The organism is Streptomyces rapamycinicus NRRL 5491, from assembly GCF_024298965.1.
GTDB classification, from domain to species: Bacteria; Actinomycetota; Actinomycetes; order Streptomycetales; family Streptomycetaceae; genus Streptomyces; species Streptomyces rapamycinicus.
On sequence record NZ_CP085193.1, the window covers coordinates 10,627,569 to 10,685,239 of the forward strand.

45 protein-coding genes, 3 rRNA genes and 2 riboswitches (2 of these 50 cut by a window edge) are annotated in these 57,671 nt (G+C 70.3%); of the genes, 30 read left to right on the forward strand and 18 right to left on the reverse strand.

Going from position 1 to position 57,671, the window contains the following annotated elements; genetic code table 11:
• The 3 genes from LIV37_RS44160 to LIV37_RS44170 form a co-directional block, all read right to left on the reverse strand.
• Positions 1 to 1,042, reverse strand: the 5' portion of a protein-coding gene (locus tag LIV37_RS44160) for a GcvT family protein (protein ID WP_214664197.1). The gene continues 1,397 nt to the left of window position 1, outside the view; only the first 1,042 of its 2,439 coding nucleotides appear in the window; the start codon lies at positions 1,040 to 1,042; its stop codon lies beyond the left edge, outside the window.
• Positions 1,043 to 1,050: 8 nt separating this feature from the next.
• Positions 1,051 to 2,136 (reverse strand): S-(hydroxymethyl)mycothiol dehydrogenase, encoded by a 1,086-nt coding sequence (locus LIV37_RS44165; RefSeq protein ID WP_020873572.1) that lies wholly within the window; start codon positions 2,134 to 2,136, stop codon positions 1,051 to 1,053.
• 323 nt (positions 2,137 to 2,459) lie between these two features.
• On the reverse strand, positions 2,460 to 3,257 hold the full coding sequence (locus tag LIV37_RS44170) for an IclR family transcriptional regulator (protein ID WP_020873573.1): 798 nt from the start codon (positions 3,255 to 3,257) through the stop codon (positions 2,460 to 2,462).
• A 151-nt stretch (positions 3,258 to 3,408) separates the two neighbouring features.
• Here LIV37_RS44170 and LIV37_RS44175 point away from each other — a divergent pair, with 151 nt between their 5' ends.
• Positions 3,409 to 3,771 (forward strand): bifunctional 3-phenylpropionate/cinnamic acid dioxygenase ferredoxin subunit, encoded by a 363-nt coding sequence (locus tag LIV37_RS44175; RefSeq protein WP_020873574.1) that lies wholly within the window; start codon positions 3,409 to 3,411, stop codon positions 3,769 to 3,771.
• Positions 3,768 to 4,970 (forward strand): NAD(P)/FAD-dependent oxidoreductase, encoded by a 1,203-nt coding sequence (locus LIV37_RS44180; RefSeq protein WP_020873575.1) that lies wholly within the window; start codon positions 3,768 to 3,770, stop codon positions 4,968 to 4,970. Before LIV37_RS44175 ends, LIV37_RS44180 begins: the two co-directional genes overlap by 4 nt.
• On the opposite strand, the gene LIV37_RS44185 is transcribed toward LIV37_RS44180, so the two are convergent.
• Positions 4,918 to 5,367 (reverse strand): hypothetical protein, encoded by a 450-nt coding sequence (locus LIV37_RS44185; protein ID WP_281062813.1) that lies wholly within the window; start codon positions 5,365 to 5,367, stop codon positions 4,918 to 4,920. The two genes, LIV37_RS44180 and LIV37_RS44185, sit on opposite strands and share 53 nt — an antisense overlap.
• Positions 5,368 to 5,712: 345 nt before the next feature.
• On the opposite strand from LIV37_RS44185, the gene LIV37_RS44190 reads away from it, so the two are divergent.
• The 4 genes from LIV37_RS44190 to LIV37_RS44205 are packed head-to-tail and all read left to right on the forward strand — an operon-like array spanning position 5,713 to position 9,804.
• Positions 5,713 to 8,397: a nitrate- and nitrite sensing domain-containing protein gene (locus tag LIV37_RS44190; RefSeq protein WP_020873577.1), complete on the forward strand. Its 2,685-nt coding sequence runs from the start codon at positions 5,713 to 5,715 to the stop codon at positions 8,395 to 8,397.
• Entirely contained in the window at positions 8,394 to 8,822 is a 429-nt protein-coding gene (locus tag LIV37_RS44195) for a roadblock/LC7 domain-containing protein (RefSeq protein ID WP_020873578.1), read from the forward strand. Before LIV37_RS44190 ends, LIV37_RS44195 begins: the two co-directional genes overlap by 4 nt.
• 15 nt (positions 8,823 to 8,837) lie before the next feature.
• A complete protein-coding gene (locus LIV37_RS44200) occupies positions 8,838 to 9,233 on the forward strand; it encodes a DUF742 domain-containing protein (protein ID WP_020873579.1) in 396 nt (131 codons plus the stop codon).
• Positions 9,214 to 9,804: a GTP-binding protein gene (locus LIV37_RS44205; protein WP_020873580.1), complete on the forward strand. Its 591-nt coding sequence runs from the start codon at positions 9,214 to 9,216 to the stop codon at positions 9,802 to 9,804. Before LIV37_RS44200 ends, LIV37_RS44205 begins: the two co-directional genes overlap by 20 nt.
• An 89-nt stretch (positions 9,805 to 9,893) precedes the next feature.
• On the opposite strand, the gene glpK is transcribed toward LIV37_RS44205, so the two are convergent.
• From glpK to LIV37_RS44225, 4 genes are all read right to left on the reverse strand, one after another.
• Positions 9,894 to 11,426 (reverse strand): glycerol kinase GlpK, encoded by a 1,533-nt coding sequence (glpK, locus tag LIV37_RS44210; protein WP_020873581.1) that lies wholly within the window; start codon positions 11,424 to 11,426, stop codon positions 9,894 to 9,896.
• A gap of 14 nt (positions 11,427 to 11,440) precedes the next feature.
• The gene (locus LIV37_RS44215) at positions 11,441 to 12,205 is read right to left on the reverse strand and encodes an MIP/aquaporin family protein (protein ID WP_020873582.1); all 765 of its coding nucleotides are present in this window, start codon (positions 12,203 to 12,205) and stop codon (positions 11,441 to 11,443) included.
• 333 nt (positions 12,206 to 12,538) lie between these two features.
• The gene (locus LIV37_RS44220; RefSeq protein WP_020873583.1) at positions 12,539 to 13,729 is read right to left on the reverse strand and encodes a lipid-transfer protein; all 1,191 of its coding nucleotides are present in this window, start codon (positions 13,727 to 13,729) and stop codon (positions 12,539 to 12,541) included.
• Positions 13,726 to 14,229: a Zn-ribbon domain-containing OB-fold protein gene (locus tag LIV37_RS44225; protein WP_185058115.1), complete on the reverse strand. Its 504-nt coding sequence runs from the start codon at positions 14,227 to 14,229 to the stop codon at positions 13,726 to 13,728. The genes LIV37_RS44220 and LIV37_RS44225 overlap by 4 nt, the downstream gene beginning before the upstream one ends.
• A gap of 140 nt (positions 14,230 to 14,369) precedes the next feature.
• Here LIV37_RS44225 and LIV37_RS44230 point away from each other — a divergent pair, with 140 nt between their 5' ends.
• The 4 genes from LIV37_RS44230 to LIV37_RS44245 all read left to right on the forward strand — a co-directional run bounded on the left by LIV37_RS44230 (position 14,370) and on the right by LIV37_RS44245 (position 18,430).
• The gene (locus LIV37_RS44230) at positions 14,370 to 15,449 is read left to right on the forward strand and encodes an ABC transporter ATP-binding protein (RefSeq protein ID WP_020873585.1); all 1,080 of its coding nucleotides are present in this window, start codon (positions 14,370 to 14,372) and stop codon (positions 15,447 to 15,449) included.
• Positions 15,450 to 15,540: 91 nt separating this feature from the next.
• Positions 15,541 to 16,722: an ABC transporter substrate-binding protein gene (locus tag LIV37_RS44235; RefSeq protein ID WP_020873586.1), complete on the forward strand. Its 1,182-nt coding sequence runs from the start codon at positions 15,541 to 15,543 to the stop codon at positions 16,720 to 16,722.
• A gap of 1 nt (position 16,723) precedes the next feature.
• Positions 16,724 to 17,569 carry an ABC transporter permease gene (locus tag LIV37_RS44240; RefSeq protein ID WP_020873587.1) on the forward strand — a complete coding sequence of 282 codons (846 nt, stop codon included), beginning with the start codon at positions 16,724 to 16,726 and terminating at the stop codon, positions 17,567 to 17,569.
• A gap of 48 nt (positions 17,570 to 17,617) precedes the next feature.
• Complete coding sequence (locus LIV37_RS44245) at positions 17,618 to 18,430, forward strand: ABC transporter permease (RefSeq protein ID WP_020873588.1); 813 nt, start codon at positions 17,618 to 17,620, stop codon at positions 18,428 to 18,430.
• Positions 18,431 to 18,437: 7 nt separating this feature from the next.
• On the opposite strand, the gene LIV37_RS44250 is transcribed toward LIV37_RS44245, so the two are convergent.
• Together LIV37_RS44250 and LIV37_RS44255 are read right to left on the reverse strand one after the other, a co-directional pair.
• Positions 18,438 to 19,238, reverse strand: a complete 801-nt coding sequence (locus tag LIV37_RS44250) for a M15 family metallopeptidase (protein ID WP_121824918.1) — start codon at positions 19,236 to 19,238, stop codon at positions 18,438 to 18,440.
• Positions 19,239 to 19,873: 635 nt separating this feature from the next.
• Positions 19,874 to 22,639: a glycoside hydrolase family 31 protein gene (locus tag LIV37_RS44255; protein ID WP_243146044.1), complete on the reverse strand. Its 2,766-nt coding sequence runs from the start codon at positions 22,637 to 22,639 to the stop codon at positions 19,874 to 19,876.
• Between the two features lie 209 nt (positions 22,640 to 22,848).
• Here LIV37_RS44255 and LIV37_RS44260 point away from each other — a divergent pair, with 209 nt between their 5' ends.
• Positions 22,849 to 24,867 (forward strand): acetoacetate--CoA ligase, encoded by a 2,019-nt coding sequence (locus LIV37_RS44260; RefSeq protein WP_020873590.1) that lies wholly within the window; start codon positions 22,849 to 22,851, stop codon positions 24,865 to 24,867.
• A gap of 377 nt (positions 24,868 to 25,244) precedes the next feature.
• Here LIV37_RS44260 and LIV37_RS44265 read toward each other — a convergent pair whose 3' ends face one another.
• Positions 25,245 to 26,609, reverse strand: coding sequence for an aminotransferase class I/II-fold pyridoxal phosphate-dependent enzyme (locus LIV37_RS44265; RefSeq protein WP_121823792.1), 1,365 nt, complete (start codon positions 26,607 to 26,609; stop codon positions 25,245 to 25,247).
• A gap of 48 nt (positions 26,610 to 26,657) precedes the next feature.
• Here LIV37_RS44265 and LIV37_RS44270 point away from each other — a divergent pair, with 48 nt between their 5' ends.
• The gene (locus LIV37_RS44270) at positions 26,658 to 28,067 is read left to right on the forward strand and encodes an MFS transporter (protein ID WP_020873592.1); all 1,410 of its coding nucleotides are present in this window, start codon (positions 26,658 to 26,660) and stop codon (positions 28,065 to 28,067) included.
• Between the two features lie 22 nt (positions 28,068 to 28,089).
• Positions 28,090 to 29,043: a hypothetical protein gene (locus LIV37_RS44275; RefSeq protein ID WP_121823791.1), complete on the forward strand. Its 954-nt coding sequence runs from the start codon at positions 28,090 to 28,092 to the stop codon at positions 29,041 to 29,043.
• Positions 29,044 to 29,173: 130 nt separating this feature from the next.
• Here the strand turns inward: LIV37_RS44275 and ptsP are convergent, their stop codons facing one another.
• A complete protein-coding gene (gene ptsP, locus LIV37_RS44280; RefSeq protein WP_121823790.1) occupies positions 29,174 to 30,844 on the reverse strand; it encodes a phosphoenolpyruvate--protein phosphotransferase in 1,671 nt (556 codons plus the stop codon).
• Between the two features lie 105 nt (positions 30,845 to 30,949).
• Positions 30,950 to 31,396, reverse strand: coding sequence for a PTS sugar transporter subunit IIA (locus tag LIV37_RS44285; protein ID WP_020873595.1), 447 nt, complete (start codon positions 31,394 to 31,396; stop codon positions 30,950 to 30,952).
• Positions 31,397 to 31,958: 562 nt separating this feature from the next.
• On the opposite strand from LIV37_RS44285, the gene LIV37_RS44290 reads away from it, so the two are divergent.
• From LIV37_RS44290 to LIV37_RS44350, 13 genes are all read left to right on the forward strand, one after another.
• Positions 31,959 to 33,485 (forward strand): 16S ribosomal RNA (locus LIV37_RS44290).
• 260 nt (positions 33,486 to 33,745) lie between these two features.
• Positions 33,746 to 36,867: ribosomal RNA gene (locus LIV37_RS44295) — 23S ribosomal RNA — on the forward strand.
• 104 nt (positions 36,868 to 36,971) lie between these two features.
• Positions 36,972 to 37,088 (forward strand): 5S ribosomal RNA (gene rrf / locus LIV37_RS44300).
• Together the 16S, 23S and 5S rRNA genes form the textbook arrangement of a ribosomal RNA operon.
• A gap of 147 nt (positions 37,089 to 37,235) precedes the next feature.
• Positions 37,236 to 37,844: a cardiolipin synthase ClsA gene (gene clsA, locus LIV37_RS44305; protein WP_020873596.1), complete on the forward strand. Its 609-nt coding sequence runs from the start codon at positions 37,236 to 37,238 to the stop codon at positions 37,842 to 37,844.
• 114 nt (positions 37,845 to 37,958) lie between these two features.
• The gene (locus tag LIV37_RS44310; protein ID WP_020873597.1) at positions 37,959 to 40,454 is read left to right on the forward strand and encodes a mannose-1-phosphate guanyltransferase; all 2,496 of its coding nucleotides are present in this window, start codon (positions 37,959 to 37,961) and stop codon (positions 40,452 to 40,454) included.
• 116 nt (positions 40,455 to 40,570) lie between these two features.
• Positions 40,571 to 41,497 (forward strand): DUF881 domain-containing protein, encoded by a 927-nt coding sequence (locus LIV37_RS44315; RefSeq protein WP_121826644.1) that lies wholly within the window; start codon positions 40,571 to 40,573, stop codon positions 41,495 to 41,497.
• Positions 41,494 to 41,826 carry a small basic family protein gene (locus tag LIV37_RS44320; protein WP_014058688.1) on the forward strand — a complete coding sequence of 111 codons (333 nt, stop codon included), beginning with the start codon at positions 41,494 to 41,496 and terminating at the stop codon, positions 41,824 to 41,826. The genes LIV37_RS44315 and LIV37_RS44320 overlap by 4 nt, the downstream gene beginning before the upstream one ends.
• Positions 41,827 to 42,392: 566 nt before the next feature.
• Positions 42,393 to 43,274: a DUF881 domain-containing protein gene (locus LIV37_RS44325; protein ID WP_121826776.1), complete on the forward strand. Its 882-nt coding sequence runs from the start codon at positions 42,393 to 42,395 to the stop codon at positions 43,272 to 43,274.
• A 130-nt stretch (positions 43,275 to 43,404) separates the two neighbouring features.
• The gene (locus LIV37_RS44330) at positions 43,405 to 44,232 is read left to right on the forward strand and encodes an FHA domain-containing protein (RefSeq protein ID WP_373920791.1); all 828 of its coding nucleotides are present in this window, start codon (positions 43,405 to 43,407) and stop codon (positions 44,230 to 44,232) included.
• 17 nt (positions 44,233 to 44,249) lie between these two features.
• A complete protein-coding gene (ftsR, locus tag LIV37_RS44335; RefSeq protein ID WP_020873601.1) occupies positions 44,250 to 45,005 on the forward strand; it encodes a transcriptional regulator FtsR in 756 nt (251 codons plus the stop codon).
• Between the two features lie 52 nt (positions 45,006 to 45,057).
• Entirely contained in the window at positions 45,058 to 45,531 is a 474-nt protein-coding gene (locus LIV37_RS44340; RefSeq protein WP_014058684.1) for a bifunctional nuclease family protein, read from the forward strand.
• A 167-nt stretch (positions 45,532 to 45,698) separates the two neighbouring features.
• Positions 45,699 to 46,325: a MerR family transcriptional regulator gene (locus tag LIV37_RS44345; protein ID WP_020873602.1), complete on the forward strand. Its 627-nt coding sequence runs from the start codon at positions 45,699 to 45,701 to the stop codon at positions 46,323 to 46,325.
• A gap of 125 nt (positions 46,326 to 46,450) precedes the next feature.
• Positions 46,451 to 47,998, forward strand: a complete 1,548-nt coding sequence (locus tag LIV37_RS44350; protein ID WP_185058114.1) for a DNA polymerase IV — start codon at positions 46,451 to 46,453, stop codon at positions 47,996 to 47,998.
• On the opposite strand, the gene LIV37_RS44355 is transcribed toward LIV37_RS44350, so the two are convergent.
• Positions 47,974 to 48,291: a PRC-barrel domain-containing protein gene (locus LIV37_RS44355; protein ID WP_020873604.1), complete on the reverse strand. Its 318-nt coding sequence runs from the start codon at positions 48,289 to 48,291 to the stop codon at positions 47,974 to 47,976. The genes LIV37_RS44350 and LIV37_RS44355 overlap by 25 nt on opposite strands.
• A 146-nt stretch (positions 48,292 to 48,437) precedes the next feature.
• Positions 48,438 to 48,535, forward strand: a riboswitch (glycine riboswitch).
• A riboswitch (glycine riboswitch) is annotated at positions 48,536 to 48,664 on the forward strand.
• Positions 48,665 to 48,726: 62 nt separating this feature from the next.
• Here LIV37_RS44355 and gcvP point away from each other — a divergent pair.
• The gene (gcvP, locus tag LIV37_RS44360) at positions 48,727 to 51,642 is read left to right on the forward strand and encodes an aminomethyl-transferring glycine dehydrogenase (RefSeq protein WP_020873605.1); all 2,916 of its coding nucleotides are present in this window, start codon (positions 48,727 to 48,729) and stop codon (positions 51,640 to 51,642) included.
• A gap of 90 nt (positions 51,643 to 51,732) precedes the next feature.
• Here the strand turns inward: gcvP and LIV37_RS44365 are convergent, their stop codons facing one another.
• Positions 51,733 to 51,939 carry a DUF5999 family protein gene (locus tag LIV37_RS44365; protein WP_037964925.1) on the reverse strand — a complete coding sequence of 69 codons (207 nt, stop codon included), beginning with the start codon at positions 51,937 to 51,939 and terminating at the stop codon, positions 51,733 to 51,735.
• A 263-nt stretch (positions 51,940 to 52,202) separates the two neighbouring features.
• Positions 52,203 to 52,790: a hypothetical protein gene (locus tag LIV37_RS44370; RefSeq protein WP_020873607.1), complete on the reverse strand. Its 588-nt coding sequence runs from the start codon at positions 52,788 to 52,790 to the stop codon at positions 52,203 to 52,205.
• A gap of 447 nt (positions 52,791 to 53,237) precedes the next feature.
• Here LIV37_RS44370 and LIV37_RS44375 point away from each other — a divergent pair, with 447 nt between their 5' ends.
• Together LIV37_RS44375 and LIV37_RS44380 are read left to right on the forward strand one after the other, a co-directional pair.
• Positions 53,238 to 54,740, forward strand: a complete 1,503-nt coding sequence (locus LIV37_RS44375) for a glutamate-cysteine ligase family protein (protein ID WP_020873608.1) — start codon at positions 53,238 to 53,240, stop codon at positions 54,738 to 54,740.
• Between the two features lie 75 nt (positions 54,741 to 54,815).
• Positions 54,816 to 55,628 (forward strand): CPBP family intramembrane glutamic endopeptidase, encoded by an 813-nt coding sequence (locus tag LIV37_RS44380; protein WP_185058113.1) that lies wholly within the window; start codon positions 54,816 to 54,818, stop codon positions 55,626 to 55,628.
• A gap of 28 nt (positions 55,629 to 55,656) precedes the next feature.
• Here LIV37_RS44380 and LIV37_RS44385 read toward each other — a convergent pair whose 3' ends face one another.
• The gene (locus LIV37_RS44385) at positions 55,657 to 56,481 is read right to left on the reverse strand and encodes a PhzF family phenazine biosynthesis protein (RefSeq protein WP_121826775.1); all 825 of its coding nucleotides are present in this window, start codon (positions 56,479 to 56,481) and stop codon (positions 55,657 to 55,659) included.
• A 226-nt stretch (positions 56,482 to 56,707) separates the two neighbouring features.
• On the opposite strand from LIV37_RS44385, the gene LIV37_RS44390 reads away from it, so the two are divergent.
• Positions 56,708 to 57,379 carry a PadR family transcriptional regulator gene (locus LIV37_RS44390; protein ID WP_121826640.1) on the forward strand — a complete coding sequence of 224 codons (672 nt, stop codon included), beginning with the start codon at positions 56,708 to 56,710 and terminating at the stop codon, positions 57,377 to 57,379.
• 63 nt (positions 57,380 to 57,442) lie between these two features.
• Here LIV37_RS44390 and LIV37_RS44395 read toward each other — a convergent pair whose 3' ends face one another.
• Positions 57,443 to 57,671 carry the 3' portion of a type II toxin-antitoxin system Rv0910 family toxin gene (locus LIV37_RS44395; RefSeq protein ID WP_020873612.1) on the reverse strand. Its footprint extends 200 nt past the window's final position, so the window shows 229 of its 429 coding nt (coding positions 201–429); its start codon lies off the right edge, out of view; it ends in the stop codon at positions 57,443 to 57,445.

Sequence of the window (57,671 nt, forward strand, 5' to 3'; positions counted from 1 at the left end):
AGCCGCGCACCTCGCGGGACTCGCCGATCACCGGCATACCGTCGGGGGTGAAGGAGAAGACGCCGTTGAAGCCCTCCTCGACCCGGTTCGCGCCGAGCGCGGGGAGCAGCCGGACGCTGTCCTCCCAGCTGGGGGCGAAGTCCTCCGGGGTGAACGGCAGCGAGGACGGCATCACCGGGGCGTCGTCGTACGCGGGCAGCCGCGCCGGATCCACGGGGAGCGGGCGGTGGGCGTAGCTGCCGATGCCGATGCGGTCGGTGTGCTCGCGGTAGTACAGATCGCGGTCCTGGAACCGCAGGATCGGCTTGCTCGCCTCCGCACGGGGGTCGTTCACCCCCGCGAGTTCGGGCAGCGGCCCGGTCTTGGCGTACTGGTGGGCCAGCGGCTGCAGCGGGACGGGGACCCCCGCCATCGCGCCGATCAGCGGGCCCCAGAAGCCGGCGGCGGAGACCACGATGTCGGCCGGGAAGGTCCCCCGGTCGGTGACGACGGCGGTCACCCGGCCGCCCTCCCGCTCGATGGCGGTCACGGTGTGCCGGTCCAGGAAGCGGGCGCCGTGCGCGGTGGCCCGCTCCATCTGGGCGCGGGAGGCGAGCAGCGCCCGGGCCAGCCCGTCGTCCGGGGTGTGGAGGCCGCCGAGGATTTGCTCCGGGTCCAGCATCGGCCACATCTCGGCGCACCGGGCCGGGCCGAGCAGTTCGGACCGTACGCCCCAGGAGGCCGCGAGACCGGCCTTGCGGTGCAGATCGGCCCAGCGCTCCTCGCTGGTGGCGATCTCCAGACCGCCCACCGGGTTGAAACAGGGCAGCCCGTCGACCTCGAGGGAGGAGAACTTCTCCACGGTGTACCGGGCGAGGTCGGTCAGGGTCTTGGAGGGGCTGGTCTGGAAGACCAGCCCGGGGGCGTGCGAGGTCGAGCCGCCGGGGGCGAGCAGCGGGCCCTGCTCCAGGACGGTGACGTCCCGCCAGCCGCGGGCGGCCAGCTCATCGGCGAGGGAGCAGCCGACGATCCCGGCCCCGACGATCACAACACGGGAATTCAATGGCGCATTCACAGGACCACCACCGACCGCAGCACCTCACCGCGCTGCATCTTCGCGAACGCGGCCTCGACCTCGTCCAGCGTGATCGTCTCGCTGACGAACGCCTCCAGATCCAGTTTGCGGCTGAGGTGGAGGTCGACCAGGACCGGGAAGTCCCGGCTGGGCAGGCAGTCGCCGTACCAGGACGACTTGAGCGCACCGCCCCGCGAGAACAGATCGATCAGCGGCAGATCGATGCGCATCTCCGGGTCCGGCACCCCGACCTGCACCAGCACCCCGGCCAGATCGCGCATGTAGAAGCCCTGGGCGTAGGTCTCGGGGCGGCCCACCGCGTCGATGACCACATTCGCGCCGAAGCCCCCGGTCAGCTCGCGCACCGCCTCGACCGGGTCCGTACCACGGGAGTTGACGGTGTCGGTGGCGCCGAAGCGGGTCGCCGCGTCCAGCTTGGCGTCGTCGATGTCCACGGCGATCACCCGGCGGGCCCCGGACAGCGAGGCCCCGGCGATCGCGGCGTTGCCGACGCCGCCGCAGCCGATGACCGCGACCGTGTCGCCGTTGGACACCCCGCCGGTGTGTACGGCCGCGCCGTACCCGGCCATCACCCCGCAGCCGATCAGGCCCGCCGCCTCGGGCCGTGCCCCGGGGTCGATCTTCACCGCCTGCCCGGCCGCGACCAGCGTCTTCTCGGCGAACGCGCCGATGCCCAGCGCCGGGCTGAGCGGGGTGCCGTCGGTCAGGGTCATCGGCTGCGCGGCATTGCGGCTGTCGAAGCAGTACCACGGGCGGCCCCGGCGGCAGGCGCGGCAGCCGCCGCACGGCGCCCGCCAGGCCAGGACCACATAGTCGCCGGGGGCGAGCGCGGTGACGCCGGGGCCCACGGCCTCGACCATTCCGGCCGCCTCGTGCCCGAGCAGATACGGGAATTCGTCACCGATCGCGCCGTCCCGGTAGTGCAGGTCGGTGTGGCACACCCCGCACGCCTGCACTCCCACCAGCACCTCACCGGGGCCGGGCTCGGGCACGAGAACGGGCACCACTTCCACCGGGGCGCCCTTTTTGACCGCGACGACGGCGCGGGCTTCTTGCGGCATGGCTCACTCCTCTGTTCTCCTGCGATCGCAGGGACCGGTGCACGGGAGCTGGCATGACTGCCTCGAAGGAGGGTGAGACCGGGGCCGTTCAACGGCCGCCGGTTACCCCCCAGTTGCGTATGGCGCGGCGTGTTGCGCGATGGGAGACATCCTGAAAGTCGCCGCCCCGTGCGGTCAAGGGGTGCGCGTAAACCGTCTGTGAACCGGCGCTGACGGGGGAATTCGCGTAGATCGCACGCCTCACGGAACGCCTGGGCACAGACGCGACGAGGGGGCCGGAGTCGTCCGGCCCCCTCGTCGGATGGGTGGGGTGGTGGGTTGGCTCAGCCGGGGAAGCCCATCCGCCGGGACAGCTCCTCGGCGGTCTTCACGGCGTACTCGGCAAGATCGGGCAACCGGCTCTGCGCCATCCGGTACGCCGGTCCGGAGACGCCGATCGCCCCCAGAACCGCGCCGTCGTGGCCGCGCACCGGCGCCGCCACCGCGTTCAGCCCGATCTCCAGCTCCTCGCAGGAGTAGGCGAACCCGCGCTCGGCCGCCGTCTCCAGCTGCTGCCGCAGCTCGGCGGAGGTGGTGATGGTGTGCTCGGTGAACCGCGGCAGCTTCCGCGTCACCAGCCGCTCCCGGCGCTCGCCCGACAGATGCGCGAGCAGCACCTTGCCGCTCGCCGTCGCGTGCAGCGCGGTGCGCCGGCCCAGCCAGTTGAAGGCGGTCACCGCGGCGGCGCCGCGCGCCTGCATGATGTTGACCGCCGCGTCCCCGTCCAGGACGGCGATATTGGCCGTCTCGCCGGTCTCGTCGGCCAGCGCCCGGCATACCGGGGCGCCCTCCTGCGAGATGTCCAGGCGGATGGCGGCGGCGCCCGCGAGTCTCAGCACCCCGGCGCCCAGGTAGTACTTCCCCCGGTCCCGCTCCTGCCCGACGAGTCCGCGGTTCTCCAGAACACCGAGCAGCCGGAAGGCGGTCGACTTGTGGACCCCCAGCTCATCGGCGATCTCGGTCACTCCGGCCTCGCCGAGTCTGGCAAGGATCTCCAGGACGCTGACCGCCCTGTCCACCGACTGCACTGCCCCGGAGGTCCCCCGCTTCTCCTCGGCCCGATCCTCGGTCGTGTTCGTCATGGTTCTGATCTCACCATCCGGCGGCTCTGCGTGGGGCCCCTCGGGGCGGGGAACTCTTGACGGCTGCCTTCCCGATCTGGATTCTGTTGCGCATCGCGCTTTTCAGTGCACTATCCACAACGCATGATACCGATCAACGTGAGGGGGGCCAATGATTCCCGTCTGCCGTATCGAGGACCTGCCGGAGGGTGAGTCGGTGCGTATCGAGGCCGGCGATGCCACCGCGCCGATCGCGGTGTTCCACACCGACGGTGCGTTCTACGCCATCGACGACACCTGCAGCCACCAGGACGCCTCCCTCTCCGACGGGTGGCTGGAAGGCTGCTACGTGGAATGCCCGCTGCACGCCGCGCTGTTCGATCTGCGATCCGGCGAGCCGACCTGTCTGCCCGCCCGTAAGCCCGTACGGACCCACGCTGTCACGGTCGTGGACGGAATGCTGTATGTCCACCCCGCGGTGCAGACCGTTCCCGGCCGGCCCGTGCACGCGGCGCCGGAAGAAGCCGTGGCATGACGGCGGTCAGGACGGTCACCGTGGTCGGGGCCTCGCTCGCGGGTCTGCACGCGGCGCGGGGCCTGCGTTCCCAGGGGTACGACGGGCGGCTGGTCGTCGTCGGCGAGGAGCACCACCGCCCCTACGACCGCCCACCGCTGTCCAAGGAGTTCCTGACCGGGGACGGCGACCCGGGCGAGGGTCTGGGGCCCCTGGCCCTCACCGACCCCGAGGACGAGGCCGAACTGGACGCCGAATGGCTGCTCGGCGTCCGGGCCGAGGCGCTGGACACCGCGGCCGGGGAGCTCCGTCTCGCCGGCGGCCGCGCCCTGCGCACCGACGGCGTCGTCATCGCCACCGGCGCCACGCCCAGAACGCTGCCCCTCCCGCCGCTGGACGGGGTGCACACTCTGCGCACCCTCGACGACGCGCTCCGGCTCCGCGCCGAACTGCGCGCGGGCGCCGAGCGGGCGGTGGTGATCGGCGCGGGCTTCATCGGCGCCGAGGTGGCCTCCTCCTGCGCCGCCCTCGGGCTCGACGTCACCGTCGTGGAGGCCGCGCCGCTGCCGCTGGTGCCCCAACTGGGCGAGGAGATGGCCCGGGTGTGCGCCGGGCTGCACGCGCGGGGCGGGGCCACCCTGCTGTGCGGCACCGGTGTGGCCGGTCTGCGCGGGGCCGGCCGGGTCACCGGTGTGGAGCTCACCGACGGGCGGGCGCTGCCCGCCGATGTGGTGGTCGTCGGCGTCGGGGTGCGTCCCGTCACCGGGTGGCTGGAAGGCTCCGGTCTGGCCCTGGACGACGGGGTGCGGTGCGACGAGGGCTGTGTCACCGCGCTGCCCAACGTCGTGGCCGTCGGGGACGTGGCCCGGCTGGACCGGCCTGGCACCGCCCGCACCGTCCGGGCCGAGCACTGGACCAGCGGCATGCTCCAGGGCGACGTGGCCGCCCGCAATCTGCTCGCCGGGTCCACCGTCGAACGCTTCGACGCGCTCCCCTACTTCTGGTCCGACCAGTATGGCGCGCGCATCCAGTACGCCGGGCGCCGCGAACCCGGGGACACGGTCCGGATCCTCGATGGGGACCCGGCCGACGGCGGCGGCTTCCTCGCCGTCTACGAACGTGACGCGATTCCCACCGCCGCCCTCGGCGTGGACCGGCCCCGGCCCTTCATGCGGCTGCGCCGCGAGCTGGCCCGCGCTCCGCAGCCGGCCGGGAGGTGACCGTCGGGTCCGCCTCACGGGCCCGTTCCCGGCGGCGCTGGCGGCGCATCTCGCGGGCCGTGCTGCTGGGCCGGGACACCACCCCGTAGCGCTGGCGCCAGACCTGACGGGTCACCCACACGTCCAGCACCCCCCAGGTCGCCACCACCGTGCTCGCCACCGTGGCGAGCACGACGGGGAAGGCGGACCACGAGCCCGCCAGGGTGCACAGCAGGGCGACCATCACCTCCACCAGGGTCACGGCGATGATGATGACCGCCCGCACCGCCGCCGTACGGACGGGATCGGGCAGCCGCCGCCTCCGGGCCGGCTCCTCGGTCCACAACGGCCGGACCCCGTGCGCCGGGATGTCGCGATCCTTGTCCATCGCGTCCATGACGCTCCCACCCCTTTCCATGCTCTGCCCCGATGCGGCCGAGTCAGATAGCGGGACTTGGGTCGTATGCCCCCCTAGTGTGCCCCGTTGGATCACGAATGGCACCGACCACGGGTTCCCCTGGGGAGGGGAAAACAAGCCAAGCGCGGCCGAATGGCCGCATGCGGCGGCCGGGGGAGGGGTGCCGAGCGGCGGGGGGTAAGTCGGGGAATCACCCGACAACTCCCGATCACGGGCTGTAAGGGACTCCCTGCATCAAGTGGACACGCCTTCGAACTGTCCAACCGGCAGTAGTAGGCTCGCGCCCGCTCGATGTCGGAACTCGGAACCCCGCCCCTGGAATTCGGGGTAGACGTTAGGGAGGCCATGCGCTTTCGCGGTAAGTCCATCCGCAGGAAGATCGTGGCGCTGTTGCTGGTGCCGCTCGTGTCACTGACGGCGATATGGGCGTTCGCCACGGTGATCACCGGTCGCGAGGCAATGCAACTGCTGGACGCGTCCGACATCATCGACAAAGCGGGCCAGCCGGCCGAGGACGCGGTGCACGCCGTCCAGAAGGAGCGCCGGCAGACGCTCATCCTGCTGGCCGATCCGCGGCAGTCGGACGCCCTGCCCGTGCTCCACTCCCTGCAGCGCAAGACCGACCAGGCGATCGACATGCTGCGGGCCGCCGAGTCGGACGGCGATGTGCACGGCAAGATGAACGACGACTCCGAGGAACAGCTCGACAACATCCTCAAGGCCGCGGACGGACTGGACAGTCTGCGCCGCAAGGTCGAGGACGACGGCATCTCCTCGACCCAGGCGTATGAGTATTACAACAAGCTCGTCGACCTCTGCTACACCTTCCGCAGCTCGCTCCACGCGGTGCCCGACACCGACCTCGACAAACAGGGCCGCGCGCTGGTCGCCATGATCCGCGCCCGGGAGGCGCTCTCCCGCGAAGACGCGCTGTTCGTCTCGGCGCTGACGGCGCGCAAGATGACGCTGGCGGACCTCCAGGCGATGTCCGACCTCATCGCCGAGCGCACCCTGCTCTACGAGATCAACCTGCCGATCCTCCCCGACTCCGAGCAGAAGGTCTTCGCCGACTACCGGCGCACCAACGCCGCCCCCGCCGCCCTGCGCGTGGCCGAGGGCAAGATCCTCTCCTCGATGGACCCCGCCACCGCCATCAAGTCGCTGGACCAGGAGCACTGGGAGGCCGCGGCCCAGCCCGTCCTCAACGACTACGACCGGCTGGGCGAGGAGGCCACCGACCGGCTCCAGAAGCGCATCGACCCGGTGGCCAGCAGCGTGATGCTCAAGGCGGGCATCGCCGGCATCCTCGGCCTGGTCGCCCTCATCGTCTCCGTCTTCGTCTCGTTCCGGATCGGCCGCAGCCTGGTCCGCGATCTGTCCCGGCTGCGCAGGGACGCCCAGGAGGTCGCCAGCGTCCGGCTGCCGAGCGTGATGCGCCGCCTCGGCTCGGGCGAGCAGATCGACGTGGAGACCGAGGCGCCCCGGCTGGACTACGGCCCCGATGAGATGGGCCAGGTCGGCCAGGCCCTCAACACCCTGCAGCGGGCCGCCGTCGAGGCCGCCGTCAAACAGGCCGAACTCCGCCAGGGCGTCTCCGAGGTCTTCGTCAACCTCGCCCGCCGCAGCCAGGTCCTGCTGCACCGTCAGCTCACCCTCCTGGACACCATGGAGCGGCGCACCGAGGACACCGACGAGCTGTCCGACCTGTTCCGCCTGGACCATATGACCACCCGTATGCGGCGCCACGCCGAGGGTCTGGTCATCCTCTCCGGCGCGGCCCCCTCCCGGCAGTGGCGCAAGCCGATCCAGCTGATGGACGTCGTGCGCGCCGCCGTCGCCGAGGTGGAGGACTACGAGCGGATCGAGATCCGCCGGCTGCCCAGGATCGCGGTCGTCGGGCCGGCCGTCGGCGACCTCACCCACCTCGTCGCCGAACTCCTGGAGAACGCCACCGTCTTCTCGCCGCCGCACACCGCCGTCCAGGTGCACGGCGAGCGGGTCGCCAAGGGCTTCACCCTGGAGATCCACGACCGCGGTCTCGGCATGACGCCCGACGCGCTGCTGGAGGCCAACCTCCGGCTGGCCGAGACCCCCGAGTTCGAGCTGTCCGACACCGACCGGCTCGGGCTGTTCGTGGTCAGCCGGCTCGCCCAGCGGCAGGGGGTGCGGGTCTCGCTCCAGCCCTCCCCGTACGGCGGCACCACGGCCATCGTGCTCATCCCCTCCAACCTGCTCACCGACGAGGGCACCCGGGGGGACACCGACGACCGCGACACCGGCGGCCGTTACACCGACACCGCGCGGCGTGGCGTGGGCGACGTCCGGCTCGGGCCCGCCGACGAGGCCGAGCAGACCTCCCAGCTCGCCTCCCTGGCCGCGGCCCTGGCGCACGAGGCCCACCACGACGACGCCGACGAGGACGACGAAGTGGGCGGCATCTTCCGCGCCCGCGGCCTCAAGACGCGCCAGTCCGTGCGCACCGGACCCGTTCCGTCCACCGTGGAGCAGCACCAGCAGGCTCCGGACGGCCCGGACCCCGAACCGGGCGGCGGCCCCGCGCCGCTGCCCCGCCGTGTCCCGCCGGTCCTGGTCGCCGACCACGGCCGGCCGGTCGAGGGCACGGCCGGCGGACGGCACAGCCGCAACCAGGGCCCGGGGCAGCCGTCCTGGGCCGAGCGCTCCGAACGCCAGGGCCAGGACCAGGCCCAGGGCCGTGACCAGGGCCCGCGGCGCACGGGGCCGGAGCGCCGGGGACCGGAGGAGAGTCCGGTGCCCACCCAGCGGGCGGCCTCCGGCCTCCCCAAGCGGGTACGGCAGGCCAGCCTGGCCCCGCAGCTGAAGAACGACCCCGCGCCCCCGACCGACGACCGAACCCCTGCCGAGAACGATCCCGAACGCGAAGCCGAGCAGGCGAGGGCCACCATGGCCTCGCTCCAACGGGGTTGGCAGCGCGGTCGGCGGCAGTCGGCCACCGGATCCGGAGGCGCGGACGCAAGTCCGGGAACGACACATGAGGGGGACGGTCGATGACCGCATCGAACGCCGCAGCGCCCAACGGATCACCCAACGCGTCGGGCGAGCTGAACTGGCTGCTGGACGAACTGGTAGGAAGAGTGGGCAGCATCCGCAAGGCGCTGGTGCTGTCCGGGGACGGACTCCTCACCGGCGGCTCACGCGATCTGTCCCGGGAGGACGGTGAACACCTGGCCGCCGTGGCCTCGGGCTTCCACAGCCTCGCCAAGGGCGTCGGCCGTCACTTCGACGTCGGCCGGGTCCGGCAGACCATCGTCGAGCTCGACGACGCCTTCCTGTTCGTCACCGCGGCCGGCGACGGCAGCTGTCTCGCCGTCCTGGCCGACGCCGACTCCGATGTGGGCCAGATAGCGTACGAGATGACGCTGCTGGTCAAGCGGGTGGGCGTGCATCTGGGCTCGGCCCCGCGCTCCACCGGGTGACGGAGGCCGGGGGAAATGAGCGGAGACCCGGAGCGCGCCGCCCGGTGGTTCGACGACGCGGCGGGACCGGTGGTCAGGCCCTACGCGATGACGCGGGGACGCACCCGCAGCGCCGCCGAGGAGAAACTGGATCTGATCGCCGTCGTCGTCGCCGACAGCGCGACCCACCGGACCGTCGCCGACCAGACGCTGTCCCCGGAACACATCGACATCGTCGAACTGAGCCGGGACAGTCCGCAGTCCGTCGCCGAGCTGGCGGCCGAGCTCGACCTACCGATCGGCGTGATCCGTGTGCTCATCGGCGATCTGCTCCACGCCGCACTCGTCCGAGTGTCCCGGCCCGTACCTCCGGCGGAACTGCCGGACGAGAGGATTCTGCGCGAGGTGATCAATGGGCTACGGGCACTCTGACCTGGGCCGCCCACATATCGTCGAACCGGTCACGCTGAAGATACTGGTGGCCGGCGGCTTCGGGGTGGGCAAGACGACCCTGGTGGGCGCGGTCAGCGAGATCAGACCGCTGCGCACCGAGGAGATCCTCACCGAGGCGGGCCGGCCGGTCGACGACATCGCGGGGGTGGAGTCCAAGACGACCACCACCGTCGCCATGGACTTCGGGCGCATCACGCTCCGCGAGGACCTGGTGCTCTATCTCTTCGGCACCCCGGGCCAGGACCGGTTCTGGTTCCTGTGGGACGAGCTGGCCACCGGCGCGCTGGGCGCGGTGGTGCTGGCCGACACCCGCCGGCTCGAGGACTGCTTCGCCGCCATCGACTACTTCGAGCGGCGGGACATCGCCTTCACCGTGGCCGTCAACTGCTTCGAGGGGGCCGACCGCTACCCGGAGGACTCGGTGCGGGACGCCCTGGACCTCGACCCGGGCACCCCGGTCGTCCTGTGCGACGCCCGGGAGCGCGACTCGGCCAAGCATGTGCTGATCTCGGTGGTGGAGCACGCGATGCTGGCCTCCGCGCGGGGCTGAACGGCACGGCCCGCACCCCGCCGTCCGGGGTGCGGGCCGCCGTTCGCGCCGGCCGTACGAGGCGGCCGTTCGCCGGTGCCGGGTGCGGCTCAGGGGCCCTCGGCCCGCTGCCCCTCCCGGTGCCAGCCGAAGCTGCGCTCCACCGCCATGCGCCAGTTGCCGTACTCGCGCGTCCGCTCCTCCTCGGTCATCCGCGGGCTCCACTCGGCGTCCCGCTTCCAGTGGGCCCGCAGCTCGTCCAGGTCCTGCCAGGCGCCGGTGGCGAGCCCGGCCGCGTACGCCGCGCCCAGACACGTGGTCTCGGCGACCACCGGACGGATCACCGGGACGCCCAGCACATCGGCCTGATGCTGCATCAGCAGGTCGTTGGCGGTCATGCCGCCGTCGACCTTGAGCGTGCTGATCCGCACCCCGGAGTCCTGGTACATCGCGTCGACCACCTCGCGCGTCTGCCAGCTGGTCGCCTCCAGGACGGCACGGGCCAGATGCGCCTTGGTGACGTAGCGGGTGAGACCGGTGATCACACCGCGGGCGTCCGAGCGCCAGTACGGGGCGAACAGCCCCGAGAAGGCCGGGACGATGTACGCCCCGCCGTTGTCGTCCACGCTCGCGGCGAGCGGTTCGATCTCGTCGGCGGAGCGGATGATGCCCAGCTGGTCGCGGAACCACTGCACCAGCGCACCGGTGATCGCGATCGATCCCTCCAGGCAGTAGACGGGCCGCTCGCCGCCGAGCCGGTAGCCCATCGTGGTCAGCAGCCCGCTCTTGGACGGCACCGGGCGGTCACCGGTGTTCAGCAGCAGGAAGCTGCCGGTGCCATAGGTGTTCTTGGCCTCGCCCACGCCGTAGCAGGTCTGGCCGAAGACGGCGGCCTGCTGATCGCCGAGCGCGGAGGCCACCGGCACACCGGCCAGCTGCCCGACCCCCGTGCCGTACACCTCGGCGGAGGAGCGGATCTCCGGCAGCATCGCCTCGGGGAGGCCCATCGTGGAGAGGATCGAGGCGTCCCACTGGAGGGTCCGCAGATCCATCAGCAGGGTACGTCCGGCGTTGGTCACATCGGTGACGTGCACCCCGCCGTCGGTGCCGCCGGTGAGGTTCCAGATCAGCCAGGAGTCGATGGTGCCGAAGGCGATCTCGCCCATCTCGGCGCGGCGGCGCAGCCCGGGCACATGGTCCAGCAGCCAGGCGGCCTTGGGCCCGGAGAAGTAGCTGGCCAGCGGCAGTCCGGTGGTGTCCCGGAAGCGGTCCTGACCCACCTCGCCGCCGAGTTCCTCGCACAGGCCGGAGGTGCGGGTGTCCTGCCAGACGATAGCGTTGTGCACCGGTTTGCCGGTGCGGCGGTCCCACAGGACCGTGGTCTCGCGCTGGTTGGTGATGCCCAGCGCGGTCAGCTCGTCGGCCCGCAGCCCCGCCTTGGCCAGCGCACCGGCCACCACGGCCTGCACCTTGGACCAGATCTCGGTGGCGTCGTGCTCCACCCAGCCGGGCTTGGGGAAGATCTGGCGGTGCTCGCGCTGGTCGACTGCGACGATCGCGCCGTTCCGGTCGAAGATGATGCAGCGGCTGGAGGTGGTGCCCTGGTCGATCGCGGCGACGTACGTGTCCGTCGGATGCGGCATGGCGTCTCCTTCGGTCAGAAGGCTGCGTTGAAGACGAGACCCGCCAGCACGGCCCCGATCAGCGGGCCCACCACCGGTATCCAGGCGTAACCCCAGTCCGAGGTGCCCTTGTTGGGGATGGGCAGCAGGGCGTGGGCGACGCGCGGCCCGAGGTCGCGCGCCGGGTTGATGGCGTAGCCGGTGGGCCCGCCCAGGGAGAGGCCGATGCCGACCACCAGGAAGGCGACGAGCAGGACGGAGATGCCCGAGCCGAGGACCACGGTGCCGCCGCCCTCGGTGACCGGGCCGATCCCGATGCCGTCGACCTGGCCGAACGCGAGCAGCGGCAGCACCAGCGCGGCCGTCGCGATGATCTCGGTCACGAGGTTGGCCACCGGGTTCCGGATCTCCGGAACGGTGGAGAAGACCCCGAGCGTGGGCAGGGCGGTCTTCTCATCGGCGTTGGCGGCGAACTGCGCGTAGTACAGCGCCCAGGTCAGCACCGCGCCGATCACGGCGCCCACCAGCTGCGCGAGAATGTAGAGCGGCACCTTGTCCCAGTCGCCGGTGTCCACGGCGACGCCCACGGTCACCGCCGGGTTGAGATGGGCGCCGGACAGCGGGGCCGCGGTGTACGCGCCGGCCATGACGCCGAAGCCCCAGCCGAAGGCGACCACGATCCACCCGGCCGACTTGGCCTTGGAGTGGTTCAGAGTGACGGCGGCGCACACACCGGCGCCGAAGAGAATCAGTATCGCGGTGCCGATGACCTCACCGGTGAAGATGTCCCCATTGCTCATGGCGGCTCCTAGGACCTCGCCCGGGGCGGGTGGCCCCGGTCCTCCGTGCTGGGTCGTTTCGAGCGTGCGGGTGCATCGGAATCGCCCATGGGGGTGACCGTGGAGAGAGCCTGCGCGCGGCGACGCCGACTGACACCGCAGCAGTGTTCACCGGGGGTCAGGGGGCGTCAAGGTGATGGACGGCAACGGTGTTCGTGACAACCGTAAGGGCGTTGCCCTGGTATCGCCGCGCACCCGGGCACCACTTGGGCACCGGGCAGCCGCTGAACGGTCACCCGGCGGCCACCGGGCGGTTGCCGGGCGGCCACCGGGCGGTTGCCGCTCGGGCGCCGCTCAGCGGACCGCGACGACCGACGAACCGTGTCCGAACAGCCCCTGGTTGACGGTGATTCCGGCCCGCGCGCCCGGCACCTGCCGCTCGCCCGCCTGCTCGCGCAGCTGCCAGGTCAGCTCGCACACCTGGGCGATGGCCTGCGCCGGAACCGCCTCCCCGAAGGACGCGAGACCCCCGCTCGGATTGACCGGAATCCGCCCGCCCGGCGCCGTCGCCCCCTCGCGGAGCAGCTTCGCGCCCTCCCCGGGCGCGCACAGCCCCAAGTCCTCGTACCACTCCAGCTCCAGGGCCGTGGACAGGTCGTACACCTCGGCCAGTGACAGATCCTCCGGTCCGAGACCCGCCTCCTCGTACGCCGCCCGCGCGATGGAGGGCCGGAACGGATCGGGCACGGGGGAGCCCGGCGGGGCGGAGTCGGTGGCGATGTCCGGCAGGTCCAGCGCGGTGCGCGGATGGGTGGGGGAGACCGACGAGACGGCGCGGATGCGGACCGGGCGCGCCATCCCGAGCCGCCGCGCCGTCGCCACGCTGCCGAGCACCAGCGCCGCCGCCCCGTCGGAGGTCGCGCAGATGTCCAACAGCCGCAGCGGATCGGCGACCACCGGCGACGCGGCGACCTCCTCGGCGGTGACGGGGGAGCGGTAGCGGGCGTACGGATTCGCGGCGCCCGCGGCCGCGTTCTTCACCTTCACCCGCGCGAAGTCCTCGGCCGTGTCGCCGTACAGCGCCATCCGGCGGCGGGCCCAGAGCGCGAAATAGGCGGGGTTGGTGGCACCGAGCACCCGGAAGCGCAGCCAGTCCGGATCGTCCGGCCGCTCACCGCCCGCGGGGGCGAAGAACCCCTTGGGCGCCGCGTCGGAGCCCACCACCAACACGGTGTCCGCCAGGCCCGACAGGATCTGGGCGCGGGCGGTGTCGATGGCCCGCGCGCCGGACGCGCAGGCCGCGTACACGCTGGTGACACGGGCGCCCTGCCAGCCCAGCGCCTTGGCGAAGGTCGCGCCCGCGACCTGCCCCGGATAGCCGCAGCGCACGGTGTTGGCGCCGACCACGGACTGGATCGCGGACCACTCGAGCCCGGCGTCCGCGAGCGCGGCCCGCGCCGCCTTCGTGCCGTACTCCACGAAGCCGCGGCCCCACTTCCCCCAGGGGTGCATCCCGGCGCCGAGCACTGCCACCTCACCGGTCATGACGCCTCCCCGGGAACGGGCCGCCCGCCGGGAACGGGCCGCTCCCCGGTATCAGGCTCCTCTTCGGCAACGGGCCGCCAGTGCCAGGTGGTGAGGGTGCGCCCGCCCTCCTCGGCCAGCACCCCCGGCACCACCTCGACCTCCATGCCGATGGCCAGATCGGCCAGGGTCACCCCGGGGGCGCCCTGCCCCAGCACCACCATCCGCTCGGCGGTCAGCTCCACGGCGATCAGTGTGTAGGGCCGCCATGTGAGCTCGGGGTCGGACGGGTAGGGGGCGGGTGGCCGGTAGCGGCCGTCGGTGTAGGACCACACCCGCCCGCGGCGGGACAGCGGAACCTCCGCCAACTCGGTGCCGGAGCAGCCCGGGACACGGCAGAAGGCGTCCTCCCGGGGGAAGTACACCGCCCCGCAGTCCCGGCAGCACGTCCCCAGCAGCCGGAACTCCCCGCCCTCGGCGGTGAACCACCCGTCGACCACGGGCACACGCGTGGGGGGCACGGTCCCTCCCGATACCTCGTAACTGACGATGTGTCAGAAGTGTGGCACGGGGACCGTAGCGCGCGTAACCCCGGTACAGTGACCGCGATCACGGGCCGCGATCACGGGCCTGATCAGCCGAAGGGTGAGGGGAGCGGTCGGTGGCGGAGACGGAGACCAGGACGCGGACCGGGACCACGACGACGCGCACGGCCGTCCGGCTCGAGGCCGTCACCAAGGACTTCGGGACGGTGCGCGCGGTGGACGCCGTCGATCTCACCGTCCACGAGGGCGAGTTCTTCTCGCTGCTCGGCCCCTCGGGTTCGGGGAAGACCACCCTGCTACGGCTCGTCGCGGGGTTCGAACAGCCCACCTCGGGGCGTATCGAACTGGCCGGGGACGACGTCACCACGACGCCTCCCAACCGCCGCGACGCACACACCGTCTTCCAGGACTACGCGCTCTTCCCGCATATGAGCGTCGAGCAGAACGTGGCCTATGCCCTGACCGTGCGCGGCGTCCGCAAGGCCGAGCGGCTCGCCCGCGCCCGCGAGGCGCTGACCACCGTACGGCTGGACGGCTTCGCCGGCCGCCGCCCCGCCGAGCTCTCCGGCGGCCAGCGCCAGCGCGTCGCCCTCGCCCGCGCCCTCGTCGACCGGCCCGCCGTGCTGCTGCTCGACGAACCGCTCGGCGCGCTCGACCTGGCGCTGCGGCAGGAGATGCAGACCGAGCTCAAGGAGTTGCAGCGCACCACCGGCATCACCTTCCTCCTGGTCACCCACGACCAGGACGAGGCGCTGACCATGAGCGACCGGATCGCCGTGGTCCGCGACGGCCGCATCGAGCAGACCGGCCCGCCGGTCGAGGTGTACGAACGCCCCGCCACCGCCTTCGTCGCGGGCTTCGTCGGCACCACCAACCTGCTGCGCGGCGAGGCGGCGGTGCGTGTCGTGGGCCGCCCCGGAACGTACTCCATCCGGCCCGAGCGGATCCTGCTCACCGAGCCCGTGGCGCCGCCCGCCGTAGCCGCGGCATCCGCTGACGGCCGACGGACCGTCACGGGGCGCATCACCGACATCGTGCACGCCGGGGCGCACACCCGCTTCACCATCGCGCTTCCGCACGGCGACCGGCTCACCGTGCTCCGCCAGAACCTCACCGGACTCCCTCAATCCGCCCGCCCGGACGGCGAGATCGGGCTGTCCTGGGACGAGAAGGACGCCTTCCCGGTCCCGAGTTGACCTTGTCATTGCCGACGGCACCCTGGCGAGGGCCCACCGCCGGCCCGATACTGGCCGGGCCTCAAGTGCCTAGTGGGACGAGGAGGACCGGATGCGGAAACGGAAGACGTCTGCGTGGAGGTCCGCGGCCGCCGTCTGCGCGCTGCTGCTGACCGCGGCCGGGTGCGGCTCGGGCGCCGATGACGACAAGGGCGGTCACGCACCCGACAAGCTCGGCAAGGGCGAGGGCAAGGTCAACATCATCGCCTGGGCCGGCTACGCCGAGGACGGCTCCAACGACCCCAAGGTGGACTGGGTTCACCCGTTCGAGAAGAAGACCGGCTGCCAGGTGAACACCAAGACGGCCGGCACCTCCGACGAGATGGTCTCGCTGATGAAGACCGGGCAGTACGACACGGTCTCCGCGTCCGGCGACGCCACCCTACGGCTCATCGCCTCCGGCGACGCGGCCCCCGTCAACACCAAGCTGGTCCCCAACTACAAGGACATCTTCCCGGCCCTCAAGAACCAGCCGTTCAACTCCAAGGACGGCCGGATGTACGGCATTCCGCACGGCCGGGGCGCCAACCTCCTCATGTACCGGACCGACAAGGTGAAGCCCGCGCCCGACTCCTGGCGCGCCGTCTTCGACGACTCCGCGCGGTACGGGGGGCACGTCACCGCCTACGACTCGCCCATCTACATCGCCGACGCCGCGCTCTATCTGATGCGTGCCAAGCCCTCGCTCGGCATCAAGAACCCCTACGCGCTCGACCAGAAGCAGCTCGACGCGGCCGTGTCCCTGCTGAAGAAGCAGCACAAGGCGGTGGGGGAGTACTGGAGCGACTACCAGAAGGAGATCACCGCCTTCAAGGGCGGCGACAGCGTCATCGGCACCACCTGGCAGGTCATCGCCAACCTGACCAAGGCCGAGAAGGCCCCGGTCAAGGCGGTGCTCCCCAAGGAGGGCGCCACCGGCTGGTCCGACACCTGGATGGTGTCCGCCAAGGCCGAGCACCCCAACTGCGCCTACAAGTGGCTCGACTGGATCGTTTCGCCCAAGGTCAACGCCCAGGTCGCGGAGTACTTCGGCGAGGCTCCGTCCAACCGTAAGGCGTGCGCCGAGACCTCCGACCCGAACCACTGCGCGATCTTCCACGCGGACGACGAGAAGTACTTCCAGCGCGTCCACTTCTGGACCACGCCCATCAAGGAGTGCCTCGACGGCCGTAAGGACGCCAGCTGCACCGACTACGCCCAGTGGACCAGGGCCTGGACGGAGGTCAAGGGCTGAGATGCCCGCCGCGCCCACCCCAGGCTCGCGGCTGCGCCTCACCGCGCTCCTCGCCCCGCCCCTGCTCTGGCTGACCCTGGCCTATCTGGGCTCGCTCGGCATCCTGCTGCTGTCGGCCTTCTGGGCCACCGACTCCTTCACCTCCGACGTCGTCCACACCTGGAACACCGACAACTTCCACGAGCTGCTGACCACCCCCGTCTACCGCACCATCGCCCTGCGCACCCTGTCCATCGCGGTCGCGGTCACCGTCATCGACGCGCTCCTCGCCCTGCCCATGGCGTTCTGCATGGCGCGGGTCGCGGGGCGGCGGTGGCGGCGGCCGCTGCTGGTCGCCGTGCTCACCCCGCTGTGGGCCGGCTATCTGGTCAAGGCGTACGCCTGGCGGGTCATGCTCGGCGAGGACGGCGTCGTGGGCGCCGCCCTCGCCCCGTTCGGGCTGCACGGGCCCGGCTACGGCACCACCGCCGTCATCATCGTGCTCGCCTACCTCTGGCTGCCGTACATGATCCTTCCGGTGTACGCGGCCCTCGAACGGCTCCCCGAGCGGATGCTGGAGGCCTCGGCCGACCTCGGCGCCGGCGCCTGGCGGACCCTGCGCTCCGTCGTCCTGCCCGCCGTACGCCCCGCCGTGTTCGCCGGATCCGTCTTCACCTTCTCGCTCAGCCTGGGCGACTACCTCACCGTGCAGATCGTCGGCGGCAAGACCCAGCTGCTGGGCAATGTCATCGCCTCACAGGTCACCCTGGACCTGCCGATGGCCGCCGCGCTCTCCGCCGTACCCGTGGTCCTCATCGTCTGCTACCTGGCCGCCGTACGCCGTGCGGGCGCCCTCGACTCGCTCTAGCCGTTCCAGTCCGCCCAGTCCGCTCCAGTCGCCCCAGGAGGTGGGCCCATGCGCCTCTCGCGCACCGCCCGAGTGGTCCTCGGCTGTGTCACCGCGGCCGGCCTCGCGATCGTCTACGTCCCCCTGCTGCTGGTGCTGCTCAACTCCTTCAACGCCGACCGCTCCTTCGGCTGGCCGCCCAGCGGCCTCACCGGCCGCTGGTGGCGGGCCGCCCTGCACAGCGACGGCGCCCGCGAGGCCCTGCTCACCTCGCTCAAGGCCGGACTCGCCGCCACCGCGATCGCCCTGGTACTCGGCACCCTGGCCGCGTACGCCGTCCACCGGCACCGCTTCTTCGGGCGGCGGACCGTGTCCTTCCTGCTCGTCCTGCCGATCGCGCTGCCCGGCATCGTCAGCGGCATCGCCCTCAACGCCGCCTTCCGCACCGTCCTCGACCCGATCGGCATCGGCTTCGGCCTGTTCACGGTGGTCGTCGGGCATGCCACGTTCTGCGTCGTCATCGTCTTCAACAACATCGGCGCCCGGCTGCGCCGTATCGCGCCCTCCCTGGCCGAGGCCTCCGCCGACCTCGGGGCGCGCTCCTGGCAGACCTTCCGGTACGTCACCTTCCCCGCCATGCGCTCGGCCCTCTTCGCGGGCGGGCTGCTGGCCTTCGCGCTCTCCTTCGACGAGATCGTCGTCACGACCTTCACCGCCGGGCCCGGCACCCGCACCCTGCCCATCTGGATCTACGAGAACCTGGCCCGCCCCCACCAGGCACCCGTCGTCAACGTCGTCGCCGCGCTGCTCATCCTGGTGTCCGTGGTGCCCGTGTACATCGCCCAGCGGCTGTCCTCGGACACGGCGGGCGGCCGGCTGTGACGCCCGCTCAGCCGGTCAGCGAGCGGCGCGAGACGGGAAAGTCGAAGTAGGTGTCCGGGAACAGCTCCGGCTTGAAGGTGTAGTGCCACCACTCCTCGGCCAGATTGACGAACCCGAGCTTCTCCAACGTGCCCTTGAGCAGCAGCCGGTTGGCCCGCTGCACACCCTTGATCCGCGGATCGAGCGTATGCGAGCGCGTGTCGAAGCAGTCGTAACCGGTGCCCATGTCCACGGAGTTGTCCGGGAAGCGGTCCTTCTTCGCCGCGTAGCACGGCACCAGCTTCTCGCCCGGCACATAGGGGCGCGTGGGCAGCGCGGGCAGCCGCGCGATCGTCAGATCCACCGTGCTGCCCCGGCTGTGCCCCGACTTCTCGGCGATATAGCCGTCCTCGAACAGCCGCGTCTTGTCGACCTCCGGATAGAACTCGCCCTTCATCCGCTGATCGCCCAGATCCTTGGCCCACTCCACGAAGTCGTTCACCGCGCGCTGCGGCCGATAGCAGTCGTACACCTTCAAGGTGTAGCCGCGCAGCAGCAGTTGACGCTGCGCCTGGTGCAGCGCCTCGGCGGCCGGGCGGGTCAGGACGCACATCGGCCGGCGGTAGCCGTCCACCGGATCGCCGGTGAAGTTGTGCGGCGTGAAGTACCGGATCTCCTGCCGGATCGTCGGATCGACGTCCCGTAGAGCCACGAACTCCTTCGGAGCCTTGGATTCCGCCTTCGCCTGCGCCGGGGTGTACGGCGCGACGGCCAGCAGAGCGGCAACGGGCAGAGCGAGCGCACGCAGCGCGACGGCGAGTCTTGGCATGCCCATCACTTATCCCACCCCGAGAAGCGAAAACAAGCCCGCGTGCGTGAGCCCGCGTTCGCTGGGTCGCGGGTATCCCTCGGCGCCGCTGCCGCCGGGGCTTCCGCGCGGCGGTCGGCTTCCTGCGGGGGCCTTGGCGCGCCGTGCCGCGACCGGGTGTCGGCCTGGTGCACCCTGCCGCGTCCGCGGGGCGCGCTGCGGTCGGTGCTCGCGTTCGCGAGTCCGCACCGCGGGGTGTCCTTGGCGCCGTTGCGGCGGGCTCCCGGCATGGCTTTCGGCTTCTTGCGGGCTGGTCATGGCTTGCCGTATCGCGACCGGCCCCGGCGTTCCGGCGTCCCGGCGCCCTGGCGTCCCGGCCGTACGGGCGTGGCTTGCCGCCTCCGCCGCGATCTGCCTCCGTCGGCGGCCCCGCCGCCGAGCCGTCAGGGCTCCCGCTGCCGGCCATCGCACGGTGGTCCAGGGCGGACGGCTTCGGCCGGGGCCGTTTCCGTGCCGTTTCCGCAGGGCCAGCTTCGGCCCTCGCCCGTATCCGCCGGGCTGCGGCCCCACTCCGGCGGGCCCGGGGGAGCCCCCAACGGCGGCGGCCTGCCCGAGCGGCGCCCGGAGCGGCGCGCTGGGCAGGCCGCGCGCCGCGGTCAGCTCGTCCGGGGGCCGCGGCGGTCCTCGGCGGGCGGGGCCTCGCCTCGTACCCGTATCGGGTAGCCCACCTCGCCGCCGCCCTCGCGCTCGATCGTCACCTCGCCGTCCCGCAGCCGGGTGGTGAAGCGCAGCAGTTCCGGCTTCTCCCAGCCGTCGCCCGTGTCCACGGCCAGCGAGCCCGTGCCCGCGCCCTTGCGGCCCTGGCTCGGGGTCCACACCTCCAGCTCCACCCCGCCGTCCGGCGCCGCCACCGGCACCACCGAACCGGCCCGGGCCAGGACCGGGATGCCCGACAGGGGAGCGTCCAGCACCACCTGTCGGGGGCCGTGGTACGCCCGGCCCGTCACCGTGTCGTACCAGCGGCCGCGCGGCAGCCGGACCGGACGGCGGCGGGCGCCCTCCTCCAGAACCGGCGCCACCAGCAGCGCGTCCCCCAGCAGAAAGGCGTCCTCGCAGTCGCGCAGCGCCCGGTCCTTGGGCGTCCGCCACCACACGGGCCGCACATACGGGGCGCCGGTGCGCGCGGCCAGCTGTGCCAGCGTGGTGAAGTACGGCAGCAGCCGCTGCCGCTCGCGCAGCGCCGCCGCCGCGTGCTCCAGCACCCGCGACCCGAACTCCCACGGCTCCCGCCGCCCCGCCGAGATCGCCGAATGGGTGCGGAACAGCGGCAGATACGCGCCCAGCTGGAACCACCGCAGATACAGCTCCGGCGAGGGAAACCCCGTGAAGCCACCGATGTCGGGCCCCGAATACGGCACCCCGGACAGGCCCAGCCCGATCACCAGCGACAGCGAGGCCCGCAGCCCCGCCCAGCCCGTGGCCACATCGCCGGACCAGCTGCCCCCGTACCGCTGCAGCCCCGCCCACCCCGAGCGGGAGAACAGAAACGGCCGCTCGTCGGGGCGCAGCTCGCACAGCCCCTCGTAGCCCGCCCGCGCCATCGCCAGCCCGTAGACGTTGTGCGCCTCGCGGTGGTCGCCGCCCCGGCCCTCCAGGGCGTGCCGGGCCGAGCGCGGCAGCGTGGTCTCGCCGAAGGCGGCGAACGACACCGGCTCGTTCATGTCGTGCCACACCCCGGAGAAGCCCTGCGCCAGCCGCTCCGCGTACAGCCCGCCCCACCACTTGCGCACCCGCGGATCGGTGAAGTCGGGGAACGCCGACTCACCCGCCCACACCACTCCGCGCACCTCACGCCCCCGGGCGTCGCGGACGAAGACGTCGTCCGCCGCCCCGCTCTCGTACACCTCGTTGCCCGGCTCCGCCTTCACCGCGGGGTCGACGATCGACACCAGCCGCACCCCCTCCTCGAGCAGCTCGGCGGCGAGCCCCGGCAGATCGGGGAAGCGCGTGCCGTCCACCGTGAACACCCGGTGGCCGATGAGGTGGTCGATGTCCAGATGCAGCGCGGACAGCGGCAGATCCCGCTCCCGGTAGCCCGCCACCACCCGCCGGACCTCCTCCGCGTCGCGGAACCCCCAGCGCGCGTGGTGATGGCCGAGCGCCCACCGCGGCGGCACCGCCGGGGCGCCGGTCAGCGCCGTCCAGCCGTGCAGCACCCGCGCCGGGGTGGTGCCCACGATCACCCAGTAGCGCAGCGGGCCGCCCTCCATCCGCGTCCGGCAGCTGCCGGGCCGGTCATGGCCGGAGCCCGCGCCCTCCTCGCCCTCCCGCAGGGTGACCGCGCCGTCCCAGGAGTTGTCGTGGAACACCAGATGGGTGCCCGCGTCGGCCACCACGAGCTGCACCGGCATGGTCAGATACAGCGGATCGTCCCCCGGCTCGAAGCTGCCGCCGGGATCGGTGTTCCACAGCCGGTACACCCCGTCCCGCAGCCGGGGCCCGGAGGCCCGTCCACCGAGCCCGAAGAAGCGGGCGTCCGCGGCCACTTCGGACAGCTGGAGCCAGCGAGCACCCTCCCCGCCCAGCCCCGGTCCGAGCCCTGGATCCACGGGCCGGGGCGCCGCCCCCGGCTCCGCGGATCCAGGCGCCTGCCCCGCCTCCGGCTCCGCGAGCCCTGACTCGGCGGATCCCGCCCCAGCCGCCCCCGGTCCCGGCTCCGTAAGCCTTGGTTCTGTACCCGGCTCTGCGAGCCGCGGCGCGGGGGATCCAGCCCCCAGCCCCGGTTCCGCGAGCCCCGCCCCCGGCCCCGGCTCCGCGAGCCCCGCCCCCGGCCCCGGCTCCGCGAGCCCCGCCCCCGGCCCCGGCTCCGCGGACCCCGCCCCGAGCCCTGACTCCGCTCCCGGCCCCACGGGCCCCACCGGCCCCATCGGCCCCCGCGCCCCGGCAGGCTCCCACCACCGCGGCGGCAGATCCCGCCGCAGCACCACCCCGCCCGGGGTACGCACCTCCACCGTGCCGGTCCGCCCCACCGTCACCGTGACCCGCTCGGACACCACCCGCCAGCCGCCATCGGTGTCCGGCTCCAGCTCCGCCCGCTCGTCCGCTTCCGGGCAGGGTCCGTCCAGCGCGTACGAGGGCTCCGGCTCGGCCCCGTCCCAGCCGCAGAACACCGCGCCGCCCGCGGTCACCCGCACCCGCAGCGAGGACCGCGCGAACCGCACCAGCCCGCCCCCGGGCTCCGGATCGGCCCCCTGCACCGCACCCGGCACCCGGGCCAGCTCGGTGCCCCGGCGGGGCAGCGCGGCCGCGTCGGAACGCCGACGCCGCCACGCCGAGCGCAGTGACCGCAGCCCCTGCGCGGTGCAGAGCACCCTCACCGACCGCACCAGCTTCTCCGACCGCACCAGGTCACGCGCATCCATACTGATCAGCCTGCCATTGCCGACGCCCGGCAGGGATATGGTTCAACTGCCGTTCACCTGTGGTCCTCGCACATGATCCCGCCCTGTGATGTGGAGTGGCGCCCCTGGTGCGGGAGTCGATCACATGGCATCGTCCTGACCGGACGCATACGAGGCGGATGTGCCACTCACGGACACATCCGACGCGGACAGCCCGGGAGCCGACACCCATGACCACCGCAGCCCACTCCGACCACCGGCCGCACCCCCTGTGGCAGCCCGGCGCGGACCGGATCGCCCGGTCCCGGCTGACCGCCTTCCACGCCTGGGCGGCCGAGCGTCACGGTGCCCCCGCGCCCGGCCCCGACGACCCGACCGCGAGCTACGCCGCGCTGCACCGCTGGTCGGTGACGGAGCTGGAGACCTTCTGGCGGGCGGTCGCCGAATGGTTCGAGGTGCGCTTCACCACCCCGTACGAGCGGGTGCTCGCCGACGCCACCATGCCCGGCGCCCGCTGGTTCCCCGGAGCCACCCTCAACTACGCCGAGCACGCCCTGCGCGCCGCCGAGGACCCCGCCCGCGCCGACGACCCCGCGCTGCTCCACGTCGACGAGGTCCAGGACCCGCGCCCGGTGAGCTGGGCCGAGCTGCGCGGCCAGGTCGGCGCGGTCGCCGCCGAGCTGCGCCGCCTCGGCGTCCGCCCGGGCGACCGGGTCAGCGGCTACGTCCCCAACATCCCCCAGGCCACCGTGGCCCTCCTGGCCGCCGCCGCGGTCGGCGCCGTATGGACCTCCTGCGCCCCCGACTTCGGCGCCCGCAGCGTCCTGGACCGCTTCCAGCAGGTCGAACCGGTGGTGCTCTTCACCGTCGACGGCTACCGCTACGGCGGAAAGACCCACGACCGCACGGCGACCGTGACCGAGCTGCGCGCCGAGCTGCCCAGCCTGCGCGCCGTCGTGCACATCCCGCTGCTGGGCACCCCCGCCCCCGAGTCCACGCTGGTGTGGGACGACATCGTCCGCGAACCGGCGGAGCCGGTCTTCGAACAGCTCCCCTTCGACCACCCCCTGTGGGTGCTCTACTCCTCCGGCACCACCGGCCTGCCCAAGGCGATCGTCCAGTCCCAGGGCGGCATCCTGCTCGAACACCTCAAGCAGCTCGGCCTCCACTGCGACATCGGCCCCGACGACCGCTTCTTCTGGTACACCTCCACCGGCTGGATGATGTGGAACTTCCTGGTGTCCGGGCTGCTGGTGGGCGCCACCGTCGTCCTCTACGACGGCAGCCCCGGCCACCCGGACACCGCCGCCCAGTGGCGCGTCGCCGAACGCACCGGCACCACGCTCTACGGCACCTCCGCCGCATACGTCATGGCCTGCCGCAAGGCGGATGTCCACCCGGGCCGCGACTTCGACCTCTCCGCCGTGAAATGCGTCGCCACCACTGGCTCCCCCCTGCCGCCGGACGGCTTCCGGTGGATCCACGACGAGGTGGCCGAGGACATGTGGATCGCCTCCGTCAGCGGCGGCACAGACGTCTGCAGCTGCTTCGCGGGCGCCGTGCCCACCCTCCCCGTCTACATCGGCGAACTCCAGGCCCCAGGCCTGGGCACCGACCTCCAGGCGTGGGACCCACAGGGCGAACCGGTGGTCGACGAGGTCGGCGAGCTGATCGTGGCCCGGCCCATGCCGTCGATGCCGGTCCGCTTCTGGAACGACCCCGACGGCATCCGCTACCGCGACAGCTACTTCGAGATGTTCCCCGGCGCCTGGCGCCACGGCGACTGGATCACCCTGACCTCCCGAGGCACCGTGATCATCCACGGCCGCTCCGACTCCACTCTCAACCGCCAGGGCGTCCGGATGGGCTCCGCCGACATCTACGAGGCGGTGGAACGCCTCCCCGAGATCCGCGAATCCCTCGTCATCGGCGTCGAACAACCCGACGGCGGCTACTGGATGCCCCTCTTCGTCCACCTGGCCCCCGGCGCCACCCTGAACGAGGAACTCCTGACCCGCATCAAAACCACCATCCGCACCCAACTCTCCCCCCGCCACGTCCCCGACGAGGTCATCGAGGTCCCCGGCGTCCCCCACACCCTCACCGGCAAACGCATCGAGGTCCCGGTCAAGCGCCTCCTCCAGGGCACGTCCCTCGACAAGGCGGTCAACCCGGGCTCGGTGGACGATGTGGAACTGCTGCGGTACTACGAGCGCTTGGCCCAGGGGAGGCGCCAGGCGGGCGCGTAAGCCTTGAGTCCGCCCGATACGGGCCCCTCGCCCGATACGGGCCCCTCCGGGCCCTCGGTCCCCTCTGGCCCGCCGGCTCCTTCCGGCCCCCCGGTTCCCTCTCGCCCCCGGCCCCTTCCGGCCCCGGTCCCCTCTGGCCCCCAGTCTCCTCTGACCCCTCGGCTCCCTCTGGCTCCCTCCGGCGTTCGAAGGAGCTCTGGTGGAGCCGCACTCCGGGGCTTGGGGGCCCAGGGCGGAGCCGCACATCCAGCCCCTCCGGCGTTTGAGGAGCGGGGTCCAGGGGCGGAGCCCCCGAAACGGGGTCTGGGGCGGAGCCCCGGCGGGGGCCGGGGCCGCGCCCCGGTTCGGGAAGGGGCGAGGTGGGGAAGAACCCCCGCCTACCCCCCATACGTCGCCTGCGCCTCCCCCAACACCCCCGCCACATCCCCCGCCAACACCCCCGCATCCGCCTCCCCCAACCCCGCCGTCGTAATCCGCACCCCCGCCCCGGCAGCCAGCCGAAACCTCGCACCGGCCGCCACCCACCACCCCCGCGTCCGCAACCCGTTGACCACCGCCGCCTCGTCCCGCACCGGCACCCACACATTCATCCCGCTCGCCCCGTGCGCGGCGATCCCCCGGGCCGAGAGCGCGGCCAGCAGCGCCTCACGCCGCCGGGCGTAGGCGGACCGGGCCGCGGCCACCAGGGCCTGGGTCTCCGGGTCGGTCATCAGCCGGGTGACCGTCTCCTGCAGCACATGGCTGACCCAGCCGGAGGTCAGCAGCATCCGGCCGTCATGGCGCGCCAGCGTCGTACGGTCGCAGGCGAGCGCGCCCCACCGCAGGTCGGTCCCCAGGTGCTTGGAGACGGTACGCACATGCGCCCACCGCGCCGGACCGGCCTCGCCACCCGCGCTGACCGAGCCACCCCCCCCCCCCCCCCCCCCAGCCAGGCTGTACAACGGCACCCCCGCCACATCCGCCGCATGATCATCCTCGATCACCAGCACCTCACCCGGCGCCTCACCCAAAACCCCCAACAGCGCATCCCGGCGTCCCGCCGAGAACCAGCCACCGTAAGGGTTCTGCCCACGCGGGCTGCAGATCAGCGCACGCGCCCCGGCCCGCAGCGCGGTCCGCAGCGCGTCCGGCCGGATCCCCTCGTCGTCCACGGCCACCGGCACGGTCCGCAGCCCCAGCGCCGGGACGAGGTCCAGCAGATGGTGGTAGCCGGGGTCTTCCATCGCCACCGCGTCGCCCGGCCTGAGCTCGACGGACAGCAGCCGGGCCACGCAGTCCAGTGCGCCATGGGCGAAGGTCAGGTGCTCGGCGGGCACGCCGTCGCGCTCGTACCAGGCGCGGGTCAGCTCCTCCAAACCGGCCAGCCGGGGCTGGGCGCGGTGCGACCGCACTCCGGGGGAGAGCCGGGCGGTCGGCAGCAGAGCGGGCAGGAAGGCGGGATCGGGGTGACCGCCCGCCAGATCGCGCACCCCCTCCGGCACCGGCGGCGGGCGACGCGAGGCGACGGCGGGCATCGGCGCGACCACCGTGCCGCCCCGTCCCTGGGTCACCACGATCCCGCGCCGCCGCAGCTCCTTGTAGGCGGTCGCGACGGTGCCGGGACTGATGCCCAGCCGCTCCGCCAGCCGGCGCACCGGAGGCAGCGCGGTACCGGGCGCCAGCGCCCCTTCCACCACGCCCTGTTCGACGGATGCGGCAATTCCCTTGGCCGACGCACCGGTGATCTCATATTGTGTCGCCACAGAAAGCACTCTGTATCAATACAAAAGAGAATGTCAAGGGGGACCAGGGTGGGCAAGCCAACGCGCCGCACCGCGCTCAGCGACCGCATCCCCGGCGGCCGGGACGGCCGACGCATGCTGATCGTCACCTTCGTCGACCGGATAGGCTCCGGCCTGTGGGGCGCGACCGCGACGCTCTACTTCACCTTCGCCGCCGGGCTGAGCACCGCCGAAATCGGCGTACTGCTCGCGGTATCCGGAGCCATCGGCATCGCGGGCCCGCCCCTGGGCGGCCTCCTCGCCGACCGCGTCCGGCTGCGCCCGCTCCTGATCTCCGTCCAACTGGTGCGCGCCGCCGCCTCATTGGCCCTCCTCACCACCACCGACCTCCGGCTTCTGCTCGCCATCGCCTCGGTGGGCAGCCTCGGCGACCGCGGGGCCGCCGTCCTGACGAAGCTGTACGCCACCCGGGTCGCGGGCTCCGAGCGCGTCCGCTACCAGGCCATCAGCCGCACCGCCATGAACGTCGGCTGGGCCGTCGGCGGCCTCGCGGCGGCCGCGGCGCTCACCGGCGGCACGGTCACCGTCTACCGCTGGCTGCTGATCGGTGACGCGCTCTCCTTCGTCGCCTCCGCGTTGTTCACGCTCGGCTGCGCCGAACCGCCCTCGGCCTCCCGAATCGCGGCAAAATCCGCATCCACATCCGCATCCGCATCCGCATCCGCATCCGCATCCACATCCGCATCCGCATCCGCTTCCGCGGAACCCGGCGAATCAACCCCCGCGGAATGCGCACCCGCCCCCGCCGAACCCGAACCCGAACCCGCATCCGCATCCGTATCAGAGAAGACCACCGCCCCCAACCCCTGGCGCGACCGCCGCTATCTCGCCTACACCGCCAGCGAGGCCGTCCTCTTCCTCGACGACTCGGTCTTCAAGGTCGGCCTGCCGCTGTGGGCCGTGACGGCCACCAGCACACCGCATCAACTCGTCCCCCTGCTGCTCGTCCTCAACAACCTGCTTGTGGTGCTCTTCCAGGTCCCGCTCGCCCGCTTCGGCGCCACCTCGCACACCGCACGCACCTCGCTGTGGCCACTGGCCGGTGCCTTCCTCGCCGGCGGGGCCGCGCTGGCCGCCTCGACCGTCGGCGCGCCCTGGTTCGCGGCCGTCACGCTGGTGCTGGCCGCCACCGCCTTCACCGTGGCGGAGATGCTGCACGCCACGATCTCCTGGGAGCTGTCCGTGGTCCTCGCCCCGCCCACCGCACAGGGCGCCTACCTCGGCGTGCACGGTCTGGCCCAGGCCGTCCAGCGCAGCGCGGGACCCCTCGCGGTGACGGCGGCGATCGCGGCGGGCCCCCTCGGCTGGCTCGGCCTCGGCGCGGGGCTCGCCGCGGTGTGCGGCGCCCAGCGCCACCTGGTACGGGACCGTGGTGACGGAGCGTTGTCAGTGGTCCCGGTTACGGTGAGTGAGCACTGAACATCCGCGCTGAGGGGGAGTCATGGCGCACACCGGACGCAGGAGCCACCGGAACCGCCCGGGCGGGCACAGGAAGCCGAAGACACAGAAGCCGCGCACACGGCAGGGTACGAGGAGGCAGACCACCCGGCGCGCCCTCCGCAGAGAGGTGCCCAGCACCGTGGCCCTGCTCGCCGACGAGCGGGACTTCGCCGCCATGCGGCACTACGCGTCGTTCGCCTTCGATGACCACGGAGCGTATCTACGGGAGATGGAGGGGCTGCTGAAGGCGCTCGCCGCCAAGGGCGTCCACACCACCGTCGCCCTCTTCGATCCCGTCGCCTACGAGGAGTTCTGCGCGGACACCCGGCTCGACCCGGACGCCGCCGCGAGCCGCACGCGCTATACGGCCGAGCTGGCCGTCGCGGGCGGCACCGTCACCTACGAGGGCCAGCCGATCGCCCGCCTGGTGCCACGGCTCATCGGCGTGGCCGAGGAGCAGGCCACCTGGGAGTACGCCACGGCGCTGCTCTCCCGCGCCGGCCACCACGGGGAGTGCCGCGACGACACCACCGCCCGCGCCGCGTTCGACCGCGCCGGGGCCGCGCTGCGCGCGGTTGTCGAGGCGGTCGGGCCGGGCGTCCACCATCTGGTCTGCAGCGTCCCGGCCGATGGCACCTCACTGGTCGCCGTGCTCCACGCCGACGCACGGGAAGCGGGCCCGCCGAAGCTGGCCGAGCCCTCGGGGCTGATCTTCCGCACCGTCCTGGCCTGCGGTTTCGCCCTGCGTAGCCCCGGCGGCCTGGTGCTGCGCACCATCGTGGCGGACTCCCCGGAGACGGTCCGTGGCTGGGCGCTGCAGGACGGCTGGCTGCGCCCGCTGAGCGAGGCGGAGGTGTTCACCGCGTACTGCACCGACGCCGAGACCGGTGAACCCATCCCTCCGGAGCATGGCGTCGAATACCGGGCGGGCATCCCGCTCAGCCGCCCGGAATGACCGAAGGCGTCCCGCCACCCGACGGGACGCCTTCATGCACAGCTCAAAACCCACAGCTCAAAGCTTGCGGATCACAGCGCACACATCTCACAGCACACAGCACACAGCACACAGCACACAACTCACCGGCTCATTCGCCGGACAGCACCGCCTGCGCCGCCCGGCGGGCATCCTCCGCGGTGTCCGCCGCGCGCGCGGCGGAGGCGGCCCGCTCGCACTGCGCCAGCGTGTGCTTGGCCAGCGTCGCGCGCACATACGGAATGGAGGCCGCACCCATGGAGAGGCTGGTGACACCCAGACCGGCCAGCACGCACGCCAGCAGGGGATCGGAGGCGGCCTCACCGCAGACACCACAGCTCTTGCCCTCGGCCTGCGCGGCCTCCGCCGACGCCGCCACCAGGTCGAGCAGCGCGGGCTGCCACGGGTCCTGGAGCCGCGACACGGCACCGACCTGACGGTCGGCCGCGAAGGTGTACTGCGCCAGGTCGTTGGTGCCCAGTGACAGGAACTCGACCTCCTGGAGGATCGAGCGCGCCCGCAGCGCGGCGGACGGAATCTCCACCATCGCGCCGAACTTGGCCCGCAGCCCCGCCTCACGGCACGCGTCGGCGAACGCCTTGGCGTCCAGCCGGTCGGCCACCATCGGGGCCATCACCTCGAGATAGACCGGCAGCCCCTCCGACGCCTTGGCCAGCGCCGTGAGCTGCGTCCGCAGCACCTCGGGGTGGTCCAGCAGGGTGCGCAGACCGCGCACACCCAGCGCCGGGTTGGGCTCATCGGCCGGGGTGAGGAAGTCCAGCGGCTTGTCCGCGCCCGCGTCCAGGACCCGGACCACGACCCGGCCCTCGGGGAACGCCTCCAGCACCTGCCGGTACGCATCGACCTGCTTCTCCTCCGACGGCGCCTGACTGCTGTCGTCGAGGAAGAGGAACTCGGTGCGGAACAGCCCCACCCCCTCGGCGCCCGCCTCGACCGCCGCCGGCACATCGGCCGGTCCGCCGACGTTCGCCAGCAGCGGCACCTTGTGCCCGTCCGACGTCGCACCCGGACCGGAGGCGGCGGCCAGCGCGGCCCGGCGCTCCTCGGCGGCACGCGTCAACTCGGCCCGCTTCTCCTCGCTCGGGGAAACGAAGATCTCACCGGTGCTGCCGTCGACGGCGATCAGGGTTCCCTCGACCAGGTCCCCGGCACCGGGCAGCGCGACCACAGCCGGCACCCCCAGGGCACGGGCGAGGATCGCGCTGTGGCTGGTCGGCCCGCCCTCCTCGGTCACGAACCCCAGCACCAGCGTCGGGTCGAGCAGCGCGGTGTCGGCGGGGGCGAGGTCTCGCGCGATCAGCACATACGGCTCATCGCTGTCCGGCACACCAGGCATCGGCACACCCAGCAGCCGCGCCACGATCCGGTTCCGCACATCGTCGAGGTCGGCCACCCGGCCCGCCAGATAGTCACCGGCCCCGGCGAGCAGCGCCCGATAGGCGGCGAAGGCGTCGTACACCGCGCGCTCGGCGGTGCTGCCCACGGCGATGCGCCGCTCGACATCGGCGATCAGCTCCGGGTCCTGCGCCATCATGGCCTGGGCCTCGAGCACGGCCTGGGCCTCGCCGCCCGCCAGATTGCCGCGCGCGACCAGGTCGGCCGCCACGGCCTCCACCGCCTGACGCGCCCGCCCCTGCTCACGCGGCGCCTCATCGGCCGGAATCTGCTTAGCCGGCGGCTCCAGGACCGCCGTCCCCATATGGCGCACCTCGCCGATGGCCACCCCGTGGCTCACGCCGACGCCTCGCAGCGTTGTCTCCATGTCACCCGTCCCCGGTCGATACGGCGGAACCCCGCCATGGTGGATGTCGTACCCGCAGTGCGCCGCCCGGCCCGGTCCCCATCGGCCGCCGGGCGTACGCCCGGCTCACCAGTTGAAGAGTGTGTCGCCCGTCTTCACATCGACGTCCTCCTTGACGTCGGACAGGGCATCGGCCGTGGCCTCGAGCGCCACGATCGGGCAGATCGACGACTTGCCCGCGGCCACGGCGGTGGCCGGGTCCCAGCGCACGATCGCGTCACCGCGCTTGACGGTGTCCCCCTTGTTGATGAGGACCTCGAATCCCTCACCGTTCAGCTGCACGGTGTCGATGCCGAGGTGGGTGAGCACACCGTGCCCCTCCCCGTCCACGACGACGAACGCGTGCGGGTGCAGGGAGACGACGATGCCGTCGACCGGGGCCACGGCCACGAAGGGCTCGAGGACTGGGTCGATCGCCGTACCCGGACCGACCATGGCGCCGGAGAACACCGGATCGGGTACCGCTTCAAGTCCGATCACGCGGCCGGTGACCGGTGAGGTCACGCTGGTCATGGGAGCCTCCCGGGGGGTGAAGATTCATCACGCGCCGTCACCACCTGTCCCGGACAGCGCACTGCCCAGAAGAGTAAGTCATAGGAACTACGGATTCCGCACACGTGGCGCAGGCAGGAGGGGGTGCCCGGGCCAGGAATCGATTTGCCACGGCCGCGCGGGGCGCTGTACTGTCGTATCCCTGCCCACCGGATGAAGCACTGCGAACATCTGCGTGCACATCGAGGTTCAGGGCGGCGTCATCAGTTACTTGATCCAAATCTCGGATCCGCTTTCGCATGCCTTGCGAGAGACACGGGTACGGAGAGCCGGAAATAGTCTGATAGCGTGTGAAACACCGAAGGGAAGCGCCCGGAGAAGCCGGTGAAACGGTTTCGAAGGAAGCGTCCGTTCCTTGAGAACTCAACAGCGTGCTAAAAGTCAACGCCAGATATGTTGATACCCCGTCCATTGTTGGACGAGGTTCCTTTGAAGAAGAACACAGCGAGGACGTTGTGAACCATCGGATTATTCCTCCGGTGGTTCCGCTCTCGTGATGTGTTGCCGGGATAGCCCGGAAGCATTCACGGAGAGTTTGATCCTGGCTCAGGACGAACGCTGGCGGCGTGCTTAACACATGCAAGTCGAACGATGAACCGGTTTCGGCCGGGGATTAGTGGCGAACGGGTGAGTAACACGTGGGCAATCTGCCCTGCACTCTGGGACAAGCCCTGGAAACGGGGTCTAATACCGGATATGACTACCGACCGCATGGTCTGGTGGTGGAAAGCTCCGGCGGTGCAGGATGAGCCCGCGGCCTATCAGCTTGTTGGTGGGGTGATGGCCTACCAAGGCGACGACGGGTAGCCGGCCTGAGAGGGCGACCGGCCACACTGGGACTGAGACACGGCCCAGACTCCTACGGGAGGCAGCAGTGGGGAATATTGCACAATGGGCGGAAGCCTGATGCAGCGACGCCGCGTGAGGGATGACGGCCTTCGGGTTGTAAACCTCTTTCAGCAGGGAAGAAGCGCAAGTGACGGTACCTGCAGAAGAAGCGCCGGCTAACTACGTGCCAGCAGCCGCGGTAATACGTAGGGCGCAAGCGTTGTCCGGAATTATTGGGCGTAAAGAGCTCGTAGGCGGCTTGTCGCGTCGGATGTGAAAGCCCGGGGCTTAACCCCGGGTCTGCATTCGATACGGGCAGGCTAGAGTTCGGTAGGGGAGATCGGAATTCCTGGTGTAGCGGTGAAATGCGCAGATATCAGGAGGAACACCGGTGGCGAAGGCGGATCTCTGGGCCGATACTGACGCTGAGGAGCGAAAGCGTGGGGAGCGAACAGGATTAGATACCCTGGTAGTCCACGCCGTAAACGTTGGGAACTAGGTGTGGGCGACATTCCACGTTGTCCGCGCCGCAGCTAACGCATTAAGTTCCCCGCCTGGGGAGTACGGCCGCAAGGCTAAAACTCAAAGGAATTGACGGGGGCCCGCACAAGCGGCGGAGCATGTGGCTTAATTCGACGCAACGCGAAGAACCTTACCAAGGCTTGACATACATCGGAAACATCCAGAGATGGGTGCCCCCTTGTGGTCGGTGTACAGGTGGTGCATGGCTGTCGTCAGCTCGTGTCGTGAGATGTTGGGTTAAGTCCCGCAACGAGCGCAACCCTTGTTCTGTGTTGCCAGCATGCCTTTCGGGGTGATGGGGACTCACAGGAGACTGCCGGGGTCAACTCGGAGGAAGGTGGGGACGACGTCAAGTCATCATGCCCCTTATGTCTTGGGCTGCACACGTGCTACAATGGCCGGTACAATGAGCTGCGAAGCCGTGAGGTGGAGCGAATCTCAAAAAGCCGGTCTCAGTTCGGATTGGGGTCTGCAACTCGACCCCATGAAGTCGGAGTCGCTAGTAATCGCAGATCAGCATTGCTGCGGTGAATACGTTCCCGGGCCTTGTACACACCGCCCGTCACGTCACGAAAGTCGGTAACACCCGAAGCCGGTGGCCCAACCCTTGTGGAGGGAGCTGTCGAAGGTGGGACTGGCGATTGGGACGAAGTCGTAACAAGGTAGCCGTACCGGAAGGTGCGGCTGGATCACCTCCTTTCTAAGGAGCACATAGCCGACTGTGGGCAGATGTCCTGCACGGTTGCTCATGGGTGGAACGTTGACTATTCGGCACGGTTCTTCGTGTGACGGCTGCTAGTACTGCCCTCTTGGGGTGTGGAACGCGGATCGGATCGGAGACCGGGTCGGGCACGCTGTTGGGTGTCTGAGGGAATGAATCCCCTCGACAGGCCGGAGTCCATGTAGGTGGTGGATGACTGGTCGTTGCTTGAGAACTGCACAGTGGACGCGAGCATCTGTGGCCAAGTTTTTAAGGGCGCACGGTGGATGCCTTGGCACCAGGAACCGATGAAGGACGTGGGAGGCCGCGATAGGCCCCGGGGAGCTGTCAACCGAGCTTTGATCCGGGGGTGTCCGAATGGGGAAACCCGGCAGTCGTCATGGGCTGTCACCCATACCTGAACACATAGGGTATGTGGAGGGAACGCGGGGAAGTGAAACATCTCAGTACCCGCAGGAAGAGAAAACAACCGTGATTCCGGGAGTAGTGGCGAGCGAAACTGGATGAGGCTAAACCGTATGTGTGTGATACCCGGCAGGGGTTGCGCGTACGGGGTTGTGGGTTCGTACTTCAGTCGTCTGCCGGCGGCTGGGTGAGTCAGAAATTGTTGATGTAGGCGAAGGGCATGCGAAAGGCCCGGCGTAGAGGGTAAGACCCCCGTAGCTGAAATGTCAGCAACTTGCTTGTGCGATACCCAAGTAGCACGGGGCCCGAGAAATCCCGTGTGAATCTGGCGGGACCACCCGCTAAGCCTAAATATTCCCTGGTGACCGATAGCGGATAGTACCGTGAGGGAATGGTGAAAAGTACCGCGGGAGCGGAGTGAAATAGTACCTGAAACCGTGTGCCTACAAGCCGTGGGAGCGTCGCCGTGTTCTTCGGAGCACGGTCGTGACTGCGTGCCTTTTGAAGAATGAGCCTGCGAGTTTGCGGTGTGTTGCGAGGTTAACCCGTGTGGGGGAGCCGTAGCGAAAGCGAGTCCGAATAGGGCGATTCAGTAGCGCGCTCAAGACCCGAAGCGGAGTGATCTAGCCATGGGCAGGTTGAAGCGGAGGTAAGACTTCGTGGAGGACCGAACCCACCAGGGTTGAAAACCTGGGGGATGACCTGTGGTTAGGGGTGAAAGGCCAATCAAACTCCGTGATAGCTGGTTCTCCCCGAAATGCATTTAGGTGCAGCGTCGTGTGTTTCTTGCCGGAGGTAGAGCACTGGATAGGCGATGGGCCCTACCGGGTTACTGACCTTAGCCAAACTCCGAATGCCGGTAAGTGAGAGCGCGGCAGTGAGACTGTGGGGGATAAGCTCCATGGTCGAGAGGGAAACAGCCCAGAGCATCGACTAAGGCCCCTAAGCGTACGCTAAGTGGGAAAGGATGTGGAGTCGCAGAGACAACCAGGAGGTTGGCTTAGAAGCAGCCATCCTTGAAAGAGTGCGTAATAGCTCACTGGTCAAGTGATTCCGCGCCGACAATGTAGCGGGGCTCAAGCGTACCGCCGAAGTCGTGTCATTGCAGCATGTACCCCTAACGGGGGCTGTGATGGGTAGGGGAGCGTCGTGTGCCGAGTGAAGCAGCCGTGTAAGCGAGTTGTGGATGGTTCACGAGTGAGAATGCAGGCATGAGTAGCGATACACACGTGGGAAACGTGTGCGCCGATTGACTAAGGGTTCCTGGGTCAAGCTGATCTGCCCAGGGTAAGTCGGGACCTAAGGCGAGGCCGACAGGCGTAGTCGATGGACAACCGGTTGATATTCCGGTACCCGCTTTGAAACGCCCAGTATCGAATCCTCTGATGCTAAGGCCGTGAAGCCGCCCTGATCTCTTCGGAGTTGAGGGGAGTGGTGGAGCCGCTGATCCAAGGTGGTAGTAGGTAAGTGATGGGGTGACGCAGGAAGGTAGTCCAGCCCGGGCGGTGGTTGTCCCGGGGTAAGGGTGTAGCCCGAGGGGTAGGTAAATCCGTCTCTCATGTGGGTGAGACCTGATGCCGAGCCGATTGTGGTGAAGTGGATGATCCTATGCTGTCGAGAAAAGCCTCTAGCGAGTTTCATGGCGGCCCGTACCCTAAACCGACTCAGGTGGTCAGGTAGAGAATACCGAGGCGTTCGGGTGAACTATGGTTAAGGAACTCGGCAAAATGCCCCCGTAACTTCGGGAGAAGGGGGGCCATTGCTGGTGATGGGATTTTCTCCTTGAGCTGGTGGTGGCCGCAGAGACCAGCGAGAAGCGACTGTTTACTAAAAACACAGGTCCGTGCGAAGCCGTAAGGCGATGTATACGGACTGACGCCTGCCCGGTGCTGGAACGTTAAGGGGACCGGTTAGTCGACTTTCGGGTCGGCGAGGCTGAGAACTTAAGCGCCAGTAAACGGCGGTGGTAACTATAACCATCCTAAGGTAGCGAAATTCCTTGTCGGGTAAGTTCCGACCTGCACGAATGGCGTAACGACTTCTCGACTGTCTCAACCATAGGCCCGGTGAAATTGCATTACGAGTAAAGATGCTCGTTTCGCGCAGCAGGACGGAAAGACCCCGGGACCTTTACTATAGCTTGATATTGGTGTTCGGTTCGGCTTGTGTAGGATAGGTGGGAGACTGTGAACTCTGGACGCCAGTTCAGGGGGAGTCATTGTTGAAATACCACTCTGGTCGTGCTGGATGTCTAACCTGGGTCCGTGATCCGGATCAGGGACAGTGTCTGGTGGGTAGTTTAACTGGGGCGGTTGCCTCCTAAAGGGTAACGGAGGCGCCCAAAGGTTCCCTCAGCCTGGTTGGCAATCAGGTGTTGAGTGTAAGTGCACAAGGGAGCTTGACTGTGAGACCGACGGGTCGAGCAGGGACGAAAGTCGGGACTAGTGATCCGGCGGTGGCTTGTGGAAGCGCCGTCGCTCAACGGATAAAAGGTACCCCGGGGATAACAGGCTGATCTTCCCCAAGAGTCCATATCGACGGGATGGTTTGGCACCTCGATGTCGGCTCGTCGCATCCTGGGGCTGGAGTCGGTCCCAAGGGTTGGGCTGTTCGCCCATTAAAGCGGTACGCGAGCTGGGTTTAGAACGTCGTGAGACAGTTCGGTCCCTATCCGCTGTGCGCGTAGGAGTCTTGAGAAGGGCTGTCCCTAGTACGAGAGGACCGGGACGGACGAACCTCTGGTGTGCCAGTTGTTCTGCCAAGGGCATGGCTGGTTGGCTACGTTCGGGAGGGATAACCGCTGAAAGCATCTAAGCGGGAAGCCTGCTTCGAGATGAGGGCTCCCACCCACTTGATGGGTTAAGGCTCCCAGTAGACGACTGGGTTGATAGGCCAGATATGGAAGCCGGGTGACCGGTGGAGTTGACTGGTACTAATAGGCCGAGGGCTTGTCCTCAGGTGCTCGCGTCCACTGTGTTGGTTCTGAAGCAACGAACCGTCCGACCCCCATACTTCTATGTTTTTGGGTGTGGGTGGGTCCGGTGGTGTGTTTCATAGTGTTTCGGTGGTCATTGCGTTAGGGAAACGCCCGGTTACATTCCGAACCCGGAAGCTAAGCCTTTCAGCGCCGATGGTACTGCAGGGGGGACCCTGTGGGAGAGTAGGACGCCGCCGAACAATTCTTCAAAAGACCTCGATGGGAAAATCATTCCCCTCGGGGTCTTTTTTATGCCCATGTCCACTACGCCCCGGTGCGGGGCCTGTGCGGGCCTACCGGTAGAGTCATGGAGCATCATCGGCCTGTTTCTCACGGGAGGCTCCCGGGTGGAGGTACAGGAGACACGCGTCCAGACGGACCGTGTGCTCACCATCCCGAACATCCTCAGCGCGGCGCGCCTCGTTGGCGTGCCGCTTTTCCTGTGGCTGATCCTCCGGCCCGAGTTCGGCGGGCCCAACAGCGACGGCTGGGCGCTGCTGGTACTGGCACTGAGTGGTATCAGCGACTATCTCGACGGGAAGCTGGCCCGCCGCTGGAACCAGATCAGCAGCCTCGGCCGGCTTCTCGACCCGGCGGCCGACCGTCTCTACATACTGTCGACTCTTGTCGGCCTCACCTGGCGCGAGATCCTGCCCCTCTGGCTCACCGCGGCCCTTCTCGCGCGAGAGCTGGTCCTGCTGGTGATGGTGGGCATCCTCCGACGCCATGGCTATCCGCCGCCCCAGGTGAACTTCCTCGGCAAGGCGGCCACCTTCAACCTGATGTATGCCTTCCCGTTGCTCCTTCTGAGTGAGGGAAGTGGCTGGCTTCACACGACCGCCGCTATTTTCGGATGGGCGTTCGCCGGATGGGGTACAACACTCTATTGGTGGGCAGGAGTCCTCTACGTGGTTCAGGTCCGCCGACTCGTCAGGGTGGACACCGCGGCCGACTGAGCTCGCCGTAGCGGCGTCCATAGAGGCCGGGGCCCGTAGCGACTTCAGGTGTAAGGGCCATCGGGCGTGCGCGGTCGGCATGACCGTCGTCTCTTCAAGGAGGACGCTTCCGATATGAAGGCCGTCGTGATGGCAGGGGGCGAGGGGACTCGTCTGCGCCCGATGACCTCGACCATGCCCAAACCGCTGCTGCCCGTGGCCAACCGGCCGATCATGGAACATGTGCTGCGGCTGCTCAAGCGGCATGGTCTCAGCGAGACCGTGGTGACAGTCCAGTTCCTCGCCTCCCTCGTCAAGAACTACTTCGGTGACGGCGAGGAGCTCGACATGGAGCTCACGTACGCGAATGAGGAGAAGCCACTCGGCACCGCCGGAAGTGTCAAGAACGCGGAGGAAGCACTCAAGGACGACACCTTCCTTGTGATCTCGGGCGATGCCCTGACGGATTTCGACCTCACGGATCTGATCAATTTCCATAAGGAAAAGGGCGCCCTTGTCACCGTCTGCTTGACCCGCGTTCCCAATCCGCTCGAGTTCGGTATCACCATCGTCGACGAGGGCGGAAAGGTCGAGCGCTTCCTGGAGAAGCCCACCTGGGGTCAGGTCTTCTCGGATACCGTCAACACCGGCATCTATGTCATGGAGCCGGAGGTCTTCGACTACGTCGATCCCGATGTCCCGGTCGACTGGTCCGGAGACGTCTTCCCCCAGCTGATGAAGGAAGGCAAGCCCATCTTCGGCTATATCGCCGAGGGCTACTGGGAGGACGTCGGCACCCATGAGAGCTATGTGAAGGCCCAGGCGGACGTTCTCGAGGGCAAGGTCGATGTCGAGCTCGACGGATTCGAGATCTCGCCCGGTGTATGGGTCGCCGAAGGGGCGGATGTGCATCCGGAGGCCGTGCTCCGCGGGCCGCTCTACATTGGCGACTACGCCAAGGTGGAGGCCGGTGCCGAGATCCGTGAGCACACCGTCGTCGGCTCAAATGTCGTGGTGAAGAGCGGCGCCTTCCTCCACAAGGCGGTGGTGCACGACAACGTGTACGTCGGCCAGCAGAGCAATCTGCGCGGCTGTGTCATCGGCAAGAACACCGACATCATGCGCGCCGCCCGGATCGAGGACGGGGCCGTCATCGGCGATGAGTGCCTGATCGGCGAGGAATCGATCGTCCAGGGCAATGTCCGGGTCTATCCGTTCAAGACAATCGAGGCGGGCGCGTTCGTCAATACCTCGGTGATCTGGGAGTCCCGGGGGCAGGCCCATCTGTTCGGCGCCCGTGGCGTCTCCGGCATCCTCAATGTGGAGATCACTCCGGAGCTCGCGGTGCGGCTCGCCGGGGCGTACGCCACGACGCTCAAGAAGGGCTCCACGGTCACCACGGCGCGTGACCACTCCAGGGGCGCGCGGGCGCTCAAGCGGGCGATGATCTCCGCCCTGCAGACCAGCGCCATCGACGTACGGGATCTGGAGAACGTGCCGCTGCCGGTGGCCCGGCAGCAGACCGCGCGCGGCAGCGCCGGCGGCTTCATGATCCGGACCTCGCCCGGGGTGCCCGACTCGGTCGACATCATGTTCTTCGACGAGCGGGGCGCCGATCTGTCCGCGGGCGGTCAGCGGAAGCTGGACCGGGTGTACGCCCGCCAGGAGTACCGCAGGGCGTTCCCGGGCGAGATCGGTGACCTCAGCTTCCCGTCGAGCGTCTTCGACTCGTACACGGGCTCGCTGCTGCGGGCCGTGGACATCAGCGGCATCGCCGAGTCCGGCCTGAAGGTCGTCGTGGACGCTGCCAACGGCAGCGCCGGGCTGGTGCTGCCCAGCCTGCTGGGCCGACTCGGGGTGGACGCGCTGACCATCAACCCTGGCCTGGACGAATCGCGTCCGACGGAGACCGCCGACGCCCGCCGGTCGGGGCTGGCCCGGCTCGGCGAGATCGTCGCCTCGGCGCGTGCCGCGTTCGGAGTGCGGTTCGACCCGGTCGGTGAGCGGTTCTCGCTCGTCGACGAGCGCGGCCGGATCGTGGAGGACGACCGGGCGCTGCTGGTGATGCTGGATCTGGTGGCCGCGGAGCGGCGGAGCGGGCGGGTGGCGCTTCCGGTGACCACGACCCGTATCGCCGAGCAGGTGGCGGCGTACCACGGCACACAGGTGGAGTGGACGACCACCGCGGCGGACGATCTGACCCGGGTCGCCCGGTCGGAGTCCACCATCTTCGGAGGCGATGGGCGCGGCGGGTTCATCATCCCCGAGTTCAGCAGCGTCTTCGACGGTACGGCGGCCTTCGTCCGGCTGATCGGGCTGGTGGCGCGCACTCAGCTGACACTGAGTCAGATCGATGCGCGGATTCCGCGGGCGCACGTCCAACGGCGCGATCTGGCCACCCCCTGGGCGGTCAAGGGCCTGGTCATGCGGCATGTGGTGGAGGCCGCGGGCGACCGTTCCGTGGACACCACCGACGGGGTGCGGGTCGTGGAGACCGACGGACGGTGGGTCATGGTGCTGCCCGACCCGGCCGAGGCGGTCACCCATCTGTGGGCGGAGGGCCCGGACGACGCGTCCGCGCAGGCCCTGCTGGACGAGTGGTCGAGCGTCGTGGACAGCGCGGGGCGCTGATCGCGGGGCCGCGGTAGCACGTCCAAGCGCGTGGGACCGCCGTCCCGAGGTCCCGGATCCGGCACGCCGGAGGGGCCATTCGGTGGCGGCGGCCCCCACGTGCGACGATGTGCGGCATGTCGCAGCAGCCCCCCGTTCGGAGCACAGCATCGCCGCGCCCGCGCCCGCGCATCGACGCGTCCATGTCGCTGCTGACCAATGTGATGGACCACAGCCTTGACGACGGCTACGCGGAGGCCGCCGCGCGGCGCGGGGAGACCGGTCGCTCGGGCCTGCCGCGCACCGTGCGGGCCAAATTGGGGCTGGCCTTCGGCCTCGTCCTGGTCGCGGTCGTCATCACCATCGGGGCCGCCGAGGCGCGGATATCGGCGCCGACGCTGGCCAAGGAGCGGGGAGAGCTGATCGACCGGATCGAGACGGGGAACTCGAACGCGGACAAGCTCGCCCGGAACGTGGACAAGCTCCGGGGCGAGGTCGGGGAGAAGCAGCGGCAGGCACTGGAGAAGGACGGCGGGGCCAAGGCCGATCTGGTGGCGCTGCTCTCGGGGGCCAACGAGGTGACGGGCCCGGGGGTGAAGCTGGTGGTCGACGACGCCAAGGACGCGGCGAGCAGCGGCGGGGGACCACGGGAGAGCGCCGACTTCTCCGACACCGGCCGGGTGCGCGACCACGACATGCAGCGTGTCGTCAACGGCCTGTGGGAGTCGGGCGCGGAGGCCGTCTCGATCAACGGGCAGCGGCTGACGGCGCTCTCGGCGATCAGGGCCGCGGGAGACGCCATACTGGTCGACAACAAGCCGCTGGCGCCGCCGTATACGGTACTCGCGGTGGGGGACGGGCAGCGGCTGAGCACCGCTTTCCAGAACAGTGCGGACGGACAGTACCTGCATGTGCTGCAGCAGAACTATGACATCCGTACGAGCATTTCCGCCCAGGACTCGCTCCGGCTTCCGGCCGCGCCGAGCCTGATCGTACGCACCGCGGAACCGATAGCCGGTGGCTCCGGCAAGGGTGACGCCGACACAGGGAAGGGCACATCGTGATCGCCGTATTGGGGCTCATCGTGGGAGTCGTGGTGGGGCTTGTGGTCCGACCCGTGGTGCCGACGGTGGTCGAGCCCTATCTGCCGATCGCCGTCGTGGCGGCACTCGACGCGGTCTTCGGGGGCTTCCGGGCGATGCTGGACGGGATCTTCGACGACAAGGTCTTCGTCGTATCGTTCCTGTCCAATGTGGTGGTGGCCGCACTGATCGTCTTCCTCGGTGACAAGCTGGGCGTCGGTGCCCAGCTGTCGACGGGAGTCGTCGTCGTGCTCGGTATCCGGATCTTCTCCAACGCGGCCGCGATCCGCCGCCATGTGTTCCGGGCGTGAGGCCGATGACGACCGACGACACCCCGGAGAAGCCCGAGAGCACACAATCGGCCGAAAACCGACGGCAGGCCGACACTCCGCGACAGCCGGCCGAAACGCCAGGCCAGTCCGCCGACACGCCGCGACAGGAGCCGGCCGGCACGCCGCACCAGTCGGCCGACGCGCCGCCTCCGGCCGAGAGGGACGCGAAGGCCGGGCAGCCGCCGAAGGCCGAGCAGTCGCCGGAAGCCGGACCAGCGGCGAAGGCCGAAACGCCCGAGAAGGCCACTGAGCCGCCCCGGCGGTCGCCCGAGCCGCCCCGGCGGCCGGAGACGCCCGAGCGGCCCGCGCGCCCCGGGGAGCCTCGCGAGCGGGCCGAGCCGAGGCTGGCCGAGCCGAAGCGGGCCGAGCCCGAGCGGCCGTCGGCGGCCGGGCCGCCGCGCCCGGGCACTCCGCCGCCCGCCCGGAAGCCCGGGCGCCGTGACGCGCCGGCGGGGCGGCCGGGCAGGCCCGCCGGGCCCCCGCCGGGCGGCTTCAAGGACCTCGCGCTGAGGACGCCCCTGCCCAAGGCCGTGCTGCCCGAGGCCCTGCCGCCGCAGGCTCAGAGCCGGCCCGTCACGGCGGACACGCCCGGGGCGCGTGCCGAGGGCCCCAGGCCCGCCGACGGGTCCCGGAGCGGCCCCGGAGAGCCTGTGGCCCCCGCCCCCGGCCCCGGGGGCTCCGGCGGCAAGCGGAGGCCGGAGGACGCCCTGACCGGCCGCCAGCGGCTGGTGAAGGGCGTATGGCCGCCGCGCCTCACCCGCGCCCAGCTGATCGTCGCCCTGCTGCTCTTCGGCCTCGGCCTGGGGCTCGCCATCCAGGTGCGCTCGACCAACGAGAGCAGCGTGCTGCGCGGCGCCCGGCAGGAGGACCTGGTCCGGATCCTCGACGAGCTGGACTCCCGCACCCAGCGGCTCCAGGACGAGAAGCGCCGCCTCGAGAATCAGCGCACCGAGCTGGAGAACAGCTCGGACCAGGCCGAGGAGGCCCGGAAGCAGACGCTCCAGAAGGAGCAGCAGCTGGGCGTGCTCGCGGGTACGGTGGCAGCACAGGGTCCTGGTATCACGATCACCATCGACGACTCCCGGGGCTCCGTGGAGTCGGACATGCTGCTCGACACGGTCCAGGAGCTGCGCGCGGCGGGCGCCGAGGCGATCCAGATCGACAAGGTGCGCGTGGTCGCCGGCACCTACTTCTCGGACAGCGGTGGCGCGATCCGGATCGATGGACGGAAAGTGACGCGACCGTATGTTGTGAAGGTGATCGGCAAGCCGGAGGATCTGGAGCCGGCCCTGAACATCCCGGGCGGGGTGGTGCAGAGCCTGGAGAAGGAGCAGGCCACAGTGTCCGTGCAGCGGGAGAAGAAGATCGTTGTGGATGCCTTGCGATCGGCGAAGCGGCCTGACTACGCTCGGTCGTCATCACGGTGAGGCGGTTCGAAATGAGGGTCTCTCGGGGAGACCATGTGGACGCGGGGGGTCAACGCACCAGAAGATCCGCGCGTGATGGAAACTGTCTGGTGGTCACGGACGTTGTGAGGATGTCCGGACCGTCTGGTGTGTGCATCGAGGGTTTGTCCTGCCCCACGGGCGGGTCTGTTTCAGTCAAGGGGAATCGCCCGTGAAGTTGTTCGGGAAGTTGTTCGGTAAGAGTGCCCGCCAGGATGGCGGCAGCAGCACCGCCCGCCACCGCGCCTCGCGTGCCGCGGAGGAGAGCGGAGGGGGGACCGAGGAGCGCCCGCTCTTCCGTGACCAGGTCGGCGGGCAGGGCGCGTCTGTTGACCCCTCCGCGGCCGGGCCCATAGGTTTCGAGGACCCATCGGCCTCTCGGAGTGGTGGAGGGTTCGGCTTGCCGGTCTGTCAGCGGTGTGGCCACCGGAACGCGGAGGCCAGCCGGTTCTGCTCCAATTGCGGCGCCCCGCTGCGGGGCGGCGCGCCCTCCGAGCGTGCCTCGGAGACCACCTCCACCATTTCGATCTCGGGTCTCGAGGCGTACGACTCCGAGGTGACCGGGCAGACGCCGCTGCCGTCGCTCAGCCCGGAGGCCCAGGCCGCCGTCGAGGCGCTGCCCCTGGGGTCGGCGCTGCTGGTGGTCCGCCGCGGGCCGAATTCCGGCAGCCGCTTCCTGCTGGACAGTGATGTCACCACGGCGGGCCGTCACCCGCAGAGCGACATCTTCCTGGACGATGTGACGGTCTCCCGCCGCCATGTGGAGTTCCGACGCGGCCAGGACGGCAGCTTCACCGTCTCGGACGTCGGCAGCCTCAACGGGACGTATGTCAACCGGGAGCAGATCGACGCGCCGGTGGTCCTGGCCAGTGGGGACGAGGTGCAGATCGGTAAGTACCGGCTGGTCTTCTACCCGAGCCAGCGGGGCGTCGGCATCTGACCCGTCAGGGGAGGTCCATGCTTCAGACACCGTCGGGCGGTGCCGATACCGGCACCGCCCCCACGGGCGGCCGGTCGATGAGCATCGGCACCGTGCTGAATCTGTTGCGGGACGAGTTCCCCGAGGTCACCATCTCCAAGATCCGTTTCTTGGAGTCGGAGGGGCTGGTGGAGCCGCGGCGGACGCCGTCCGGCTACCGCAAATTCAGCCAGCAGGATGTGGAACGGCTCGGCCATATCCTCCGGATGCAGCGTGACCACTACCTGCCGCTCAAGGTCATCCGGGAGCATCTGGACGCCCTGGAGCGGGGCGAACCCTTGCAGCTTCCTGCCGTTCCGCAGGGAGCGCAGCAGCCCGGGCCGCTCGACGGCGGCCCCGGCACGGTCTCGGACGGCCCCACGGCCGCCCGGGTCGGCCGTGCCGAGCTGCTGGCAACGGCCGAGGTCAGCGAGGCGGAGCTGGCCGAATGGGAGTCGTACGGGCTGCTCGCGCCGACCGCGGACGGCGGCGGGTACGACATCGAGGCGGTGACCGTCGCCCGGCTCATCGCCGAACTCGGTCGTTTCGGCCTGGAACCACGTCATCTGCGAATCATGAAAGCCTCCGCCGAGCGCGAGGCCGGAATGGTCGAGCAGGTGGTCGCCCCGCTGCGGTTGCATAGAAATCCGCAGACCAGAGCGCATGCGGAGGCCAGTGTGCGGGAGCTCGCCACGCTCTCCGTACGGCTGCACGCGGCCCTGGTGCGGTCGGCTCTGAGGGTCCACGGGCAGTGACCGGCCGGGCCCCGACTATCCAAACCGGCCGGGCACGTCCTAGGGTTGCTGTGTGAACGAGCTCGACGTCGTGGGTGTCCGGGTGGAAATGCCCTCCAACCAACCGATCGTGCTCCTGCGTGAAGTGGGAGGCGACCGCTACCTCCCCATCTGGATCGGACCAGGTGAGGCGACCGCGATCGCCTTCGCTCAGCAGGGCATGGCTCCGGCGCGCCCGCTGACCCATGATCTTTTCAAGGACGTACTCGAAGCGGTCGGCCAGCAGCTCACGGAGGTCCGGATCACGGATCTGCGCGAGGGGGTCTTCTACGCGGAGCTGGTCTTCGCCAGCGGTGTGGAGGTCAGCGCCCGGCCGTCCGACGCCATAGCGCTCGCGCTGCGCACCGGAACGCCGATCTACGGCAGCGACGGCGTGCTGGACGACGCCGGTATCGCGATCCCGGACGAGCAGGAGGACGAGGTGGAGAAGTTCCGCGAGTTCCTCGACCAGATCTCGCCCGAGGACTTCGGAACCAGCAGCCAGTGAACCGTATGCCGGTCCTCGCCCGCGCATTCGAGTAGCCTTTCCCGGACGAGGGGCACGGGAAACCACCCTTAGGGTGATTATCACTCGGCGTGCCGAGTGTGGCGATCGTTGACGCACCCCGGGTGACTGCCTACCTTCAAGATGGCAGGTCGAGGACGGAGGTCGGCGTGAGAAGCACCGGCGACGGCACGGCGGCCGGAGGTCCGTATGCGCTCCAGGGGGGCGCGTCGGCCGATCCGGCATTGAAGGCTCGGGTCGCGGCACAGGCCGCACCGCCGCGCGAGCCCGCCGCGGGGGGGACGGAGCGGATCGGATACCGCGGGCCCACCGCGTGTGCGGCCGCGGGCATCACCTACCGGCAGCTGGACTACTGGGCCCGCACCGGGCTGGTGGAGCCGAGCGTCCGGCCGGCCTACGGCTCGGGCAGTCAGCGGCTCTACAGCTTCCGGGACGTGGTCGTCCTCAAGATCGTGAAGCGGCTGCTGGATACCGGTGTGTCGCTCCAGAACATCCGGGCGGCGGTGGTGCACCTCCGTGCCCGGGAGCTCGACGACCTGGCCCAGATGACGCTCATGAGCGACGGCGCGACCGTCTACGAGTGCACCTCGCCCGATGAGGTCGTGGACCTCCTCCAGGGCGGCCAGGGCGTCTTCGGGATCGCCGTGGGCGTCGTCTGGCGGGATGTGGAGAGCGCGCTGTCCCAGCTGCACGGCGAGCGGGTGGACACCGGCGAGACGCTGGTCCGGCACAACCCGGCCGACGAGCTCGCGGCGCGCCGCAACCGGGCGGGTTAGCGCCGGCCCTTCCGCTGGGCGCCCGGGTGATGAACCGAGTGGCGCCCCGGGCCCGCCTCCGGCCGTTGTGCCGCCCCATTGTCAGTGGTGTGCGGCTGTCAGTGGTGTGCGGCAGCATCGGAGGTGTGAGGGGTGCGCCGACGATTCTCCATCTGGACATGGACGCCTTCTACGCCTCGGCGGAGCAGGCGGCCAAGCCCAGCCTGCGCGGGAAGCCGGTGATCGTAGGGGGCCTGGGGCCGCGTGGCGTGGTGGCCACGGCCTCCTACGAGGCCCGGGTGTTCGGCGTGCACTCCGCCATGGCGATGGCCCAGGCCCGCCGCCTGTGTCCGAACGCGGCGTTCCTCATCCCCCGGTTCGCCCTCTACCGCAAGGTGAGCGACGCCGTCATGACCCTGCTGCACACGCTGTCGCCCCTGGTGGAGCCGCTGAGCCTGGACGAGGCGTTCGTCGATCTGGAGGCGGGCGGCACCGAGCCCACCGTCGAGGCGGCGCGCGCCGTGGCGGAGCGGCTGCGAGCCGACATCAAGGCGGCCACCGGGCTGACCGGATCGGTGGGGCTCGCCGGATCCAAGATGCTCGCCAAGATCGGTTCGGAGCAGGCCAAGCCGGATGGTCTGGTGGTCATCGAGCCCGGGACGGAGCGCGATCTGCTCGGCCCGATGTCGGTGCGGACGCTCCCGGGCGTCGGCCCCGCCACGGCGGAGACGTTGCGCCGGGCCGGGATCCACACCGTGGCCGAGACGCGGGAGGCGGGCGAGGCGGAGCTGGTGCGGCTGCTGGGCCGGGCCCATGGCGCGTCGCTGTTCCTGATGGCCGAGGGCCGGGACGAGCGGCCCGTCGTCGCCGAGCGGGACGCCAAGTCCATTTCGGTCGAGGACACCTTCGACGTCGACCTCACCGACCGCACCCGGGTGCAGCTGGAGATCGCGCGGCTCGCCGACCGCTGTGTGCGGCGGCTGCGCGAGGCGGGCCGCTCGGGGCGGACGGTCGTGATCAAGGTGCGGCGGTACGACTTCTCCACGCTCACCCGTTCGGAGACCCTGCGCGGGCCGACCGACGACCCGGCAGTGGTGCGGGAGGCCGCGGCGCGCCTGATCGACGGGGTGGACACCACGGCGGGTGTGCGGCTGCTGGGGGTCGGCGTCAGCGGTCTGGCGGACTACACGCAGGAGGATCTCTTCGCCCAGGCCGCCCAGGCCGCCCAGGCCGCCCAGGCCGCTCAGGCCGCACAAGCGGCTCAGGCCGCTCAGACCGCTCAGGCCGCTCACGAGGCCGTGGGGGACGCCGGGCGCCCGCCGGGGCCCGAGAGACCGGTGTCCGTGGGAGAGGTCGTGGGAGAGGCCTCTGAGGACGCTGAGAAGCCGCGGCGCTGGCTCCCGGGCTCCGATGTACGGCACGCCGAGTACGGGGCGGGCTGGGTGCAGGGGAGCGGGGTGGGCCGGGTGACCGTGCGCTTCGAGGAGCCTTGGTCGCCACCCGGTCGAGTACGGACGTTCCCCGTCGGCGATCCGGCGCTGCAGCCTGCCGACCCGCTGCCGCTGCTGCGCCCGGACGCGGACGCGGATGAGGATCCGGAAGAGGCCGAGGGCCGGGACGGGCGGGCCCCAGCGCCTGGTGGCGGGGCCGAGCCCGGCCCGGGCCCGGGTCAGCCCGTGACGTCCAGGCCGTAGTGGTGGTAGAGCTGAAGCTCCTGCTCGGGGGAGAGGTGGCGGCCCACCCCGAAGTCCGGGGCGTCCTTGATCAGGGACCGGTCGTACGGCACCCGCAGGGTGTCGCCGACGACCTCGCTCGGTTCGAGCGGCACGAAGACGTCCCGGCTGAACAGCCCGGTGCGTACCGCCGCCCATTCGGGCTCGCCGGTCGCGTCGTCGAGATAGACCTCGTCCACGGTGCCGATCTTGGCGCCCTCGCGGTCGAATGCCTTGCGGCCGATCAGGGTCCGCGGGTCGATATCGGTCTGCACGCTCTCTCCCACAGGTGGCAAACAGATGACAAGCAAGTGGCAAGTGCCCATTGCTACCTACAAAAAGCCACATCGCCGCACTCGGCCACTCGAACGCCCGCGACCGTCCCCCGCGGCAGAACCGCTGGTACGCTGACTGTGGCTGCAGACCCCGTGCGGGAGAGTCCTCCGCCGACGCTGTCGGAGGCGCCGAAGGAGCAAACCCTCCCCGGAATCTCTCAGGCACACGTACCGTGCGGGTGAGGTCACTCTGGAAAGCAGGGTGGGCCACGGGCGAGCACAGCTCCGGAACCCCTCCTCACCGACGGTGAAAACCGGTCAGGCGGTATGCGGGCCGGTGAAGCTCTCAGGTTGAGATGACAGAGGGGGAGGCCGTCCGGGCACCCGAGCCGCGGTGCCCCTCGTAGGTCGTCACAGACCAGGAGGCCCCCGCAGATGACCGCCAATCGCATCGCACTCTCCGACTTGGAATCCGGTACTCCGTTTGAGCGGCGCCATATCGGCCCGGATGGCGAGGCGCAGGCCAAGATGCTCGCCCAGGTCGGCTTCGGCTCGCTGGACGAGCTCACCGAGGCCGCCGTACCGGATGTCATCAAGAGCACCGAGGCGCTGGACGCCCTGCCGCCGGCCCGCAGTGAGCCGGAGGTGCTCGCCGAACTGCGCGCGCTCGCCGACCGCAACCAGGTGCTGCCGTCGATGATCGGCCTCGGCTACTACGGCACCCACACCCCGCCGGTGATCCTGCGCAATGTGCTGGAGAGCCCCGCCTGGTACACCGCGTACACGCCCTACCAGCCGGAGATCTCCCAGGGCCGGCTCGAGGCGCTGCTGAACTTCCAGACCGTCGTCGCCGATCTGACCGGGCTGCCCACGGCCGGTTCCTCGCTGCTGGACGAGGCCACCGCGGCCGCCGAGGCGATGGCGCTGTCGCGGCGCGTCGGCAAGGTCAAGGAGGGCGTCTTCCTGATCGACGCCGAGGTGCTGCCGCAGACCATCGCGGTCATACGGACCCGCGCCGAGCCGACCGGTGTCGAGGTCGTCGTCGCCGACCTGGCCGGGGGCATCCCGGACGGGATCGCCGAGCGCGGGGTCTTCGGCGTGCTGCTGCAGTACCCGGGCGCCTCCGGTGCGGTGCGCGATCCGCGCCCGGTCATCGAGCGCGCCCATGAGCTGGGCGCCGTCGTCACCGTCGCCGCCGACCTCCTCGCGCTCACCCTGCTCACCTCGCCCGGCGAACTGGGCGCGGACATCGCGGTGGGCAGCAGCCAGCGGTTCGGCGTCCCGATGGGCTTCGGCGGGCCGCACGCCGGTTTCATGGCGGTGCGCGACGCCTACGCCCGCAACCTGCCCGGCCGTCTGGTCGGGGTCTCGGTGGACGCCGACGGCGACAAGGCATACCGGCTGGCGCTGCAGACCCGTGAGCAGCACATCCGCCGGGAGAAGGCCACCAGCAACATCTGCACCGCTCAGGTGCTGCTGGCCGTGATGGCCGGGATGTACGCCGTCTACCACGGCCCGGACGGGCTCGCGGCGATCGCCCGCCGCACCCACCGCTACGCCTCCGTGCTCGCCGAAGGGCTGCGGGCCGGCGGTGTCGAGGTGGTGTACGGCGCGTTCTTCGACACCCTCACCGCGCGGGTGCCGGGCCGGGCCGCCGAGGTCGTCGCCGCAGCCCGCGAGGCCGGGGTCAACCTCCGGCTGACCGACGCCGACCACGTCGGCATCGCCTGCGACGAGACCACCGGCCGCGCGCAGCTCGCCGCCGTATGGTCCGCCTTCGGGGTGGACGGCGGCAACGGCGACGCCTCCGGGATCCCCGGGATCGAGGAGCTTGACGTCTCGGCGCCGGACGCGCTGCCCGCGGCCCTGCTGCGCCAGGACGGCTATCTGACCCACCCGGTCTTCTACCAGCACCGCTCCGAGACCGCGATGCTGCGCTATCTGCGGCGCCTGGCCGACCGGGACTACGCCCTGGACCGGGGCATGATCCCGCTCGGCTCCTGCACCATGAAGCTCAACGCGACCACCGAGATGGAGCCGGTCACCTGGCCGGAGTTCGGCGCGCTGCACCCCTTCGCACCGGCCGAGCAGGCCCAGGGCTATCTGACCCTGATCCGTGAGCTGGAGGAGCGGCTGGCCGAGGTCACCGGCTACGACAAGGTCTCGCTGCAGCCGAACGCCGGGTCCCAGGGCGAGCTCGCCGGGCTGCTGGCGGTGCGCGCCTACCACCGGGCCAACGGGGACACCCAGCGCACCGTCTGTCTGATCCCGTCCTCCGCGCACGGCACCAACGCCGCCAGCGCCGTGATGGCCGGTATGAAGGTCGTCGTGGTCAAGACCGGCCAGGACGGCGAGGTGGACACCGACGACCTGCGCGCCAAGATCGAGCAGTACGGCGACCAGCTGGCCGTCCTGATGGTCACCTACCCCTCCACCCACGGGGTGTTCGAGGAGCACATCACCGAGATCTGCGCGACCGTGCACGACGCGGGCGGCCAGGTCTACGTGGACGGCGCCAACCTCAACGCGCTGGTCGGGCTCGCCGAGCCGGGCCGGTTCGGTGGCGATGTCTCGCATCTGAACCTGCACAAGACCTTCTGCATCCCGCACGGCGGCGGCGGCCCCGGCGTCGGCCCGATCGCGGTGCGCGAGCATCTGGCGCCCCACCTCCCCAACCATCCGCTGCAGCCCGCCGCCGGTCCGGCCACCGGCGTCGGCCCGGTCTCGGCCGCGCCGTGGGGCTCCGCGGGGATCCTGCCGATCTCGTGGGCGTACATCCGGCTGATGGGTGCCGAGGGGCTGCGCCGCGCGACCCAGGTCGCGGTGCTCGGCGCCAACTACGTCGCCAAGCGCCTCGAGCCGCACTACCCGGTGCTCTACACCGGCCCCGGCGGTCTGGTGGCGCATGAGTGCATCGTGGATCTGCGTCCGCTGACGAAGGCCACCGGTGTGACCGTGGACGATGTGGCCAAGCGCCTGATCGACTACGGCTTCCACGCGCCGACGATGTCGTTCCCGGTCGCCGGGACGCTGATGATCGAGCCGACCGAGAGCGAGGACCTGGCGGAGCTGGACCGGTTCTGCCAGGCGATGATCGCCATCCGGGCCGAGATCGAGAAGGTCGGCTCCGGCGAGTGGACCAAGGAGGACAATCCGCTGCGGAACGCCCCGCATACGGCGGCGTCGCTGACCGCGGAGTGGGACCACCCGTACTCCCGGGAGGAGGCGGTCTTCCCGGCCGGGGTCTCGGCGGCCGACAAGTACTGGCCGCCGGTGCGGCGGATCGACGGGGCCTACGGGGACCGTAACCTCGTCTGCTCGTGCCCGCCGCTGGAGTCCTACGAGGGCTGAGGGGTCTGACCCCTGCGATGCGTCAGTGGGGCCGGTTCGGCGAACGCGCCGGGCCGGCCCCTGATATGTACGTGCCGTCGACGGCGGAGGTCAGGCCGCGGTGACGACGTGCTCGGAACCCAGCGGTCGGCATGGTGCGATCACGCGCCCGTCCGGCAGCAGCTCACCGGTGTCCTCGAAGAGCAGGACGCCGTTGCACAGCAGGCTCCATCCCTGCTCCGGGTGGTGCGCCACGAGATGGGCGGCCTCCCGGTCGGCTGAGTCGGCTGACGGGCAGGGTGGTTGATGCTGGCACATGACAGGGTTCTTTCGCTGCGGAGTGGTGAAGGTCCTGCGGCTCGCTGCGGCGTTCATGGCCGCCCCCCGTAATTGAGTCGGTCGATTGCTCCAGTGTTGCCCTACGGCCTGGAATCCGCAGGGATTTCGCGGTACCGGTCTCGCTAGATAATGACGCATCACCCGTCCGGAGGGTTCATCGCGGCCGGACTGTTACGAGGATGCTGCGGAGCGCCCCGTGACCCGACGGTCACGGGGCGCTCCCGTCCTGACGAAGGCCCAGGTCAGGCGGGTGAGCCAAGCAAGGGTGCCCGAGTCAGCCGGTGAGTGAGGACGGACAGCAGATCGGTTGCGCGGTGCGCCCGGTGCGCCGCGATACCGGGCGGGGCCGGGGCGAGCGGCACCAGCAGGTCCCCGGCGCCGAGGCCGCCTTCGGCGCCGTCCGCGGTCAGGTCGCCGTGCAGCCAGAGCGTGACCATGTAGAGCTCGGGGATGGACAGCAGCCGCGGCTGGTACGCCGAGGGCAGCGACTCGGCTTCGCTCAGGGCGAGTTCGGCCGAGCTGACGTAGGGGCCCTCGGAGAAGTGCGAGAAGGCCCAGCCGTCGGCGGTGAGCATCGCCTCGGCGGCGGCCACCGTACGGTCGCCGTCGCGGAGCAGGAATCGCCAGCCGGTGAGCCGGGTGCGCGGCGGGCCGCCGGGGGCGGTGATGTCGTCCAGGACATGGACGGGGAGCGGGAGTTCGGGTTCGAAGGGGCCGGTGAGCGTGGAGAGCACGGGGGTGCGGGCCTCGCGGACGGCGGTGGGGGAATCAAGGGCCGTGAGGACGCTGCGCAGGGCGGGCGCGGGGGCCTGGGGCACATGCAGCGGCATGGTGGGTCGCCTCTCGCTTTGAAGACACGGTGAAGCGATAGCGGGCCGGGTTTGGGCGGCGCTGTCGGTGGAACACGGGTCAGAGGGGAGCCGGAACAGACCGTTCGGGCGTTATCTCTCTGCCTCGTTAGCCGAGTTTATACGACAAGTGTTCCCGTTGTGTTTCGTCTAGCCGCTGCCGATATCGCCGACAAGAGGATATCCAGACCCCGGGAAGGCGGGGATTTTCCCCGATTCAGTGCCAGATGAACGGATATGACCTGGCATTTTGAGCCCGGCGCGGTAGGCTGGAACTCGCTGGTCCATTTCCCCAGCGCAATGCGCAGTTCCACAGAGCCTACCGGCTGGGTGGGGATCGCGGGGCGTTATCGATCACATTGGTGGGCATCATCGAGCGTGGTGTGCACACGCCCGGCGCCGATGATCCACTCGAGGAGGGACGCTTCGATGGGGGAGAAGCTCATAGCCGGTGAGTTCGACCCGTCCGGCCGGCGACGGCAGCGCGTCCGGTTGCGGCAGTGCCTCGACGGGCTGGGCCGGCTCCTGGCCGACAAGCGATTCGACCGCCCGAAGAATCTGATGGGGCTGGAGATCGAGCTGAATCTCGCCGGGGCCGACGGGCTGCCGAGGATGATGAACGCGGAGGTTCTGGAGCGCATCGGGAGTCATGATTTCCAGACGGAACTCGGGCAGTGCAATCTTGAAGTAAACATCGTGCCCCACCGTTTGCACGGACGCGTTCTCGATCAGCTCTCCGAAGAGCTCCGAACCGGTTTGTCATATGCCGACCGCAAGGCGAGGGAAGTGTCTTCCGAGATCGTGATGATCGGAATTCTGCCAACCCTCGCCGCGGACGATCTGGGATCCACGAACCTCTCCTATGACGACCGTTACAAACTGCTCAATGAGCAGATGCTGGCCGCCCGCGGTGAGGATTTCCTCATCGACATCGAGGGCCGGGAGCGATTCACCTACGCCAGCTCCTCCATCGCCCCCGAGGCGGCCTGCACCTCCGTCCAGCTCCATCTCCAGGTCACCCCGGGCCGCTTCGCGGACGCGTGGAACGCGGCGCAGGCGGCGGCCGCCGTGCAGATCGCGGTGGGCGCCAACTCCCCCTTCGTCTTCGGCCACGAGGCGTGGCGCGAATCCCGGCCCCCGCTGTTCCTCCAGGCCACCGATGTGCGCCCGCCGGAGATCGCCGCCCAGGGGGCGCGCCCGCGCACCTGGTTCGGCGAGCGCTGGATCGACTCCGCGTACGAGCTGTTCGAGGAGAACCTGCGCTACTTCCCGCCGCTGCTCTCCACCGGCGAGGACGAGGACCCGCTGCGGGCGCTGGACGAGGGCGGGGTGCCCGAGCTCCAGGAACTGGCGCTGCACAACGGCACGATCTACCGCTGGAACCGGCCCGTCTACGACGTCGTGGACGGGGTGCCGCATCTGCGCGTGGAGAACCGCGTGCTCCCGGCCGGGCCCACCGTCACCGATGTCATCGCCAACGCCGCCTTCTACTACGGGCTGGTCAGGGCGCTCGCCGAGGAGTCCCGCCCGGTGTGGACCCGGCTGCCGTTCGCGGCCGCCGCGGCCAACTTCGAGGCCGCCTGCCGGCATGGCATCGACGCGGTCCTGCAGTGGCCCAAATCCGGCCGTTCGGCGTCCCTGACCCGCACCTCCGCCGTACGGCTGGTCCGCGAGGAGCTGCTGCCGCTCGCCGCGTCCGGCCTCGACTCCTGGGGCGTGGAGCCCGCCGACCGCGACCGCTACCTCGGCGTGATCGAGGAGCGCTGCAAGCTGGGGGTCAACGGCGCGTCCTGGCAGGCGGCCACCTACCACCGGGCGCTGGGCGGCGGACTGGACCGGGACGCCGCCCTCGCGGCCATGACCCGCCGCTACTGTGCCCTGATGCGGACCGACGCACCGGTGCACACCTGGCCCACCGATCTCTCCGGGTGACGCCCCCACCGTGGACCATGACCCCGTATTGTCCGGTGAACGGGGCGGGTGCACGGATGAGGCGGAGAGACGGAAGTGGGGACAGGAGTGCGGTCACAGGCGCGGGGCGCGGAGTTGCCCGTGGTCGAGGACGGGCTCTCGCGGCGGACGCTGCGCAATGAGACGCTGCTCGTGCTGGCGCTGTCCCTCGGCGCGAGCGGGCTGTCCGCGCTGATCAGCTTTATCGGCTCGGTGACCAAACCGGGCGGGCTGAAGGACCAGGCGGCCAATCTCAACTCCTCCGCGGCGCCGGGGCGGCCCTGGCTGGATCTCGCCTGGCAGCTGTTCGGCATCACCACCGCGCTGGTGCCGGTCGCGCTCGTGGCCCATCTGCTGCTGCGCGAGGGCGCCGGCCTGCGGGTGATCGGCTTTGACCGCGACCGGCCCCGGTTCGACCTGGCGTGGGGCGCCGCGATCGCGGCCGCGATCGGCGGCACCGGGCTGCTGCTGTACCTCGGGGCGCGGGCCGCCGGGGGCAACCTCACGGTGGTGCCCGAGTCGCTGCCCGACGTCTGGTGGAAGATCCCCGTACTGATCGCCTCCGCCGTGCAGAACGCGGTGCTGGAGGAGGTGGTCGTGGTCGGCTATCTGCTGCGCAGGCTCGGGCAGTTGGGCTGGACCCCGATGGCCGCCCTGCTGGCCGGCTCGGTGCTGCGCGGCTCGTACCACCTCTACCAGGGGATCGGCGGCTTCTTCGGCAACATGGCGATGGGCGTGGTCTTCGTACTGCTCTACCGCCGCTGGGGGCGGGTGGGGCCGCTGGTCGCCGCCCATGCGCTGATCGACATCGTGGCCTTCGTCGGATACGCCGTGCTGGCGGGCCGGGTGGACTGGCTGCCCACGGCCTGACCCGCCGTCCGGCGCCCTGTGACGGACCTCAGGTCAGCAGCTCGCCGTCGATGACGGTGACGGCGCCGCCCGTCAGCAGCGTACGGTCGCCGCGCAGCGCGGTGCGGACCAGGCCGGTGCGCGCGGACGCCTGGAGCCCGGTCAGCTCGTCGCGGCCGAACCGGGCCGACCAGTAGGGCGCGAGCGCGGTGTGCGCGCTGCCGGTGACCGGGTCCTCGTCGATGCCGACGCCCGGGGCGAACATCCGCGAGACGAAGTCGTACCCGCGCCCGGGGTCCTCGGCGGCCGCCGTCACGATGATGCCCCGGTGGCTGATCCGCCTGAGCGCGGCCAGGTCGGGGGCCAGGGCGCGCACGGTCTTCTCGTCGGCCACCTCGATCAGGAGGTCGTCGATGAACGGGCCGGCGTGATGGGCGGCCACGATCTGGGCGCCGAGCGCCGCGCCGACCTCGGCGGTCTTCTCGGGCACCGGCAGCTCGGTGAGTGAGGCCGTGGGGAAGTCCAGTGTGATCGAGCCGCCGTCGTCGGCCGTCGCCGACAGCACCCCGCTGAGGGTGGCGAAGCGGACCGTGCCGGTCGCGGCCCCCGTGGCCCTCAGGACATGGGTGGTGGCGAGCGTGGCATGGCCGCACATGGGCGCCTCGGTGACCGGGGTGAACCAGCGCAGCGCCCAGTCGGCCTCCGCGGCCCGGGGGAGGGGGTGGGCGAAGGCGGTCTCGGCGAGGTTGACCTCGGCGGCGACCTGCTGGAGCCAGTGGTCGTCCGGGAAGGCGTCGGTGTCGAGGAGGACGACCCCGGCCGGGTTGCCGGCGAAGGGGCGGTCGGTGAACGCGTCGACGATTCGTATCCGCATGAGCCGACCGTAGGCGGCGGGCGGCGGGTGAGCCATGGCCAATCACTCGGATGTGGCTCCTTCTTGGGGCGGAGAGGGCCGCTATCGAGGGAGCCGCTGCGCGGAAATCGGCTCTCAGGGTGTCCGGGGGGGCTCGGCGTGGCGAGAGAAGTGGGGTTGGCATCCGATCGGTTCCGATATATCGTTGAAGTGTCGTGATGGATCGACGATAGAAAGGAGCGTCACGATGCGTTCTCAAGGACATGGACACGGACGTGAGCACCGCGGACCCGGCCACCGTGGCTGGGGTGAAGGTGAGGGGCGTGAGGGACGGCGCGCGGCGTTCGGTCCGTTCGGCCCCGGTTTCGATGGTCCGCCCTTCGGCGGCCCCCCGTTCGGCGGCCGTGGCCGCGGCGGACCGGGTGGCCGGGGGATGCGCGGTCGGGCGCGGCGCGGCGATGTGCGCGCCTCGATCCTGGCCCTGCTCAAGGACCGTCCGATGCACGGCTACGAGATGATCCAGGAGATCACCGAGCGCAGCGGGGGAGCCTGGCGGCCCAGCCCCGGCTCGGTGTACCCCACCCTTCAGCTGCTCGAGGACGAGGGGCTGATCGGCAGCGAGAGCGAGGGCGGCAAGAAGCTGTTCGCGCTCACCGACGCCGGCCGCGCCGAGGCCGAGGCGGTGCCCGCCGCCCCGTGGGAGGAGGCCGGACGCGGTATCGACTGGGAGGCCATGCAGGAGGTCCGCCAGGCGGGCTTCGGGCTGATGGAGGCGTTCGCCCAGGTCTGGCGGACCGGCAGCGCGGAGCAGCGGCAGAAGGCCGTCTCCGTCATCAATGAGTCGCGCAAGCGGCTGTATCTCATCCTCGCCGAACAGGAGGAGGCGAACGGCGGCGCCGAGCGCGGCGGCGAGAGCTGAGCCCCGTCGGACGGGGGCGCGGCCGCACGGGGGCGGCGGAGCGGGACGGGGATGTCGGGGAGTTCAGACCACCAGCGCGTTCAGCTTGCGCAGCGATTCATTGAGCGCTGTGGACGCCGAGTCCTTCAGCTTCCCGGCCATCAAGGAGACCGCCGCCCCCGTGAACTCCCCGTCGACGCGCACCGTCGTGGCATCGCCGTCCGGTGCCAGCGAGTACCGCATGGCGAGGTTCACGCCCATCGGGCCCTTGCCCCGGGTGGTCAGCAGCCGGTTCGGTTCGCATTCCTCGACG

Excerpts from the sequence above, each read along its gene's own strand:
- LIV37_RS44255 (WP_243146044.1), bottom strand. The coding sequence starts at position 22,639 with ATGGATGCGCGTGACCTGGTGCGGTCGGAGAAGCTGGTGCGGTCGGTG.
- LIV37_RS44240 (WP_020873587.1), top strand. The coding sequence starts at position 16,724 with ATGCCCGCCGCGCCCACCCCAGGCTCGCGGCTGCGCCTCACCGCGCTC.
- LIV37_RS44195 (WP_020873578.1), top strand. The coding sequence starts at position 8,394 with ATGACCGCATCGAACGCCGCAGCGCCCAACGGATCACCCAACGCGTCG.
- LIV37_RS44175 (WP_020873574.1), top strand. The coding sequence starts at position 3,409 with ATGATTCCCGTCTGCCGTATCGAGGACCTGCCGGAGGGTGAGTCGGTG.
- LIV37_RS44180 (WP_020873575.1), top strand. The coding sequence starts at position 3,768 with ATGACGGCGGTCAGGACGGTCACCGTGGTCGGGGCCTCGCTCGCGGGT.
- LIV37_RS44170 (WP_020873573.1), bottom strand. The coding sequence starts at position 3,257 with ATGACGAACACGACCGAGGATCGGGCCGAGGAGAAGCGGGGGACCTCC.
- LIV37_RS44235 (WP_020873586.1), top strand. The coding sequence starts at position 15,541 with ATGCGGAAACGGAAGACGTCTGCGTGGAGGTCCGCGGCCGCCGTCTGC.
- ptsP (WP_121823790.1), bottom strand. The coding sequence starts at position 30,844 with ATGGAGACAACGCTGCGAGGCGTCGGCGTGAGCCACGGGGTGGCCATC.
- LIV37_RS44315 (WP_121826644.1), top strand. The coding sequence starts at position 40,571 with ATGTCGCAGCAGCCCCCCGTTCGGAGCACAGCATCGCCGCGCCCGCGC.
- LIV37_RS44220 (WP_020873583.1), bottom strand. The coding sequence starts at position 13,729 with ATGACCGGTGAGGTGGCAGTGCTCGGCGCCGGGATGCACCCCTGGGGG.
- LIV37_RS44365 (WP_037964925.1), bottom strand. The coding sequence starts at position 51,939 with ATGTGCCAGCATCAACCACCCTGCCCGTCAGCCGACTCAGCCGACCGG.
- LIV37_RS44385 (WP_121826775.1), bottom strand. The coding sequence starts at position 56,481 with ATGCGGATACGAATCGTCGACGCGTTCACCGACCGCCCCTTCGCCGGC.
- LIV37_RS44275 (WP_121823791.1), top strand. The coding sequence starts at position 28,090 with ATGGCGCACACCGGACGCAGGAGCCACCGGAACCGCCCGGGCGGGCAC.
- LIV37_RS44370 (WP_020873607.1), bottom strand. The coding sequence starts at position 52,790 with ATGCCGCTGCATGTGCCCCAGGCCCCCGCGCCCGCCCTGCGCAGCGTC.
- LIV37_RS44205 (WP_020873580.1), top strand. The coding sequence starts at position 9,214 with ATGGGCTACGGGCACTCTGACCTGGGCCGCCCACATATCGTCGAACCG.
- gcvP (WP_020873605.1), top strand. The coding sequence starts at position 48,727 with ATGACCGCCAATCGCATCGCACTCTCCGACTTGGAATCCGGTACTCCG.
- glpK (WP_020873581.1), bottom strand. The coding sequence starts at position 11,426 with ATGCCGCATCCGACGGACACGTACGTCGCCGCGATCGACCAGGGCACC.
- LIV37_RS44190 (WP_020873577.1), top strand. The coding sequence starts at position 5,713 with ATGCGCTTTCGCGGTAAGTCCATCCGCAGGAAGATCGTGGCGCTGTTG.
- LIV37_RS44250 (WP_121824918.1), bottom strand. The coding sequence starts at position 19,238 with ATGCCAAGACTCGCCGTCGCGCTGCGTGCGCTCGCTCTGCCCGTTGCC.
- ftsR (WP_020873601.1), top strand. The coding sequence starts at position 44,250 with ATGCTTCAGACACCGTCGGGCGGTGCCGATACCGGCACCGCCCCCACG.
- LIV37_RS44200 (WP_020873579.1), top strand. The coding sequence starts at position 8,838 with ATGAGCGGAGACCCGGAGCGCGCCGCCCGGTGGTTCGACGACGCGGCG.
- LIV37_RS44185 (WP_281062813.1), bottom strand. The coding sequence starts at position 5,367 with ATGGAAAGGGGTGGGAGCGTCATGGACGCGATGGACAAGGATCGCGAC.
- LIV37_RS44310 (WP_020873597.1), top strand. The coding sequence starts at position 37,959 with ATGAAGGCCGTCGTGATGGCAGGGGGCGAGGGGACTCGTCTGCGCCCG.
- LIV37_RS44165 (WP_020873572.1), bottom strand. The coding sequence starts at position 2,136 with ATGCCGCAAGAAGCCCGCGCCGTCGTCGCGGTCAAAAAGGGCGCCCCG.
- LIV37_RS44390 (WP_121826640.1), top strand. The coding sequence starts at position 56,708 with ATGCGTTCTCAAGGACATGGACACGGACGTGAGCACCGCGGACCCGGC.
- LIV37_RS44260 (WP_020873590.1), top strand. The coding sequence starts at position 22,849 with ATGACCACCGCAGCCCACTCCGACCACCGGCCGCACCCCCTGTGGCAG.
- LIV37_RS44375 (WP_020873608.1), top strand. The coding sequence starts at position 53,238 with ATGGGGGAGAAGCTCATAGCCGGTGAGTTCGACCCGTCCGGCCGGCGA.
- LIV37_RS44285 (WP_020873595.1), bottom strand. The coding sequence starts at position 31,396 with ATGACCAGCGTGACCTCACCGGTCACCGGCCGCGTGATCGGACTTGAA.
- LIV37_RS44245 (WP_020873588.1), top strand. The coding sequence starts at position 17,618 with ATGCGCCTCTCGCGCACCGCCCGAGTGGTCCTCGGCTGTGTCACCGCG.
- LIV37_RS44215 (WP_020873582.1), bottom strand. The coding sequence starts at position 12,205 with ATGAGCAATGGGGACATCTTCACCGGTGAGGTCATCGGCACCGCGATA.